Consider the following 57671-nt stretch of genomic DNA (forward strand, 5'->3'; position numbering starts at 1 on the left):
TATCTTCTCAAATTTTTGTCCTGCATAGCTTAGAGTTGCCTTGTCACCCTCTAAGGTTTTGAAGAAACGGTGACATATAATTTCTTCACCCTGATTAACTCAAAACTTACTCCTGACTCAAAATTTAGTACTCCGGACTCAGCACTGCCAATTGCGGGAGTAAAGCTGTAAAAGCCTTACCTCGATGGCTAATTGACCTCTTCATCTGTGGCGTCATCTCAGCAAAAGTCAATTGTTTCTCCGGGACGTAAAAAATTGGGTCGTAGCCAAAACCACCATGACCACGAGGTGCATGAAGAATTGTGCCCCGACAAATACCTTCGGATTGGAGGACAATCACACCATCAGGACTAGCGATCGCTACGACACAAACAAATTGGGCTTGTCGATTTACTTCGGGACCTAATTCGTTCAATACCCTAGCGATGCGTTCTGAGTCAGTTTTGCCGTAACGAGCAGAATACACCCCTGGTGCGCCATTTAAAGCATCTACTTGTAAGCCGGAATCATCTGCTATTGCCCAGTTTCCTGTGACTTGCGCGATTTGAGAGGCTTTAAGACAAGCGTTGGCGGCAAATGTCTCGCCTGTCTCTTCAATTTCTAATTCTTCAGGTTTCAGCGTTAATTCCCAGCCAGAATTAGCCAGGTAAGCTTGCATTTCTCGCAACTTGCCTGGATTTCCTGTAGCTACTACAAGTAGTTTAGTCATTGGTCATTGGTCATTTGTCATTGGTCATTTGTCAAGAGTCAAGAGTCAATGGTCAATAGTTTTTGGACTATAAACTCTTGACTTTGGACTTTCGACTATGATTTATTTTACTCTGCCCAATGTTTCGCCCACGCAAGAGTTTGATGTACTCGCTCGAGTGTAGCGGCTTCGCAGTAAAGGCGTAAAACAGGTTCAGTACCGCTAAAACGAATCATTAACCAGCTGTTATCAGCTAGGCGGAATTTGTAGCCGTCAATAGTTTGGCAATCGATGACAGCTTGTCCAGCAATTTCCGTTAAAGGTTGGGTTTGCAGTTGTTGTAAAAGACGCGCTCTCACTTCCATACTTGCTAGCGGCAGATCGATGCGATCGTATGCTGAATTGAAACCTGTTTGCTGCTGTAAGTACTGGTAATATTCACCTAAATCTCTTCCAGATTCCACAATAGCTTCTAGCACGTACAATGCCGATAGCAGTGCGTCTCGTTCAGGAATATGGCTACCATAGCCAATTCCTCCTGACTCTTCGCCTCCCAACAAGACCTCTGCTGCTAACATTCTGTCGGCAATATATTTGTAACCAACAGGTGTCTCAAAAACTGACAAGTGATGTAGTGCTGCGACAAGGGGAATTAAGTCAGAACCACTGACTGTTTTGACGATTTCACCGCTAAAGCCGCGCCTTAAGGTTAAATGGTCAATTAATATCGGAATTAAGACTTGCGAACTTAAAAAGTTGGCTTTTCCGTCTACGGCTGCAATGCGATCGCAGTCTCCATCAAAGACTAACCCAACCGTTAAATCAGTTTGATTTGTTTCTCGGTGAGTTTTTATGACTGTAAATAGCTGCGACAGATATTTAGGCAAGGGTTCCGGCGCCCCACCACCAAATAAAGGGTCGCGATCGCTGTTGATTTCTCGGACGCGATCGCCTAGTAGTCTTGCCAATCCACCAGCCGCCGCCCCATGCATGACATCAGCAAACACAGTCAGTTTGCCAGCGGTTATAGCATCTCGAATTTTAGCAATATCAACTTTACCTTCTAGGCCTGCTGTATAACTGGGCCAAGGGTCAAACTTCTCCAACTTGCCTGGTGTGGTTGCCTCTGGTAATCCTTCACCCAACAGCGCTTCTATTTCTTTGGTAACTTCAGGCGATACCGATCCACCAAAATATCCCTTGACTTTTAATCCTAAATATGGACCCGGATTATGGCTAGCGGTAATTACTAGTGCCCCCAAAGCATTGAGTTGTTTCGCCGCCCAGCTAAAAGCTGGGGTTGGTGCATAGCTTTCACTGAGTAGCACATCAAATCCAACAGCAGTGACAGCATCGGCCACAGCAAGGGCAAAGTCTTCCGCCATAAATCGGCGATCGTAACCGACAACGATTTTCCTGCTACCTACAATAGAAAAATAAGTATCATATAATACTTTTGCTGCGACTGCGGCAACCAAGGCTAGGCGTTCAAAGGTGAACTCATCACCAATAACACCTCGCCAGCCGTCTGTACCAAATTTGATGGAGTTCGCTACAACTGGCATGGAGGTATCCTAAATTTATACCTGAGGATTCTACCATTTATGCAGTATGCTGTGTAAAAAAATATAGCTAGACTAAGTACAATTGCTACTTAGCAGTTTTGAAATAAATGTAAGTGAATTTATTTTTTAGCTCAGCCAGGTACAAATACTACTTCATCGTACTCGCGTCTTTCTTTAAAACACAGCTTTATTTAAAGTATGTGAAAGATCGGATCTGAGAGCGAATTTATCAAAATCAAATAACGGAACTTATGACATATCCAAATATTAATAATCCTTAATAGAAAATACTATTAAGGATTGTATATAAGAACACAAGATGCTCAACACCCTGACTGTTCCTTAAAAATCATCGAGAAACTGACTAAGTCGGCTAATCACAGGGTCAACCTCTTGAGGAGGGGGAGGTGCAGAATAAGTCGTGGTATTGACTGTTTCTACTACTGATGTTGCTGGAGGTGGATACTGAATTACTGGCCGCTCAGCGACCATAATAGCCAAATGAGCCACTTGTTGAGTAAGTTGCAGTATCTGGTGTTCCATTGACTCCAAACGATGAGATTCCTTGGCAAAAAACCGTTCCTCAAGGTCAGCCAGTTGATTTTGCAGTTTACCGATTTGTTGTTCAACCGCTTCTGTTGATGCTGTTTGCGGACCAGGTTTCACTGATTCCGGTACACATAAAGACTGCCATAGAGCTTCTTTGCAGAGGTCGCTGAAAGTTTTATCGACTTGTTTCTCCAAATAGCTTTCTACAAGAGCCAACAAGCTTTCATCAGCAACCCCTGGATTGAACGTGACCGATTTCACTACTTTTTTTGACCATTGGAACATCAGTTTTAAGCCCTAGAAGAGCGAACGGCTGATAATTGTGCCTCTCCATAAATATACTGCCCCAAGGCGTTAGCTTGACGGGAAGGTGCAGCTAAATAAGCGTTAATTTTAGCCTCCTTCAGCAGACGTTGTACATCTTCCCAGAAGAATTGACCCCCCCCGCCGGTGATAATCACATCAGTCACACGCTCTGGTAACCACGCTAGTACACGACTACAAATTTCCCGAGAAAACATCTCTGTGAGATTGGGGAGAAAATCATCTAGATTTGTAGGCTTACTTGCACCTTTGGGACGATAAAATCTTTCGCCCTTAGGTTTGTTAACAGCGGAAATCAATGCCAGAGATTGGCTATCAGCTCCCTCGATTTCAGCGGCTACTAATTCATAAAACTTATTCATCCCGAAATCTTCACTCTTAGAAGCACCTCGAGCGAAGCGGAAGTTATCTACCATCAAAAGATCGATGGTTTGATGCCCAATATCAACGATAGCAACTGATATTTTTGTAAAATCGGGAACAGTTGCACCTTTTTGAGGTTGAGCTTCTGACCAGAGCAGACTACCGTAGCCTTCTGGCATTACCCAAACTTTGCTGACATTTAGTGTTACGGATTCGCCGCGGAAGTTTAAAACATGAGGCCCACTTACCAGGCTGATCAACTGCGCTTTTTCCTTTTCAAATTGCTCTAAAGAAAGGAAAGGCAGACCTAGTACGACCGAGATATCGTCTTTGAGCTTAAAATACCCGGCACTTGCCAACACTTTTACCAGTGCATCCTCTACCTTAGATTGACCTACTCCCAAATTAGCTCCAAAATCTGCTGCCAACTGACCGACAGCGTAGCCACTACCTTGATATTCCAGCCATAAATCCATTAAAGGATCGGTAGCGCGAGCCTCAAACACACCTCCACGTACCTGTTCTATTGACATTTGCTTTACGTTTGCAGGTACAAACACCACATTGTTTGGTTCGCGGCTGACACAAGTCTTGGTAGAAGTTCTGCCTAAATCAACGCTGAGAATAGCCTTACCAGAAAAGGTGCTTGGCTTGGGAGTAGTAGTAGCATTGATTGGGGTGGACGCTGACACCCTATTCATGGGTATAGCAGCGGCATTTATCGGGGTGGCGGCGGAAGGTTGGTCTGTCATAAAAGCTCCTAGTCCTAACTTAACTGTAAAAAGTTATCCTGCTCAATCTTACAAAAATGGGAATTACCAGAAATTTCAGGCTGCGTCAAGTGTAGCTAGAAATACGCAAAAAATTAAGTCAGGCGATCGCGAATCTAGCATTATTTGGGATAGTGTAGGCCAATATGAGGTATATTTAACACCTATTTTGACGCCAAAAGCCTGTGTATGTCATTTTCTAGGGCTTTTACGCTTGCGTTTGAACACCCAAATAGCAAATGCCAGAACCAGGCTCCCAAGCAAAATTTTTGATACAGGAGCAAGGTACTTATCCACAAGTTCATACTGACTACCCAACAAGTATCCTGAGTATGTTAGCAAACATACCCAAGCAGCGCTACCCAAAGTTGTATAAAATAGAAATGGTATCAAAGGCAGATTGCTGATGCCCGCAGGTACAGAAATTAAAGTACGGATTCCTGGGACAAGGCGACCAATGAGAACTGCCTTCCTACCTTTAACGCCAAACCAGCGTGTGGCTTTAGTTATATCTTTGCTAGATATAGCTAGCCATTTGCCGTATTTATCAGCCAAAGCTCTTAAGCGCTCTTCGCCCAAAAACTTGCCTGGATAATACCAGATGAGTGCGCCTACTACAGAACCCAAAAGTCCGGCGAAAAATACGCCAAAAATATTGAGTTTTGCTCCTCCTGGCTGATATGGACTTGCTGTAAATCCTGCCAGTGGCATGATCAATTCTGAAGGAATCGGGGGAAAGAGATTCTCCAGGAACATCAGTAGAGCAATTCCCCAGTAGTCAAACTTTGTAATGGTATGAGTTATCCATTCGAGCATTGAGTCATTCCTGAAATTGCTACACCAGTCTGGTTGCTAAATTCAGCCTTAGCTTTGTCAAAAGTTAATTATCTGTATTTGTTTGAGTCAAGATAACGTGATTGGACTCAAATTGGCAATTAATTCTATTGAGAAATGGAAGAAGACGAATTGACAAATTACAGGTAGGTACAAAAAACAAAAGTCAAAAGTGAAAACTACTTTTGACTTTTGTCTTCTTTATGCCCCCTGCTGGTCTAGACTGTTGGGGTTAATGATTGCACTCTCGATTCTGATTGCCAGTCTAATGGATTCCAAACCCGATCTTCTAGAGCCATCTGCTCAATTAAACTGGCTAATCTTAAAGCTTTCAGCGCTTGTTCACCACCAACTGAGGGTTGATTGCCACCGTGGACACAGTTGACAAAATGTTCTAACTCTGCACTCAGAGGTTGAATATTAGTGGTATAGACTTTCTCAATTACACCGTCTTGACGATAAAGTATTTGCCGATGATCGTTGAGAGAGTTGGCATTAGTTTGTCGGTGAATCAAAATCTCATTTTTGAGAAAATCTGCCTCAGTAAATGAATTTTTACAATGAGCTACAATGCGGCGGATTTTTCTATGGGTGACTTTGCTGGCAGTCAAAGTAGCTACAATCCCATTAGCAAATCCTAAGGTGGCAGTTACGTAATCTAAATAACCAGAGTCCAGTGCCCGACTGCCGCTTGCAGTCAACTTTACTACTGGGGAGGCAGCTAATTCCAGAAGTAGGTCAATGTCGTGGATCATTAAATCCAGCACAACAGAAACATCGTTTGCTCGGTCTGAATAAGGACTCATTCGATGAGCTTCTATCGCTAGCAATTCCTCAGTTTTCAGTACTTTGCTCAGTTCTCGGAATGCGGGATTGAAGCGCTCAATGTGACCTACTTGGAGAATACACTGAGATTCAGCTGCGGCATTGACTAGAGATTCTGCCTCAGAAATACTAGCGGCAATTGGCTTTTCAATTAAAACGTGAATTCCCGCCAACAGACAGTTGATGCCCACGGCGTAATGCAGGCGAGTAGGAACAGCAATGCAAACTGCTTCCACATGAGGTAGCAAATCACAATAGTCTTCAAAAAATTTGACCTTGTATTTGCTAGCGGTTTCTAATCCTCGCTCGACGTTAATATCTGAAACACCCACCAGTTCAACATCTTTCATTGAACTCAAGACTCGGGTGTGATGTTGTCCCATGTTACCCACCCCAATTACGCCTATGCGAATTGGTCGTGGTTGGTTGCGCTGTGTATATAGATTTGGTTCTGCCACTGATATGCTATCTTGCACTATTATTCTCTCCTCAACCACCAAATTTAGAGACGCTACGGTCGTTGGCCTTTATACTTAACTGCCAGTTACGATCCGTCTAAAACCATCCAGATGGTAACATAGAGGTTCTATTTATGAAGAATTTCAAAGTTTGTTATGGGTTCCCGTAATCTGAGTATCTTTTGTATAGTCAGTTCGCCATTGATTAATTTTTTACACTTTATCCAAAATCTAATATGTCTTTTTATTAACTTAAAAATCTAAGTAATACTTAAGAGTAAATTACCGAGTGGCAATTAGGTAATTAATCATCTAGATTAATATCTGAATTGATACAATTAGAAGTTAATAATTTTTTTGTTAGTAAAAATACAAAAAACTAAAAATGCCATACTGAGACTTTATTTGAATAAAGAGTGCAAGAATTTATTAATAATGACCCTCACTGATACACTTTAATAATTTTTACATAATTATTCGCAACACTTGCAAATTCTGCCGTGCAATTTTTAGAGCACATTAGTGTAGATGTTAACCTTTAGCTGTTTAAGGCGTAATCAGAACTGCGATCGCCAACAGGGGTAAAAAGGCTCTAGCAATAAAATTTAGCGATTAGAAATCCAAAATTTAAACCCGCGATGAAAGCTGTAATTCTGTTGTCTGGAGGATTAGACTCTTCCACAATTCTGTACCAAGCCAAAGCTGATGGCTATGAGTGTCACGCCCTTTCCTTTGATTACCGACAACGACATCGGCGAGAGTTAAAGTCTGCCTTGTTGGTGGCGCAAAAAGCTGGTGTGGTAAAACACCAAGTAGTGAATTTCGATTTACGACAATGGGGTGGTTCGGCACTTACAGACGATGGAATTGATTTACCGGAGGAGCGTTCTTTGGATGAGATGTCTCAAAACATTCCTGTAACCTATGTACCTGCCCGAAATACTATCTTTTTAAGTTTTGCCCTCGCTTACTCAGAAACAATAGCAGCCGAACGTGTCTATATCGGCGTTAATGCCTTGGATTATTCGGGTTATCCTGATTGTCGCCCAGACTATATCCAGGCGATGCAGGAAGTTTTTCGGTTAGGAACCAAGCAAGGACGAGAGGGAGAACCCATTACTATTGTTGCGCCCTTGATTAACCTGAAAAAAACCGAAATTATTCAGCTGGGTAATCAACTAGGTGTTCCTTGGGAACTTACTTGGTCTTGTTACGCTGGTGCTGATGTTGCCTGTGGTGCCTGTGATTCTTGTCGGCTAAGGCTAGCAGCTTTTGCAGAATTAGGATTAAACGATCCTGTACCTTATGCTCACTAGGGCGGGGTAGGGAAGCAAGGAAGCAGAGGAGAGAAGAAATAACTAATGATTCTTGACTCTTACCTATTGCCCTTCTGATTGCGTTTCCGTATCTGCTTGCAAGCGTCGTAGTTGCACTTGGTGCAATCTGGGTCCAATTACTGAAACGACAGTAAATTCCAGATTTTGAAAAAAGAAGGTTTCACCTTTGGCGGGAAGTTTCTGGAGATGGTAAAGCAGAAAGCCTCCTAATGTCTGATATTCCTTCGTCAAGGGCAAATTCAAATCCAAAACTTCGTTGAGGTCTTCTAAGTTGATTTGCGCTTGTACTAAAAATGTCTGCTCATCTAACATTTGGATCAGCAAGTCTTCAGCGCTATCAAGTACACCTGCGTCACCAATAATCTCGGCAATCACATCTTGGAGCGTCACTAATCCCACAATACCGCCAAATTCATTCACAACCATTACCATCGCTGGCTTTTCCTGCTGCATCATTGGTAATAGTTCACTCAAGGGCGTGTGTTCCGGGACAAAGCGCGCCGGACGCATCCAAGGTTGAATCAGCGATTCTAAAGTCAGCTTTCCTACAGCCAAAGGTTGTGCCAAATCTTTAAAGTAAACTATGCCGCGGATGTCGTCTAAAGATTCTCCAACAATGGGATAGCGGGAGTGACCAGTAGCAGCCATTTCCTTAAGAAATCTCTGAAAGGTAGCATCTTTAGGCAACGCTACAATGCTGGTGCGGGGAATCATCACTTCTTGTGCCATCACATCCCCGAATTCAAAGATGTTATTTAGCAGTTCTCGCTCTGAAACCTGTAAACCAGTTGATTCTCGTTCTGTAGAGATAATCAGCTGCAATTCTTCCGAAGTGACAGGTGGTCTCCAGCCTTGACCGGTGTATTCGATGCCGAACAGTCTTAACAGCCAACGATTTGATTGGTTAAGAATCCAGATGAAGGGGCTGAAAAAACGTACGATCGCTTTTACTGAAGGTCCCAAAAACCTTGCTAGCTGTTCTGAGTACAGCATTGCTACTGATTTAGGGCAAAGTTCTCCTAAAACGATTTGCAGATAAGCAACCAAAAAAAAGGCGATGGGAATGGATAGGGAATGAGCGATAAACAGACTCATTTGTTGAGGTAAAGGCCAGGATTTTAACCATGCATTCACCAGCATGACAATCGAGCTTTCACCAATCCATCCCAGTGCCAAACTAGAGAGCGTAATGCCTAACTGGGTGGTAGATAGCAGTCGGTCAATACTACGTTGCAACATTTCCACAGCGATCGCGGGAATGTCACCAGCTTGGACTAACTGATGGATACGCGATCGCCGCACTGTCACCATTGAGAACTCAGCTGTGACAAAAAAAGCATTGATGGCAATCAGTAGCAGCACTGATAACAATCGCAGCCCCACATCTGTCCAAATTAAGCTAGGTAAACCACTCACCGCTAAAGCTCGTGTACGACTTATGCACCCACTCTTGGATTTGCAATTTTGGATTCGGGAATTAGGAATGGTGGTTGCGATTTTTCCCCAGTCCCCAGTTCCCAACCACGCCAAGCATTTGCGTAGCTGGGTTTGTTAACGAGAGCAAACTGTCTGCGAGAGCCTTCGCAGTGCCGATGTTTAACGACAAGATGCACTCCGTTGCGAGTTCTGCTTCACAGAGGAAGCTGCTCAAATTACTGGCTTTTCCATCTCCAGTTCTAATCTAAAATCTCAAATCCCACATTTGACAATTGCCTTGCCTATTTTTCTACAGGAATATTCGACACTTCCAACTTCAGTTGTTGAGCAGGATAATCTGTCAGCGCCAGAGAAACCTTTTTGACATCATCAAGTAGAGCTGTAGGAATACTGACTGTACCAGAAAAAGTTGGGCCATTTGCTGGTAATTCCGCTGGTAACCCCTCTGTACTAGCACTGAGAGTTCGTCCTTTGTCATCGGTGACATCCAAAAAACTATAAAGGAAGCGTACAGAATCAGCGCCTTTATTCTGCATTTTCACTTTCAGTAGTAAATCTCCACCCGAATAGCGAGCAGATTGCACAGAAAAAGTTACTCCCTTATTCTCAGCGGTAACGGGAAATCCTTTTTGGGGTTTTTCCTCAGCTACTTCTGTAGGCTTTTCCTCAGGCTTTTGCTTACTACTGTTGGTATCCTCATCATCTTCCTCTAGCTTTTCGGATTTAGCGGCCTTGGTCTTACCCTCAATTCGTGCCTTGACAATTTTGAGGATTTCTTCTTCTCTTAATAGCGCTAAGTTTCCTTGTTGTGAGTTAGAGGACTTACTACTGGTAAATTTGCTCGTGGGACGGCCATCTGGTGTTGTTACGCCTTTGAGTGCTGAACTCCCTAAAGTGAATCCCCAAAACGCGCTGACAGACCCTGCTCCCAACATTAGGGTTAATAAAATTAACGTAAGAAGTACAGTGGAATTTAATTTCATCGCTCTTCAGCTATTGCAGAATAAGGCTAGTTTATTTAAACGTATTTAGGCTATTGACCGTGTCAATTTTAGATTTTAGATTGCTGGTTTTAGATTTTTTTGGTTTATGCTTCACTCAACCTTGTATGAAACAAATCCAAAATCCTCGCATTTACGCATCTTCAAGCCCCATCCGTTTATCGGTGGGGTCAATCCAAAATCCAAAATTTGTGAACCTCAATGCTTATAAGAACATAATCAATATTAGTCTGGACTATTTCATAATCAAATTATCTAGTAAAAAAATCTGGTAAACTATCTTCGAGGGTACACGAGCTAGTAAAATCAAGCTACAATTGAAATTCGACCAGGGTTGGCCGAGCGGTTGAGGCAGCGAACTCATAATTCGCCCAAGGCAGGTTCAACTCCTGCACCCTGGATTTACCAAGATTGTGTTGTGAGTGCTGAGTCATGAGTTACTAATAATTCTGATCTCGGTTGGGTGTAAACAATCTAGGAAAAGGGTTTAGGGACTGAGTAATAGAAACTAGAGTAGTTTATTCAATTCAGATAAAAACTGCTATGATTTCATGCCTAAGTTTTACCTGTGTTTTCACCGAAACTATATGAATGAGTGAGATTCTCACTCGATACTCAGTACTCAGCACTCAGCACTCAGCACTCTTACGTGGTGGTAAATTTTAAAAGCGGAACTCAGTGCCCACTTTCATCTGCTCAGCATTGACGCGGGGAGACATCAGTATAGATGTACCATAAGGATTAGGTAAATCTGGGGTGCGAAGATATGGATCGTTAGTAGCTTGCTGAGTCAGCATATCCCGATAAACACCATTGACCAACTCACCATCGCGGGCAATTTCATTTTCAGGGAAAGAATTTGAGAACGAGCCAGCACCAAGAAAAGTGTCTAGCTGACGTTTTAAACTGCGATTTTCATAGAAATTGGGATCATGTCGAAAAAAAGCACGCTCAATGGCATCATTTGGCATTTCATAATTTGGTTTTGCTGTTTGTGCATTACCAACCAACGGAAAAGCAACACTAGTAGCTAGCATTACCCAGAAAACACTCAGGGTTTTAAGGTTTATACCCATATTCATTACTCCTCAACTTTTGAGCGAATCTTAATTTATGCTTAAATTCAGAACTCTGATGAGTTCAACCTTTGGTGTAGCACAATTTTTAACGTCTTGTAATGACTTATTCTACTGAAACCCACAACTCATCAAATATTTGGGCAGCTACTGCTGATTTGTCCACCCTGCGTTACAAGTTACTAGATTTATTTTGTCAACTCGCTTATCAAGAGGGTGATTTTGTTCTTTCCTCTGGGTTACGTAGCTCTTATTACGTTAACAAGACACAGGTAACACTACATCCCCAAGGCGCTTTAGCTGTAGGACGGTTACTATTTCCCTTATTACCTGCTGATATCCAGGCGGTAGCTGGTTTAACGCTAGGTGCTGACCCAATTGTGACCGCAGTAAGTGTGGTTTCTGTTTATGAAAACCGACCGATTCCAGCGCTAATTATTCGCAAAGAAGCCAAAGGTTATGGAACGAGGGCTTATATTGAAGGGCCCAGCTTGAGTGAAGGTGCAAAAGTTGTAGTTTTAGAAGATGTAGTCACGACCGGGCAATCTGCCCTCAAAGCAGTTAATCGTCTACAAGAGGCAGGTTATACCGTAGATCAAGTAATTGCACTAGTAGACCGCCTGCAAGGAGGCGCAGAGTTATATCAATCTGCTGGATTAAAGTTTGAAGCGTTGTTTTCGATTGAGGACATTCAAAAGCGGTATCGGGAATTAAAAAAATAGTTAGGTAATGAAGGATGCGTACACCTTCGGTGAACGGTGTATGCATTCCTGATTATTTCACCTGCGAATATATAACTAAGCCGTGTGAATTGTAATTCGCTGTTCTCGGCAAGTCCGCTCATAAATACTATCTAATTCTACTGGTAAGCAGATTTCACCATGCAGCCACAATGGCAAAGTTGGTAGCATACAGCCTACAGTCAGTTTTTCTTGCCAAATATTTAGTTTATACTGCCCATTTTGCTGGATGGGTCGATAAGCAGTAGCATAAAGTTCAGCGTTAAACAGCAATGCATTGGTTTCTGCGACACGAGTTAATAATTCATTGTGGAGGCTTGTCTTACGTTCAGTTACAACGTCAACAATCACCAAACCAATACCCTGTCGTAAATAGGTTTCACATTTAGAAACAAAAGCATTGCGATGAGTAGAACGGTCTTTATTTGCAGGACTTACTAATTCTATTGCCCCGGCTAAAATGGGGCCAGCCTCAGTATTAAAAATATTTATTTCTACTGTTTCATCTGTAGGTAGAAAAGTTATTGTTTGGGCAGGTGGTGGAGGCATCCAAATACTATTAGCATTTTTTGATTCTTGCCATGACTCTTCAAAAGCTGCTATATCAATTTCAATGCCAAATTGTACATTTGGTTCAGCAAAGTAGCCATCAGGCAATTTAGAGTTTAAATCAGATGCAATATAAGTCGCCCAGGCGTTATGAAATGCGTGCCAATGACGGCGAACTGAGAGTGGTGGACGAAAATGGTCTTGCAGCATCATGGTTTCTACATTAGCAGTGTGATCGCACTACTCGCAGTTTTAACTAAGTGCGAACTTTCACAAAATTTACTCAACATTAATAAACTCGTATTAATTACAAGTAATTGTATAGTTTTTTGAAAATTTTACAAATTTCTTTCCGTGGCTTAACCGAAAAGTAATTGTCTATTTCAGTAGAAGCACAAATGTAGTTTTAAAAATAATTTTGTTATCTTTCAGGGTAGCTCAGTAAATCCGATTCAAAACGGGGATAATAAAATTTTAGATGATGTAAAAGCTTTAGGTACTATTGCAGCTACTGCTGGAGCTGCTGGTACAGGTTCATTAGCAGTAGCGACTATCACTTCCTCTGCACCAGGTATTTTAGGTGTCTTAGGATTTACAACTACAACAGTTGTGATACTCCCCGTAGCAGGTGTTGTTGCAGCAGCAGGCTTAGTCGGTTATGGGATATACAAAGATGTACAAGCTGCTCAATCACATAAATAAAATTTTTAGTATAATTTAAAGCTATTACTGTCTTGCGAGTGGTATTCTGTCCACCCTTTACTTTTTAATATCTTGTAAGAGGTTGAAGTTACGAGAATCGACATCATTAATTGGATATTGTATAAACAGGGAATGATTTTATCTATTTTCCTTTGCGCGAAACTCAATTCATATTTTTGTTTTGCAACGCTGTTTTTAAAGATGCATATAATTAGCCCACTTTCGTCTTGGTATTTCCAAAGAGTAGGTGGGCTTTGTATTTAAGGCAGTGGCTTCTAGTTTGAGAGCTATCTCATTAACTTTGCGTTACAACATCTTTATCTTTTGCCAAGAACTTCTCTAGTTCCGTCAGTGCATCAGCGTCAACTTTAGTTTGCATTGGGCAGAACTTAGGCCCACACATCGAACAAAACTCAGCAGTTTTATAAATATCTGCCGGCAGTGTTTCGTCGTGGTATTCTTTAGCTCTTTCCGGGTCTAATGATAATTCAAACTGACGGTTCCAATCAAAGTTATAACGGGCTTTGGAGAGTTCATCATCTCTATCCCTAGCACCTTGGCGATGTCTAGCGATATCAGCTGCGTGTGCTGCTATTTTGTAAGCTATTAATCCATTGCGTACATCTTCCGCATTAGGCAATCCTAAGTGTTCTTTGGGCGTTACATAGCACAGCATTGCTGTACCATACCAACCAGCCATTGCCGCGCCAATAGCTGAGGTAATGTGGTCATAACCAGGAGCAATATCGGTAACCAATGGACCAAGTACGTAGAAAGGTGCTTCCGAACACTCTTCCATCTGTTTACGGACGTTAAACTCAATTTGATCCATTGGTACGTGTCCAGGGCCTTCTACCATCACCTGTACGTTATCTTCCCAGGCTCTACGAGTTAGCTGTCCGAGAGTTTTCAATTCCGCTAATTGTGCAGCATCTGAGGCATCATGGGTACAGCCAGGACGCAGGGAATCTCCTAAGCTGAAGGAGACATCGTACTTTTTGAAAATTTCAATGATGTCCCGGAAATGGGTGTATAGAGGATTTTGCTTGTGGTGATGTAACATCCACCTAGCCAAAATCCCACCACCACGAGAGACAATACCGGTGATGCGGCTTCTAACCAAGGGCAAATGCTCTAGTAAAATCCCCGCATGGATAGTTTGATAGTCTACCCCTTGCTGGGCGTGTTTTTCGATGACATGAAGAAAGTCCTCAGGGGTGAGTTTTTCAATCGTGCCGTGAACACTTTCTAAAGCCTGGTAAACTGGCACTGTACCAATAGGAACAGGCGAGGCGTTGATAATAGCGGTACGAATTTCATCTAAATTACCGCCGCCTGTGGACAAGTCCATCACAGTATCAGCACCATACTTTACTGCTAGTTTCAGCTTATCCACTTCTTCTTGGAGATTAGAAGAGTTGGGTGAAGCACCGATATTAGCATTTACCTTGCATTTAGAGGCAATGCCAATGGCCATTGGCTCTAAGTTGGTGTGATTAATGTTAGCAGGGATAATCATCCGTCCCCGCGCTACTTCCTCACGAATGAGATCTGCGGGGAGATTTTCCCGCTGGGCGACGTAGTGCATTTCTTCAGTGATGACACCCTGACGCGCGTAGTGCATTTGAGTTACATTGCTCTGCCCACGCCGCTTGGCAACCCATTCTGTCCGCATATTGAATTCCTCGATAAACAGCTTCCCTCCGCTGGTATTACCCAGACTCAGGTGTTAAGGGTGTGATCTCAGCCTAGTTATTCAGGCACCCCTAGCATGGATGTAGATTGTACCACCTTGCTTGTGGCTGGGAGCAAGGGGGTTAACAAATCCTGAGGTGAGTGGGGTTGTCGGTAACAGCCGTTTTTTCAGAGTCTTGTAACTTATCCATCGACTGAAGACGGGAGAATTTCGTATTAGTTGTCAGCAGACGGTGATCAGTGGCAAAAATAACATTTAGAAAACTATCTCGATCACCCGATTTAGTTTTTATTTTAGTGGAAATATTTGACTGCTCGCGATCCTCATCTTTTCCTCATTTTTAATTGCTAGAAAAAATACAGGTATACATTGAACCTACACAATATGCCCCGACTATCGGGTCGGGGTTTTTTCTAATTGGTAGGAGATGCGATCGCACTTGTTCCACTCCTCAAATAAAAGCTGCTAACCACTAGATAGTAGAGGGCGATCGCCTTTTTGAAACCTGACTCATACTTGTTGTAAAGCCGTAGGGGCAGGGTTCTTAGCATCATAGACTGTAGGGTAGGCAAAGAGGATAAGCGGGAAATAACTAATGAATCTTCTCCCTTGACTATTGTCTATTACCTTTTAACCCTTGACCTTTGATCTTGACCAATGACTGCCAACTATAGATATATTATTTTTCACAAACCTTATGGGGTTCTCAGCCAGTTTACGCAGGAAACGTCCAAACACCGTACCCTGAAGGACTATATTCCGGTTGCTGAGGTCTATCCTGTAGGTCGTTTAGATTGGGATAGTGAAGGGTTACTACTGTTGACGAACAATGGACAACTGCAACATCGTCTTGCCAATCCTCGATTTGGGCATGAACGTACTTACTGGGTGCAGGTAGAACGAATTCCGGATGCAGATGCTATAAATAAGTTGCAAACAGGTGTAAAGATTCAAGATTACCGTACTCGTCCAGCAAAAGTCGGTCTCTTACCAGAAGAACCACCAGTAGGCGATCGCAATCCACCTATTAGATTTCGGAAAAATGTGCCTACTGCTTGGTTAGAAATTACTTTAACCGAAGGCAAAAACCGCCAGGTGCGACGGATGACGGCGGCTGTAGGATTTCCGACTCTGCGATTGATCAGGGTAAGTATCGCCCACTTACAATTACATGGTCTACAGCCAGGTGAGTGGCGTGACCTTACTTCCGCTGAACTAGAAATTTTTCAGGGTTAATTCACTAAGGTCATAGCGCCTTAACCAAAAACATCATTAATATATACCCGATGAATTACTTATTTAATAAGTAAAATTGCTTATTCTTTTCTAAAAGATTACTTAGCAAGATTCTGCTGCTTTTAATTAATTGCATCCTGCATATAACAGATTAGTTTTTATTCTTAAATAAAAAATCATAATAATGTATTTTGCTAAACAGATTGTTCCACTAATTTGAACTAAAAATTCACAAATGACAAAACAGGTATTTTCTTTGTTACATAAGTTTTTATTTGCACCTTTGACAAAAATCAATTTAAAAGCAGTATAATAATCTTTTTTTATTCCTGCCCTTGTCTATATCAGCCCTTGGGTGCAAGTTATTAAGTCTTATGAGCCGCAATCAGCAATCGATCTGGCAGAAAACTCGTCAAAAACAAGATATCTTGTCTGCAACACCTGCACGCTTGGAACTTGTGCCTGAACGAGCCTGCGATTTAGAACTTTGCACAGCAGAAACTCTACATCGTACCCAAGAGGAACTGAAGTTCTATCGTAGGCTTTATGAAAATATTCCTTCTGTATATTTCAGTTTGGATACAACAGGAATAATTTTGTCTGTAAATCAATGTGGTGCAAGCTGTCTTGGCTACACCGTAGAAGAGTTGATTGACAAATCGGTTTTTAACCTATTTGAACAGTCAGAGAAACAAAGATTAGTTGATGTATTTAGAGAATTATTAAAGACTTCATCTAATAGTGAAATTGCCAATTGGGAATTTCGTTTAGGTTGTCCCGCCAGTAAGATTTTATGGGTAAAAGTTGTGGCGCGGTTCTTACCTGACGGCGGTGAAAACTATCTTGTTGATGCTAAATCAACTGATACATGTCCTCAAAAAAAACCACAGATTCTCATGGTTTTAGAAGACATTACTGCTCATAAACAGGCGGAAGATGCTTTACGAGAAAGTGAACAACGCTTTCACTCTATGGCTAATACCGCACCAGTAATGTTATGGATGGCAGAATGTGATGGACTATTTACTTTTTTTAATCAATCTTGGTTAAAGTTTACTGGACGTGGTATGGAGCAGCAGCAAGGGTTAGGCTGGCTGGAGGGAGTACATCCACAAGACCAAGAATTTTGCCAAGAAATCTATGATTCTGCCTTTCATGCTAGAGGCAAATTTGAGATGGAATATCGGCTTAAGCGTCATGATGGCGAATATCGTTGGATTTTAGATACTGGTGTTCCTAGATTTACGCCCAATGGCAAATTTGTTGGTTACATTGGATGCTGCCTAGATATTACAGAGCGTAAATTAGCAGAAGTTGCTTTAAAACATAGCCAAGAAGCTGTGCAGGCACAATTAGAGGAAATGGAGAGCCTAAATCGCCTCAAAGATGAATTTCTCAGCACAGTTTCTCACGAACTACGCACGCCACTAACTAATATGAAAATGGCGATTCAAATGCTGGGAATCACACTAAATCAAGAGCAAAACTTTTTGTCAGAAATGGCAAAGCCACAAGCAGAACGCTCGAAAGCAGCTCGCTATTATCAAATTTTAGATAATGAGTGCGATCGCGAAATTAATTTAATTAGTAACTTCTTAGATTTGCAAAGGTTGGATACTGGTGCGAAGCCTTTAGTCCTAGAAACTATTCAAGTACAGCAATGGCTCTGGCGGGTAGTAGAAGTCTTTAAAGCACGCAACCGCAACTCCTGTCAGCAAAAGTTGCGCCTCAGTGTAGCAGCTAATCTTCCCTTGCTAGCGTGCGATCCATTCAGCCTTGAGCGCATTTTAATAGAACTGCTGACCAATGCTTGTAAATTTAGCCCCCCAGATGCAGAAATCACTATTTCTGCTCAATTAAAATCTCACAATATCCAATTTCAAGTGATCAATTCTGGTGTAGAAATTTCTAGCTTTGAATTACCTCGTATTTTTGATAAGTTTTATCGCATTCCCAGTAACGACCCCTGGAAACAGGGCGGTACAGGATTAGGTTTAGCATTAGTACAGAAACTCACCAAGCATTTAGGAGGAACAATCGAGGTTGAAAGTGGGTCAAACCTTACCTGTTTTGCTATCCAACTACCACTGAGTAGTGAGCTATGAACGAAATTCAAAAAGCTTCAAGGGTCAAGAGTCAAAGAGCAAAAGTTAATTAAATTTATTAATTTTGAATTGTTTATCTCTTTTATCCCCTGTGCTTCTATGCTGCCTACGGTCTTAATCATAAGTCCTTAACTAAACACGATATACTTTTACTCTGCCACTCCTACCCTTTTTGGAGAAATTGGCTTGCTGATATCTGAAATATTTAGCTAATATGCGTCACAATTAATACTGCCACCAAAATTCACCAGTGATACCACAATTTTTATTAGGTCTACTGTAGGCAGGGGTAGCCAGTTGTGGCACTTTGGATTTTTGATGGCGAGAAGCACCTTGGAACGGGAATGAGGAACTTCCACTATGCTGATTTGCCCTCAGTGTAAATTTGAAAACTCCAATACTAATAAATTCTGCCAAAACTGTGGTGCATCCCTGACCCAGAAGGTCTGTCCTGAATGCAGTACCTCCGTACCTCTAAACGCACAAAGTTGTCCTAACTGTGGCACAGACTGCGGAACAGTGTGGTGGGCAATTATTGGCAAACAAGCTACTGGGGGCGATGGAGAAAATGAGGAAGCAATATCTTCTCTATCTGCTACACCTATTAACTCTCATCTCGAAGTAGGCTCTTATTTAGACCAAGAGCAACGCTATCAATTATTAGAGCCGCTACCAAGTCTAGAAGAACTTGCCGCTAATACTGAGGTGTGTATTAAAGTTTTAGACTGCCAACCATATCAAATCTCACCTTTGGAGGCAATATTAGAAAATTGTCAAAAGGGACTAGTAACACCATCAGTGGAAGCAAGTAGAATTCCCCAACTTGCTAAACCTTATATTGCCTTACAACCACAGGGACATCCAGGCGTACCGCCAATTCATGATGCATGGCAACAAGGTAATTTACAGATTGTACTCATTCAAGACCGCTCGAATTGGCCGCGTTTACTTGACCTGTGGCAGGAAAACACAACAAGTTCATTGCAACTTTTACATTGGTGCTATCAGATGACCCAATTATGGGGAGTCCTAGAACCAGTAAATTGTTGTCAAAGTCTTTTGGATGTGTCGAATTTGCTATTAGATGAAGACCAAACACTGGCTCTAGGACGCTTATATTCAGAACCATTTAATCATCAGTCTGTTGCCGATTTACCAGCAGATGTGGTAGATCAACCATCTGCTGAACAAAAACAAGCTTTAACAATTAAAGCTTTAGGACGGGTTTGGCAGTCACTCTTTAGACAGTCTCAACGCACTCAATTTGGTTCTATAGTCCAGATGTTAGGAGATTTGGAACTAGGTAAGATTGAAACGATCGCACAATTGCGATCGCGTTTGGAAGAAATGTCTAGCGAAATAGTAGCACCCACAATTGAAACTTTTTCGCCAACACAGGAGCAGTACACCACTGCACCAACTATGCTGCAATTCGATGAGCTAGAAGATTTCAACGCCAAAAATGATGATATGCCGACAGTGGTCCTACCAATGCAGCTCAGCAGCCTGCAAGATACAGGGCATACTGATGTGGGTCGTCAACGTCATCACAATGAAGACTACTTTGGCATTGAAACCAACATTAAAAAATTAGAGTTACCCAAAACTAGAGTTTTACAAGCGCGTGGCTTATATATTCTCTGCGACGGTATGGGGGGACATGCTGGCGGTGAGGTAGCCAGTGAGTTGGCAGTCAATACTCTGCGGCAATACTTTCAAGAACATTGGATTGGCAACCAACTACCAATAGAAGAGACTATCCGTGAAGCAGTATATCTAGCAAATCAGGCAATTTACGATCTTAATCAAAAAGATGCGCGTTCTGGTGTTGGGCGCATGGGTACTACCCTAGTTATGCTCTTAATTCAGGACAGCCACGCCGCAGTTGCTCATGTGGGAGATAGCCGCCTGTATTGCGTAAGCCATAAGCGTGGATTAGAACAAATCACAGTCGATCACGAAGTCGGTCAACGAGAAATTACTAGAGGAGTAGAAGCCAGCATCGCTTATGCTCGTCCTGATGCTTACCAACTTACCCAAGCTTTAGGGCCGCGTGACGAAAACTCAATTAATCCTGATGTAGAGTTTTTCGAGATTAATGAAGATACTCTTTTTGTACTGGTCTCGGACGGTTTATCGGATAATGATTTATTAGAAAGCCATTGGCAGACACATTTACTGCCTTTGCTTGGCTCTGGTACTAACCTAGAAGCCGGAGTTACAGACTTAATTGATTTGGCAAACCAATACAATGGTCATGACAATATTACTGCTATTTTGATCCGGGCGAAAGTGCGTCCAAATCTCGACAGTCAAAGATAAATGGGGACTAAGAATTAGGAGCTAGAGAATAGTTTTCTAATACCTAATACCCCATTTCAATTGCTTAATCCTTTTACCTTTTAGTTTGTATTGTGGTTACTCTGACTCTGCTAGAACCGCAACAAAAAACGCCACTCAAACAATGGTATTTTGAGAACTCCTCCGCAATTAAGATTGGACGAGCGGCGGATAATCACGTTGTGTTAAATGATAGTTTGGTTTCCCGCTATCATTTAGAACTTAAACCCGTTGGTTCTGCCAAAAAGGGCAGTTCGTGGCAGATAATTAGCCACGGCACGAATGGTACTTTCCTCAACGGCGTCCTTGTAACTCAGAGCCAATTGCCAGATAATTCCCTGCTGCAATTAGCACAGGGAGGCCCAATCATAAAATTTCAAATTCAAGAGGTAACAGCACCAGATTCTTGGTTGTGGCAAAAGGAAATTCCAGGCTCAATGGAAAAAACCTCTGCGCCTGCATCTTCTACCTGTACCCATGAAGGGAACTCCCCCAAAAATCTATTTTGCATCCATTGCGGCCAACCTCTGTCAGTGCAAAAGACAATTCACCAGTATCAAGTTTTACGAACTTTGGGGCAAGGAGGCATGGGTACTACCTATCTGGCATGGGATGCAGCAGGTGTGATTGCTGGGCATCCACAACTGCTGGTGTTAAAACAGATGAATGCCGATATGGCGAAAATTGCCAAGGCGCAAGAATTGTTTGAACGGGAGGCGCACACTCTCAAATCCCTTCACCATCCTGGGATTCCTAAATATTATGACTTTTTTGTCGAAGGTGGCAAAAAATACTTGGCAATGGAATTAGTCCACGGTCAGGATTTAGAAAAACGTATATATACTACAGGGCCAGTCATACCAAGCCAGGCGATCGCTTGGATGATCCAAACCTGCGATATTTTAGATTATCTCCACAGTCAGCAACCACCACTGATTCATCGGGATATTAAACCCGCTAACCTGATGGTGCGAAATTCTAATAATCAGATAGTGGTACTAGATTTTGGTGCAGTTAAGGAAATTGGTACGGCACCTGGCACTCGGATTGGAGCAGAGGGTTATTGTGCTCCCGAACAAGAACGAGGACAACCACTGACTCAATCCGATTTATATGCCATTGGTCCAACTTTAATTTTTTTGCTTACAGGTGAAAACCCTTTCAAGTTTTACCATCAACGAGGGCGGCATTTTAGATTTGATGTAGCTAGCGTTCCTACAATTACTCCCAAATTAAGGGAGATTATCGATCGCGTTACAGAGCCATTGCCACGCGATCGCTATCAGACTGCAAAAGAACTGGCTACGGCACTAGCTACTTGTTGATGAAGAAACAGGGCAATTGTGAAGGCTAAAAAATTTCATCCTTCATAGTTCACACTTTATTCTTCATCCCAAGCTTCCACTGCTAACAATTCACTGATAGGATCTTGCATAGTAAAGCCAAAATCTAACAGTTCTTGTTTCCAGTGCTGCCATTCATTGCCATAGAGCAAAGCAATTTTCCAAATGCTATCACTAGGCTTGATAATATTGGATTCTACGAGTGATTGCACGTTACGCTGCAATTTCACCATTGGGTGAATTACTTGCTGAGTCATAACCTCGATTCAATTCAGATTTTGTTTAGTAAATACTTAATCAAAACTGCTTTCCGTTTTGTAAATGTTACCGATGCGTAGAGCGTTGTAATTTTGGCAAAGCTAGTCTTAACTTTTTAACTATACCATAACTAACTCTACTAAGTTGTTGATAATTCGGTTTTGTACGGTAATTACCACCACAAAACCCTAATTCCATCGAACATTCATCATAGATACCAAAATCAAAAATTAGCCGTCCCCATAAATGCATTTATAGCTATGGTAGGTACGACTATTAAAACTGTATTTGTTTTAGTAAACGGAATGTATGCAGATTGCGAAAACCCCATAGAATAAGGGTTTATGGGAGTTTTGTGAGTTAACAGTTAATTATTTACCGTATTTGAATCTTATATACAATATCGCAAACATCTGAAACTAAACAATCTTCTTGCAAATCTTTATATAAATTTCATATTAGCATTTAAGAGCTATTATCTATGGTATTTAATTTTACGTGTTGAACAGAAATAAAAATAGTGCTTTAGGTAGATGAAGATATACAAAATATTACTTCGTTTTTCAATTAAATTACTTTGTTCGTAAATTAGTTTTCTTTAACGTTTTTGACTTTACCAGTTAAGCTCGTAACGGGTAACAACTGGCAGAGCAGCTTAGGAAACCTCACAACTTACGCCCTCCTGTGTTTGCTCACAAGGCTCAACCCGAAAGTGAACCAAGATTACCTCAGGCGATCGCCGCTGAAAGTGGTGAGTGCTTTATTGGCATACCATAAAACTCCATCAGCCTTCAGAGTTTGCTTTTGAGTTTTGTGTAAAATATTTCTCCGCAAGATGATAGTTGCTGTGAAGGAGTGGGTATCCTCATAACGGGAGGGTTGCTACTACCTAAATATTTACTAAAGCACGTGTATAAAGTATGGGTTCAGACGAAAAATACCTAATTAACCGTCGCAAGCAAATTGAACGACGACAAAGGTTTTTAACAGTAGTATCAATTGTATCATTTTTTGGTTCCATCATCTTTTCAGCGGTTCCGGCGATACAACAGGCTATGAATCCGCCGAAGGTAGCAGTTGGATCTCCAGAGAATTCACTAGAAAAACAGGCAAAAGGTTTAGAGATGGTTTTACAACGCGAACCAGAGAATCAGGTGGCGTTGGAGGGGTTGGTAAATGTGCGGCTAAATTTGAAAGATACTCAGGGTGCGATTCAACCTTTAGAAAAGTTAGTAAAGTTACGCCCAGAACGCCAAGATTACAAAGTTGTCTTGGGGCGGTTGAAGAAAGAACAAAACAAGAGCGATTCCCAGACAAATAACCAGCCTTAGAGGATCTTTTAAAAGAGCCATTTGCTCTCATAGTGAACACAGTAAAGCATCTAAGTACATGGCTGAAACCTTGATTTTTGGTTGCTGTTGACCAAAATCACAACAGGGTGCATCCACTTTTGGAAAAAACATAATTATATAATGCCATAAACCCCACTATATAGCTTGTCTAAAAAAGACTATCTGCCAAAACTAGATGCTCTCATCACAACGGCAATTCTACCTTCCAGGATTTTTAAAACAACCTCTTAGACTAAATTGTATTGTTCAGTCAAGCAGTGTAGTAAAAATCTTATCCAAGGCATTCTTCATTAAACAATAGTTTTATCTTCTGTATAGACTCAAAGGTATTACGTGGCAGACTTATCTAATGTCAATATCCTAGTTACAGGTGCTGATGGCTTTATCGGTTCTCATTTAACTGAAGAACTTGTTAAGAAAGGCTATCGAGTACGAGCCTTTGTTTTTTATAACTCTTTTAACTCTTGGGGCTGGTTAGACCACTCTCCTCAAGATATTAAAGAAAATTTGGAAATATTCGCTGGAGATATTCGAGATCCTCACGGAGTCAAGGAAGCTCTAAAAGGATGCGACATTGTTATGCATTTAGCAGCTTTGATTGCTATTCCTTATTCCTATCATTCTCCTGATACTTATATTGATACCAATATCAAAGGAACACTCAATATTGTGCAAGCTGCTCGAGAATTAGGCTTGCAAAAAATCATTCATACTTCTACTAGTGAAGTATACGGTACTGCTAGATTTGTTCCTATTACTGAAGAGCATCCGCTTCAAGGTCAATCACCTTATTCAGCAAGCAAAATTGGAGCAGATAGTATTGCAATGTCTTTTTACTACTCTTTTAATACTCCAGTTACAATTATCAGACCATTTAATACTTATGGTCCTAGGCAATCTGCTCGTGCAATTATTCCAACTGTAATTACTCAAATTGCTAGTGGGCAGCAGAAAATCAAACTAGGTGCATTACATCCTACCAGAGATTTTAACTATGTTAAAGACATAGTTCAAGGCTTTATCGCTGCGGCTCAATCAAATGCTATCGGAGAAGTTATTAATCTTGGAAGTAACTATGAGATATCAATTGAGGAAACTGTTAAATTAATTTCTGAAGTAATGAATATTGAAATTGATATTCAAACTGAAGAACAACGTCTACGTCCTGAAAAAAGCGAAGTTGAGCGTCTCTGGGCAGATAATACCAAAGCAAAGAAATTGCTGGGTTGGAAACCTATTTACAGTGGTAAAGAAGGATTGAAACAGGGAATTACAGAAACTGTCAAATGGTTTGCCAATCGAGATAATTGTAAGCTTTATAAAACCAATATTTATAACATATAATAAATATATTTTGATGATATTAAATGAGCCAACTTGATTTAAAAGTTATTCTTGAAGCATTACAAAAAGTTTTACCGCAAGAGCAAAGTTGTATCGGATTGCATGAACCTTATTTTATTGGTAATGAATGGGTTTATGTCAAAGAATGTTTAGATACAAGATGGGTTTCTTCAGTAGGTAAATTCGTTGATAATTTTGAATCTAGCCTAGCTAAATATACTGGAGTCAATCGGGCAGTTGCAGTGGTAAATGGTACTGCTGCTCTTCATATATGTTTACAGTTGATTGGAGTTAAAGCAGGGGATGAAGTTTTAATTCCAAGCTTAACCTTTGTAGCAACAGCAAATGCAGTTTCCTATTGTGGAGCTATTCCTCACTTTATAGATAGTGAAGAAACAACATTGGGAATAGATCCAAAAAAACTAGGTAATTATCTGGATAGTATTGCAGAAATTAAGTCTGAAGGTTGCTGTAATCGAAAAACTGGGCGATTTATCAAAGCTATTATTGCAGTTCATACATTTGGTCATCCAGTAGATTTGGATGCTTTGTACCAGGTTTGTGAGCACTTTCAATTAACCTTAATTGAAGATGCGGCGGAGTCTTTAGGTAGTTTTTACAAAGGTCGCCATACAGGTAACTGGGGTAAAGTTACGGCACTCAGTTTTAACGGCAATAAAATTATTACGACTGGAGGAGGTGGAGCGATTTTAACCCAAGATGATTCTTTAGCAAACTTGGCTAAGCATATGACTACAACTGCTAAATTACCGCATCGGTGGGCATTTAATCACGATCAGGTTAGTTATAATTATCGATTACCTAATATTAACGCAGCTATAGGATGTGCCCAACTAGAGAATTTACCAGAAATTTTAAGTGCAAAAAGAGCTTTGGCAGAAAAATACGCTCAAATTTTCCAACAAATTTATGGGATCAAGTTTTTTACAGAACCTGATTATGCACATAGTAATTATTGGCTGAATACTTTGTTGTTAAATGAAGATTATGCTGCACAAAGAAATGATTTATTAGAATTAACTAATAATTATGGTATTATGACTCGTCCTGCATGGACTTTAATGCATAAATTACCTATGTATAAAGATTTTCCTCGTATGAATTTAGAGGTTGCAGAAAGTTTAGAAAGTAGAATAATTAATATTCCGAGTAGTGCTTTTCTAGTTTAAAAATTAAATGTTTGATGTTATAAAATAATGTTTTTAGAGTAGTATTTGTATGGTCAAACTAAAGTAATAAATATGCAAAAAATTGACGTATCTGGTATATCAATAGGACCAGGATATCCTTGTTTTATCATTGCTGAAGCAGGGGTAAACCACAATGGTAGCTTAGACATAGCTAAACATTTAATTGACAAAGCTTTAGAAGCAGGAGCAGATGCGGTTAAATTTCAATCTTTTAAGTCAGAAAAAGTTGTTACTAGCACAGCTCCTAAAGCAGAATACCAATTACTGACAACAAATCCTAATGAATCTCAACTTGATATGATTCGTCCATTAGAATTGTCAGTAGAAGCACATCGAGAATTACAAGCTTACTCAAAACAACAAGGAATCTTATTTATTTCAACTCCCTTTGATGAAGAAAGTGCAGACCTTTTGGAAGAATTAAAAGTGCCGCTATTTAAAATTCCTTCAGGAGAAATCACAAACTGGAATTTTTTAAAGTATGTCGCACGTAAGGGTAAACCTTTAATTGTTTCAACTGGAATGTCCTACTTAAGCGAAGTCGAAGAAGCTCTCCGGGTAATTCGCCAAGTTGGATGTGAACAATTGGTATTGTTACACTGTGTCTCAAACTACCCTGCCAACCCAGTTGAAGCCAATCTTAGGGCAATGCATTCAATGGCGACAGCCCTGCAAGTACCAGTAGGCTATTCGGATCATACACCAGGAATTGAAGTGGCATTAGCGGCAGTTGCTTTGGGAGCTTGTGTGATTGAAAAGCATTTTACCTTAGATAAAAACTTGCTTGGGCCTGACCACAAAGCTTCTTTAGACCCTCAAGAGTTACAGGCATTAGTTAAGGGGGTAAGAAGCGTAGAACTTGCTTTAGGAAATGGCTTGAAACAACCGACAGAATCTGAAACTAATACCCGTGCGATCGCTCGTCGTAGCATAGCAGTAACCTGTGATGTAGTAAAAGGAACTGTACTTCAGCCAGAAATGCTCACTGCTCTGCGCCCAGCCAGTGGTATTTCTCCAACCCAGCAAGACTTAGTAATAGGGCGCAAGGTAACGAGATCGCTCAAAGCAGGTCAAATAATCTGTTGGAGTGATTTAACATGAGAAGCATTGGTGTCGTGACGGTAGGACGATCAGACTACAGCAGTTGTCTACCAATTCTCAAACAGATTCAACAAGATCCTGATTTACATCTACACCTAATTGTCACAGGAATGCATCTATCGCCTGAATTTGGGTTGACTGTGCAAGAGATTGAATCTGATGGTTTTGAGATTGGCGATCGCGTAGAAATGCTCCTCAATTCTAATACTCCCGAAGGCGTTGCTAAATCTATAGGTCTTGGGACGATTGGCTTGGCTCAAAGCTTTGCTCGCTATCAGCCAGATCTATTGCTGATTGTAGGCGATCGCTTTGAATTACTTTCAATTGTCAGTTCTACTCTACCCTTTCGTATTCCTATTGCTCACATCTCTGGTGGAGATATCACGGAAGGAGCGATTGACAATCAAATCCGCTACGCAGTGACTCAAATGAGCCATCTACATTTTGTAGCGATGCAGGAACATAAAGAAAGACTACTCCAGATGGGTGAACAACCTTGGCGTGTTTTTGTAACAGGAGATCCAGCTTTAGACTCCATCCAACAAATGAAATTAATGGTACGAGAGGAGCTAAGTCAGAGTCTTGGACTGGAGTTAAAACCTCCTATTTTACTAATCACGTATCATCCCACGACCCTTAGTGCCATAAGTCCTGTGGAAGAGATTGAGATTGTCTTGAAGGCTTTAGAGCAAGTTGAAGGAACTCTCATCTTTACTTGTCCCAATGCTGATCCTGAAGGACGAGTGATTATCAAAAAAATTCAAGAATTTGTTGCTACTAGAACCCAAGCTAAGTTTTTTTCTAATCTCGGTCAGTTAAGATACTACAGTTTGCTAGGACAAGCTGACGTAATGGTAGGCAATTCTTCCAGTGGGATTTGGGAAGCGCCCAGTTTTCGCCTACCAGTTGTTAATATTGGCGATCGCCAGCAAGGTCGGCTGCAAACCAAAAATGTGATTGATGTTGGGCTTGATTTTAAGGCAATCAATGAATCTATTAATAGAGCCTTGCAGTCTTATTTTCGCCTTGGTCTGTCAGACTTAAAAAATCCTTACGGAGATGGTCAGGCAGCTTATCGCATTATTAGAGTTCTCAAAAGTATTAACATTGGCTCAAGTTTTTTAAAAAAACAATTTTTTAGCGTTTCAAATCAGATATGAGGCAGAAATTCAAAGCTTTAGGGGGAGAAATGGAATTAGCTCCTCAAACACTCACTGCCCCTCTAATCCATAACATCTTATCCCAATTGCCTAGCCATCAAACTGTTGTTACAGGGAGGACAGGAATTAAATTGATTTTGCAGGCTATCAAAGAAGAATTAAATGGGGTATTTCTTCTGCCAGCCTATTTATGTTCTAGCGTACTTCAAACTTTTCAAGAAGAAAAAATTGAAATAGCTTTTTATAACATTAATTCTGATTTAAGTTTAGATTTAATGCATTTAATAAAGCAGGTAGAGAATTTATCTCCTCAAGGAATATTTTTTATTAACTATTTCGGATTTCCTGTCGCTAAAAAAGTTAAGGAAGCTCTGCTAAATTTAAAAAAACAGTGCTGGTTGATTGAAGATTGCGTCCAGGGATCTCTAGTTGAAGCTACTCATCCGGTTGTTGGGAAAATTGGACATTTTAGCTTGACCAGTTTTCGGAAATATTTACCCTTGCCAGATGGCGGATTAGTGATCAATAATACACAACATACTTTAGCTTATTTGCCAGCAATCCTTAGCAAGTTTGTGAGATATCGTTTATTTGGTAAGTTTTTACGTTATGAGTTTATCCACCATTACTTAAACTCTTCTGAATTAGAAGAGATATATCTAAATCTCTTCGCTGCTGCGGAAAGAGAATTAGATACTCAAACGCCCATGCAGGGAATGTCTGAAATTTCCCAAGATTTACTTAAGCGTCTTAATTTGTCGGATGCTATGGAAAGAAGACGCAGCAATTTTTTATCTATTCTCCAGGCATTTACGGAAACTCCTAAACTACAGTCTCTAGGTGTTCCCTTGATTGCACAATTACCAGAAGGAGTATCTCCTTTGGTATTTCCCCTTCGAGTCAGAGAGAAGAAAAGAGACCAACTAAGGCATCAACTCCAGTCTCAAAACGTCTTTTGTCCTATTCACTGGCATTTACCTCAAGAAGTTCAAGTAACCGAATTTCCAGAAGCCCATCAGATATCAAAAGAAATACTGAGTTTGCCTATCGACCAACGTTACACCAAAGACGATATGAATAGTTTGATCGACCAATTATTGATCGCGTATCAAAATATATGATGAATTGGGATTCCACTTGGGAACAGATATTCAGTACACGGGAGTGGGGAAAATATCCTCCAGAAGAAGTTATTCGCTTCATAGCGCGAAATTTTTATGCCTTTACAAATAGAAAGCAAATTAAATTGCTAGAAATTGGCTGCGGTACTGGAGCAAATATTTGGTATATGAGCAGAGAAGGTTTTGATGTCTATGGGATTGATGGATCAGCCACAGCAATAGCTAAAGCGGAAAATCGTTTACATTCAGAAGGTTTAAAAGCCCATCTCCAAATCGGGGATCTGATTTCATTATCTAACTTTTATCCTCCTGCCTATTTTGATGCAGTGCTAGACGTAGCGTGCTTGCAACACAACTCAATTCCAGGCATTAAAATCATAGTAGAACAAGTTAAAACTGTGCTCAAACCTGGAGGTAGAATCTTTTCTATGGCCGTTGCTTCTGGATCGTGGGGATATGGCTTAGGGAAAGAAGTCGAATCAGGAACGTTCATTGAGATCACGGAAGGACCTTTAGAAAGCAAAGGGCTATGCCATTTTTTCAATTTAGAAGAAGTGCAGGAACTCTCAAATTACTTTACTGATGTACAAATTGAATATTCACTTCGTAGTCTGAACCACCAGCAACAATATTATAAGCATTGGCTTGTCGAAGGCAAAAAACAACCGTGAAATGGCAAATTTTTACTGCTCAAGAGACAGAAGAGTGGTACAAAGTACTAGAACGTTTTCACTCAATAGATATCTATTTTCTCCCTGAATATCATAGAGCATATGAGTTAAATGGGGATGGAATAGCTTATGCTTTTGTTGCCCAAGATGAAGGTAATACTTGGTTTTACCCTTTCTTTGTGCGTTCTATTCAGCAAGTTGGGTCTGAAGTTTTAGACGAGCCTTGGTACGATATTGAAACAGTCTACGGATACAGTGGTCCATTAAGTACTACTACCGATCCAGCGTTTTTGACAAAAGTTCAAGCCGTGTTTTCTCAATGGTGCCAAGATAATCGTATAATTGCTGAGTTTATTCGCTTCAATCCGCTGCTTCAGAATCACCAATACGTCGATCAGTCTTGTCGGCTAATCCCCAATAGAGAAACGGTCGTTGTTAGTTTAAAGGGATCTGAGCAAGATTTATGGGCAAACTATCCTTCTGTGCAGCGCAATATGGTTAACAAAGCTATTAAAAATGGATTGGTTTGTGCAGAAAGTTCTACACCGGAAAACTTAGAAGCATTCCGACAAATGTATGAACAGACGATGAACCTTCTCGGCGCTATTCCTTATTACTACTTCTGTGAGTCTTATTTTAAATACTTATGGAACAATCTGACTCAAGCCGTTAAACTATTCACGGTCAGATATGAAGAGCATATTGTTACTGCTGGATTATTTCTGCAACATGGAGATTTCCTCCACTACCATCTGGCAGGTAGCGATGTCAATTATCGCTCCTTTGCTCCTAACAATTTACTATTACACACAGTTGCACAATGGGGACAAAAAAACGGCTTTCACTGGCTGCATCTGGGAGGGGGACGAACCGCAGACCCAAAAGATGACCTCTTCCGCTTTAAAGCCAGTCTCTCGAGATTGTATCTTCCTTTCTATATCGGTGGACGAGTTCATAATGCAGCCGTCTACGAAAAACTCTGCGTTAACTGGATGCGTCAGCAACAATTCATCCAACGGCCTAACTACTTCCTTCTTTATCGCTTAACTTGAAGCAATTACTGTTATTTTCTGGTTATATTTGGGAATTCTATTAATTAACACAACTTGGAAAGTTAATAGGTAAACTCTAGTTTCCAGCGGTCACTGGTAAGCGTAAAAGTACCTCATTTTTATTTATGAGATACCTGAACTTTCCAACTCGTGAATTAAAAACCCTGAAAAGAACTAGGGGAATACCGTGAAAGACTGGAAAATAATATTGATTTCGCCACAATACTCACTTCGGGAAGCAATCCAAACCATTGATACTAGCGCTCTGCAAATTGCACTGGTTGTGAACGAACAACAGCAATTATTAGGAACTGTGACTGATGGAGATATCCGCCGAGCGATATTGAGAGGGTTATCGTTAGATGAACCTGTTCATCTAGCAATGAATCTTCAACCCATTACTGTCGGTACTAATACGACTAATGATGAAATTATCGCTATAATGCGCCGAAAAAGCATTCGGCAAATCCCTGTAATTGATCTAGACAGGCGAGTTGTCAAACTTGCACTACTAGAACAACTGCTAGAAGTTACTAAGCGTGATAACTGGATTGTTTTAATTGCTGGTGGGTTGGGAACTCGGTTAGCCCCCTTAACTCAAGATTGTCCAAAGCCCTTGTTGAAAGTAGGTGGTAAGCCAATTCTGGAAAATATCTTAGAGAGCTTTATTGACTGTGGATTCCATCAATTTTTTATTTCAGTCAATTATAAATCTCACATGATTGAAAACTACTTTAACGATGGCTCACGGTGGGGAGTAAATGTCGAATATCTGCGTGAAACAGAACGTTTAGGTACTGCTGGCGGTTTAAGTTTACTGCCGGAACACCCAGAATTACCTTTTTTTGTAATGAATGCGGATTTATTAACGAAACTGAACTTCCATAACATGCTCAATTTTCATCAAGAGCATGAGAGCGTGGCAACAATGGCAGTCACAGAGTATGATTTTCAGATTCCCTTTGGTGTAGTTGATACAGAGCAACAAAGAATTATTGGACTTAGAGAGAAGCCTGTATATAAATTTCATGTTAATACAGGAATTTATATTTTAGAACCATCATGTTTAGACTCAATTCCTAAAGCAAAATACTACGACATGCCGTCTCTATTTGAAACACTAATTCAAAAACAAGAAAAAACCTCTGCTTTTCCCATTAGAGAATACTGGTTAGATATTGGAAGGATGAGTGATTTTGAGAAAGCCAACGAAGAATTTAGAGAGGTATTTGTATGATTCAAGAAAAAAAAGTTTTGGCAATTATTCCCGCCCGAGGAGGATCTAAAACAGTCCCGCGTAAAAATATTCGAGAAATAGGAGGAAAACCATTAATTGCATGGACAATTGAAGAAGCTAAAAAATCTATTTATATAGATAGATTAATACTGTCATCAGAAGATGATGAAATTATTAGCATCGCTCAACAATGGGGCTGTGAAGTTGCTTTTAAACGCCCTATTGAACTCGCTCAGGATGATACGCCAGGAATTGCTCCTGTTTTACACGCTTTAAGTCAGCTTCCTATATATGATTATATTGTTCTTCTCCAACCAACTTCTCCTCTGAGAAAGGTGATAGACATTGATGCTTGTCTTGAAGCTTGTGTTAAAACTCACAGTTATTCTTCTGTCTCAGTTACTGAATCTGATTCAAGCCCCTATTGGATGTATACCGTTGATAAAAGTGGAAAAATGCAGCCTTTTATCAAAACACCCAATATTTTTGAGCGTCGGCAAGATTTACCAAAAGTTTATCTATTAAATGGTGCTGTTTATGTGGCTCAAACAGCATGGCTCCTACAAAATAAAAATTTTATTAGTGAAGACACAACGGCATATATTATGCCATTGGAACGTTCATTAGATATAGATACTGAATTCGATTTACTTTGGATGCAGAACCATATAAAACATAGTTAATATTTACAAACTAATCTTATTTCTATTAATTGAGTAATTATGCCTAAAATCAGATTAATTGTAGTTCAAGGACCAGCCCAATTACTAACTGTACTCTCTGTGCTTCGTTCACAAGAAAAAAATGGAGAATATAGAAACTGTGATGATTATTTGATAATGGGGGGCTATAGAGACCAAAAATTGAATAAAGTGTGTATACAAATTTCTCAAATTTGGAAATTTAAAGAGAGGTTATCACTTTATGAATTTGAAAATCTTTGTTCTGTAAAAGATTTTGATTTTGTTACCACGACACAGTTATTAAAAAACTACCTCAACCTTCCATTTGCTGATGTTGTTTATACTTGTCGCAACTGGCAATTTATAAATGAAGTATTTTTATCAGCTTATGCAAACGCTCGGAAAATATGTTATGGAGATAGTTTAGGTTTATTAAACCTGTATAGTAGTAATTCAGATATTAAATCTCTAAATGCATGTGGTTATATTCCTATAGATGATAGTTATCTGATTACACCAATCGATTGTGGAAAATCATTTGAACTTTGTAATGTTAAACAAGTTAGTCCAGAGTTTTTTGAAGATATAGTTTCTGATAGTTCTAGACAAATAGATGGGCTTAGAGATTATTGTAAAAATCTGAACAATCAATTTGGAAATTCATTAACAATTTCTCTAACATCTTATGAGACAGAAGCTGGATTAGTCAAAAATTATCAAGATGAAATTCATTCTTACCTATCAAGTATTTTACCTTATACTCAAGCATGCGAAAATATTTTAGTTAAAGGTCACCCAAGGCAGCAACTCAATCAGGCACAGGTACTAGTTAGAGAACTAAATAAACACAAGCTTAATGCTTTTTTGATTCCAGAAGTTTTTACAAGAGTGCCTATTGATCTATTTTGTAACTTTTTGAAAATCACGAAAGCATTTACATCTTATTCTTCAGCATGTGTCTCTATTGCGTATCTTTGTCAAAGCGAATTGGTGATAGGCTATGGAGAAAAAATAGTTAGCGAATTTTATGATAAAAATATAGGAGAAGAAAAACTCATATATGAACATATTTTCTCTTTAGCTGTAAAACAGGCTTATATGAAAAAATTTGAGCCTATAAGTTTTATAGATATAAAAGAAAAAATTACACAATTTCATCAATATCCAATATTAATTAAACCAAGCACCAATATGCAATACCAAATCCAATCCCAAGTCGCAGAAAAAGATATTATTCAGTGGTTTCATCAACTTTACTATAATGCAGCCCAGCAAAGAGGGCTAACATGGCAAAAAACTTATTGGATGGGAATACCTGTTTACAAGTGTCCATTAGATTTATGGATTTATCAGGAGATTCTATTTGAAATTAAGCCTGACATTATTATTGAAACTGGAACACTTTATGGTGGAAGTGCTTTATTTTTGGCACAGATGTGCGATCTACTTGGTAAGGGTGAAATTGTAAGTATTGACATCCAAGATCGCCCTAATAGACCCCAGCATCCCCGCATATCTTATTGGCTCGGCTCTTCAATATCTGAAACTATGATAGAGCGAGTACGGCAAAAAATAACCAATAAAAGCTCAGTATTGGTTATTTTGGATTCTGATCATCGTGCCGAACATGTATTACAAGAACTGCATCTTTACCATCAATTTGTGACACCTAAAAGCTATCTTATTGTCGAGGACACAAATATTAATGGCCATCCAGTTTATCCTGAGTATGGGCCTGGTCCAATGGAGGCAGTTCAAGCTTTTCTACATGAAAATTCAGATTTTTATATAGAGCAAGAATGTGAAAAATTATATCTCACATTTAACCCGTCAGGATATTTAAAGAAGCGCGACTACCAAGAAGTTACTGAGACTGATACATTTTCAATTTACATCCAAGAGTACCAAAAAGACCCTAGTAATCCATTAGCGATCGCTAACTTGCGAGAATTGCGTAATCAAATTGCTATTGAATTTCTGAACTTACCAGCTTTTCAACTTGAAAGCGTTTACATAGGAGAATTGGGTAAGAAGCATCAAGTATTGCTTAAAGTGGGTTTGATAAATGAACCAATTACTCCTAAAGAACAGGCTTTTGTTAATGAAGTAGTCACATATCTCTCGCAAGAATGTGATGATTCTAAAGTGCTTCAGTCTCTACTGGTAGCTATGCTGTATCTTCATCCTCAGCAGTTACCCTTGCGTCAGGAAATTGCTCTCATACCTTATTGGCTGATAACTGACTACGTCACCTATCTTTTTAATCCGCATTCTTACTTCCAAAAATCTGGTGAATCAAAAGATTATTACTATTATCTTGAAGATTGGGTAGATGTCTTACATAAATCTATTTTATGCCATGATAATTTTATTTATTGGAATGATTTTTTAGAGAATTTTGTGTTTAAGTCTAATTTTATTCATTTATACTTTAATGAGGCAAATGTTAAAAGTATTTATGCCAAACGAGCAGAAATCATAGAGCATTTTTTAAAAGAGAAGAACTATAAATTAGATTATGTATTCCCTAATAGTTCTATTAACCGTAGAAAAATTCGTCTTGGAATATTAGCATCTCATTTTCTCCCCTCATCTGAAACCTTTGCTTCTCTTCCTGTTTATGAATATCTAAGCAGAGAGTATGAAGTAATCTTGTACTCTCTTAATCAAACTGGTCATCCACTAGAGCAATATTGTCAAAGTTGTGCAAACTCCTTTAAGTTACTACCACAAGAATTAACAGAACAAGTAAATACTATTCGTGCTGACGATCTGGATATATTATTTATCGCTACTAATGTAACAGCAGTAACTAATCAAATATGCTTCTTATCAATGCATAGATTAGCTAGGATACAAGTTACAAGTGGAGGCTCGGTTGTTACAACTGGAGTACGAAATATAGATTATTATATTTCCGGTACATTAACCGACCCATCACCAACAGCACAAGAACAGTATCGAGAAAAATTAGTGAAATTAGAAGGAACTGCGCATTGTTTTAGTTATGGTGCTGAACCGGAAAAGGTAACTGTAGAAGTTGATCGAGAGAGTTTAGGAATTTCTCAAGATACTATTGTTTTTATCTCTAGTGCTAACTTCTTCAAAATCATCCCAGAATTAATTAACTCATGGGCAAAAATTATTACAGAAGTGCCAAATTCCGTTCTGGTACTACTACCATATGGGCCAAATTGGTCTAATGCATATCCAAAGAAAGCTTTTGAAAATCACTTAAGTAAAGTATTTGCAAAATATGAGATATCAGTAAATAGATTGATAGTTTTAGATCCTCAGCCAATACCAAATAGAGAAGATGTTAAGGAATACTTCAAAATCGCTGATGTTTATCTAGATTCTTATCCATTTGCGGGTACAACTTCTTTAATTGAACCATTACAGGTTAATCTACCAGTAATTGCTAGACAGGGAACTAGTTTTCGTTCTGCCATGGGTGCAGCAATGGTGCAAGCATTGAATATTCCTGGTTTAGTTGCGGATAATGAAGAGTCTTATATCCAGCTAGCGATCGCACTTGGTAATGACTCTGAATTACGCCAGCAAAAGAGTGCTCAAATCCAAGGAAAAATGCAGGCTAATCCTAGTTTTCTAGATAGTCGCTCCTACTCAGCTAAAATAGGAAGCCTATTTCAAGAGCTATTCAGCAATTATCTTGTAGATAATCTAAGCCAAAATTTGCGCTTAAATGATACTAACCTGATTGTTTTTCCTGACTGGTCACAGCCAGAAGACCTACTATATCAAGATTTAGCAAGTGTGATTTCTGCTCTCACTACTCACCCAGATAAAAGTCAGATAACTCTCTTAATAGATACTCATAATATTGCTGAAGAGGAAGCTGATATGCTTTTATCGTCTTTGACCATGAATTTGCTCATGGAAGAGGATGTGGATATAACAGAGGGTCCAGAAATTTCTCTGTTAGGTCATATAAGTGATATTCAATGGCATATTCTTTTGCCTAGGATTCAAACTCGAATTGCTATGGCAATAGATAACCCGCAGGCGATCACACAAGTAAAAGCAGACAAGTTACCAGTCTGTGAATTAGATAGCTTGAGCATCTTCCAATCAGAGGTTATACCTGTCTAGCAAATATACCTGGCAATTAGAAATCGCGGCTACACAAACGAAGTCCCTTCGGGTTCGCCAGTCGCCTGCGGAGGGAAACCTTCCCGCAGCACTGGACTCACCGCCTGCGCGGACTTGAGGAATTTTAAACCCGCATAGGCGGGTTTTGTCTGTATAGCTGCGAATTCCATTCGCCAAGGCTAAGGATATTTTTACTTACTTTTCTTCTACATACCTTTGCCACATCTGTTCGTAAGCGTTCTCCATCTCAAGAGTAAACTGCTTACCATTCCACAATGGTGCAGTGTGTCTAGATTGACGTAATTGCCAAGAAATTTGTTGTCTTAAAGAAGCGTCTTTACCCAAGCAGACACCCCATTCTATATACTCTTCATCTGTCCAAGCTATGCCTTGAGTGACACCAGCATTGATCATCATGGTATAACTATTACGCGCCGCAAATTGTTCACCAACTCTGGTCACTAAAGGTATACCCATCCACAATGTTTCTAGGGTTGTTGTTGCTCCGTTGTAAGGATATGTATCTAATACAATATCAGCAATACCTAAGTTAGCACGATGAACTGACTCTAGAGAAACTTGGGGTAAAAATCGTAATCGAGAGCAATCAACACCCTCTTCTTCAGCAATTTGATAAAAGAAGCGTTTAATTGCTTCTTCTTCAGAAAGCCCCTTAATCAAAAAGTAGCTGTTAGGTACTTGTTTGATAATTTGCATTTGCCATTTAGTTGTTTCTGGATGGCGTTTATATCCTCTTTGTGCGCTTAGGTACACAACAGCATCCCCAGGAATATTTAAGTCTTCCCGACGAAGAGTTGGGACACCTACCTCAAAACCATCTACTGCTATGTAAGTTTGGGGTAATCGCCAAATTTTTTCTGTGTAGTAATTTTGTGCATCGTCTGGCAATACATAGGGGTCGGCAATATAGTAATCAATTGCAGGTATGCCTGATGCATCCCAACCTAGCCAAGTAACTTGGATAGGGGCTGGCTTGAGTGCCATCACTTCACTAGTAATGTCTAAAGTAATACTATCAAGGTCAATTAAAATATCGATTTCATCTTGATATATCTGTTCAGCAATTTTTAAACCATTCATACCTAATTTATGAGCATTGCCTGCCTTTTGTACATACCAATCCTGGAGAAAATCATCTACTAATTGATAGTTAACAAAATAAGTATGAATATCAAATTTATCTTGGTCATGATGCTGAAATAACCAGCGAGCTAACCAACCAACTGAATGATTTCTTAAAGCGTAAGATATATAACCAATTTTAAGTTTCTTGCTGGGAGTTTTTAATTTTTTTTCTTGGGCATCATATTTTTTTCCTTGTGATTTAGCTAAAGTTTGAATATCAGTATTAAAGATTTCAGCTACTTTATTATGAATTGCTCGAAAATTGGCAGGAGTATCTTTAATATGAGGTATAGCAAAGGATGGCGTAAGCAACCTTAGTATTCTTGCCTCTTCTAAAGAAATTGGTTGAGCTTTGATGAATTCTTGATATATACCTTCTAATTCTTCGCAAGTTTCACATATTTCTTGCCAATATCCACCTGCCGACATTAGTCCTCTTAACAGCAAATGGAGGGCAAAAATTTTATCAGCTAAACCTTCTGATAGTGAATAACATAACTTAGCAGTCTCTATACCTTGAGAATAATGACGAGCATCTTGATAAAAAACTGCTAAATGTCGCAAAATTTCTACATTCTCTGGTTCTAATTGTAAATGCAATTTAAGAAGTTCTGCTGCTAATAAAGGCTGCCGTAAAGTATGACCGATTGTCATGGCAGTGGTAAGAATTAGACAAAAGCATTGATAAGTATCAGAGAAGTAAGGTAAACAAGCTTCTACTAAATTTAAATTGATTGCATGTAAAGGAGCAGTATTTAAAATTTCCTCTAAAACTTGTATTAATAATTCACTATTGATATTTAGACTTTCTGGCTCGTTTAAAATTTCAATTATTCCCCACTCATGCAAGTCCTTAATTTCTTCAAACTTTTCTAGCTTGAGGCAAAGTTGCAAAATGTGGAGTAAATTATTAATATCAATAGGATTAACTTCTCGCATATGCTGGCGAATTAACCAGGCTATAGAATATTCCTCTCGTATTTCACGTCTTTCAGCTTCTATTTGTAAAAATTGAAACAGTTCATTTGTCCAAATTTCTAACTGTTCTTCATCTGCCTCTGTCATTGGCAGCATCCACGTCATTTGAGCTTCTGCTTCTTGTCCTTGTAATAGCAATAGTAATCCTAAATGACAATAATAAGAAATAGTATTTGGTTCTATTGCGATTGCTTCTTCATATAACTTCGCTGCTTGCGAATATTTTTCTTGAATAAAGTATTGTTCAGCTTGATTTTGCCAATTATATATATCAGTAATCATAGTAATTCTCCGAAAAAATTGTATGGGAAATATAATTGTGAGCGACACATAATGGAAATAAAGTGGATAGAATAATCTACCCACTTTAAAAACTACCTAATTTAGTTCAATACAAACTACATGAAAAATTAACTGTTGTATGAAGTGTCTTAGACAAAGAATATTTTCACGTAGTAAGTCAATGCTTTACTTATTTCAAAGCAGCGAAGCTAGTGGGGCAACTAGGTCCGTTTGCGGTAAAGTCAGATGCTACTACATCTGAACCACCGTTAACTCTGGCTTGTGTAGCTTCACATAAGACGGCAATGGTAGTAGCTTCACTGGTAGCAGCTTGAGTTGCTATACTCACACCACCAATATAACTTTTCAGAGGTGCAGCATCAACTACTGTTTTTGCTTGGTTGGTTACTGCACTACTGTTAGCACCACCAGCATTAATTTGATATTTGTAATTTGTTGTTTGTGTTGCAACACCAAGACCTAACTTACCAAAATCAGAATTCGCTGCAAATTCGTTGTTTTCTAAGTAATAAGCTTGCTGAGCGCGGTTCATGGAACCTACGTAGGTTTTAGCTTCCGACTGCTTAGCTTTGTTTGCTTGGTTCAAGAAAGAAGGTAGCGCAATAGCCGACAAAATACCGATGATGATAATTACTACCAACAATTCAATGAGTGTGAAACCTTCGTTTTCTTGCTTTTTACCGAGAATGTGTTGGATAAATTTAGCTTTTAGTTCGGTTTTCATAAGTGTTTTCCCTGGGGTGGGGTGGGTTGTTTGTTCTAAAAAGAACTTACCCACCTCCGTTCAGTTTCATATCACTAGTAGTAAAAATTTTTTTGCTAGGTTTTCATCCTCAAACGGCGGTGATGGCAAGGTGAAGTGATAGGGTTAGAAAATATAGCACATAAATAAAACCCCTGGTGTTGACTAAGGGCTAAATTCTCAATTTCGATGTGGGAGTATCAATCAAACTCAGGTGGCCAAAGTTCTGATACAGCCAACTCCCAGCCTGGCAGCAAATCTGGTAACGTGAGTGTGTCTCCATTCTGCAATATCACTAGAGCTTGGTTAAGTCGGTAAACTGTTACTGTCAATTTGTCAGGGTCAATCAATATCCCGACTTTAGACCCAAGTTGTAAGAATAACTGAATCTTCTCTTCAAGCGGTTGAATTTTGTCCGTTTTGGACTTGACCTCAACCATGACGTCAGGAAGCAACTCTACAAAATCGCGCTTGGTTTTCTTCAATCGGTCAGCCCGTACAAAAGAAACGTCAGGCGCACGCAGATTTCTTTTTTCAGAGTCGCCTTCTTCTATGTTAGGTAAGATAAACCCGGCGCTAGAACCAGTCACTCGTCCCAGCTTGCGCGACATGACCCAGTTATTTAAGAAGGTACTCAAGCGAGTAGCGATTTCCTCTGACTCGTAATCCGATGGCCCCATAAGTATAATATTTCCTTCTACCAGCTCCATCTGCCATTCTGGATGCTCGGTTTGTAATTGCTCTAGATCTGTAATGGTGAACGACATAAGATTACAGAAAATACTCTTATACATATCATAGGTACTGTTCGCCTAACAATTGACTAGCTGCGTAGACGCGGAGCGGTGTTAGCGCAGCGGTAGCGACGTAGGAGCGTCAGCAGTGCGTTGGGGAGACAGTGCGTTGCGGAGGTTCCCTCAGTTGTAGCAACTGTCGTCGGGTTTCCCGACTTGTTCGCTCTCAAGCGTTCCCGCAGGGTAGCAACTGCTGAACCCGTTCGTCGAAGACGTTCCCGTTCCCCGAAGGGGTTCCCGCAGGGTAGGGTAGGGCTTGTCGTAGACATCGCTAACAATATCCCCATTTTTCCCAATTGCGATCGCACTTTGTTATGCTATATTAAGCGTAGTCGTTATGAGTTTGTATAACTGTTATGACCAACCCGACAGTAGAAAACTTGGTAATCATCGGTTCTGGGCCAGCAGGATACACAGCGGCCATCTATGCAGGGCGAGCTAACTTGAAGCCCGTTGTATTTGAAGGCTTCCAAGCAGGGGGATTGCCTGGTGGGCAACTGATGACAACGACGGAAGTAGAGAACTTTCCTGGGTTTCCCCAAGGCATTACCGGGCCGGAACTGATGGATAGGATGAAGGCACAGGCAGAGCGCTGGGGGGCTGAATTATATACAGAGGATGTGATATCAGTAGATTTGACTCAACGTCCTTTTACTATCCGCTCAGAGGAAAGAGAAGTTAAAGCTAACAGCATCATCATCGCCACTGGTGCGACGGCGAAGCGTTTAGGTTTACCCAGCGAACATGAATTTTGGAGTCGCGGGATTTCTGCTTGTGCGATTTGCGATGGTGCTACACCAATCTTCCACGGTGCGGAACTGGCTGTAATTGGTGCTGGTGACTCAGCAGCAGAAGAGTCAATATATTTGACAAAGTACGGTTCTAAAGTAAATCTGCTGGTACGCTCTGATAAAATGCGGGCTTCTAAAGCCATGCAAGACAGGGTTTTGAGTAACCCCAAAATCCAAGTACATTGGAACACAGAAGCCGTAGATATCTTTGGTAACGGCCACATGGATGGGGTGAAAATCCGTAATACTAAAACTGGTGAAGAAAGCAAACTACAGGCGAAAGGTTTATTCTACGCCATCGGTCACACACCTAATACTTCTCTGTTCAAAGGACAACTGGAACTGGATGAGGTGGGTTACGTTGCTACTAAGCATGGTTCTGTAGAAACCAGTGTCGCAGGTGTCTTTGCTGCTGGCGACGTACAAGATCATGAGTTTCGGCAGGCAATTACAGCTGCGGGTACTGGCTGTATGGCGGCGATGTTGGCAGAACGCTGGTTATCTTCCAATGGTTTAATTCAGGAATTCCATCAACAGCCAGAAACAGCAGTTAATGAATTAGAACATCAGCCAGCAGCCAAGAAAACCGAAGCTGAGCAAGAAGCCGAATTTAATTTGAATGCTACGCGCCATGAGGGTGGTTATGCTTTGCGGAAACTATTCCACGAAAGCGATCGCGTAGTTCTGGTAAAATACGTTTCTCCTGGCTGTGGTCCTTGTCATACTCTCAAGCCAATACTAAATAAAGTAGTCGATGAATTTGATGGCAAAATTCACTTTGTTGAAATTGATATCGACAAAGACAGAGATATTGCCGAAAATGCTGGTGTGACAGGAACACCGACAGTTCAATTGTTCAAAAATAAGGAACTTTTGAAAGAACTCAAAGGTGTGAAGCAAAAAAGTGAGTACCGCCAGTTGATTGAAAGTAGCCTTTAAAAAACCCCCTCAGGCTAGAAGCCTGGGGGTATCCATCCAGATTTTGTGTTGGAACTATAAGTCGCCTTCTGAGAACCTCAAACCTTGGCAAGAAAAAATGGCAGAATACATGAGGGAATCAGGAGTAGACTTAGGTTGGCTAATTGACCGTAAAGCGCGCCAAGTCTATATCTATCGTCTTGGTATGCCAGAAGTATGTTTGGAAAATCCCAAGACTGTTAGCAGCGATCCAGTTATGCCTGGATTCGTTGTGAACATGAGTAAAGTTTGGTAATCAGGGCGTGATCTAGAATATCGGAGTCATCATTATATTAATGCGATCGCAGTTACAGAATACATCACTATTGCCACCGCTATAAGCCAAAATTTTTATAGAGAAGAACTTAGGTACAGGCAAAATGGATATCAAAAATGGCTTCGTCGGCACCGTTGGCAATACACCTCTAATTCGCTTAAACAGCTTTAGTGAAGAAACGGGGTGCGAAATTCTCGGTAAAGCAGAATTTCTTAATCCTGGTGGTTCCGTCAAAGACCGCGCCGCACTTTATATTATTGAAGACGCAGAAAAAAAGGGCTTACTCAAACCCGGTGGCACAGTAGTTGAAGGTACAGCTGGTAATACTGGCATTGGATTGGCGCATATTTGTAATGCCAAAGGCTACAAATGCCTAATTATCATTCCTGATACTCAGTCCCAAGAAAAAATAGACGCCTTAACAACATTAGGGGCAGAAGTTCGTCCTGTTCCCGCAGTACCCTACAAAGACCCCAACAACTACGTCAAGCTATCTGGCAGAATAGCTAGTGAATTAGATAATGCGATTTGGGCAAATCAGTTTGATAATTTAGCTAACCGCCACGCTCATTACGAAACTACAGGACCAGAAATTTGGACGCAAACAGATGGTAAAGTCGATGGCTGGGTAGCTGCAACGGGGACTGGTGGTACATTTGCTGGTGTAGCACTTTACTTAAAAGAAAAGAATCCAGCAATTAAATGTGTTGTTGCAGACCCCCTAGGGAGTGGACTTTACAGCTACATCAAAACTGGGGAAATCAAGATAGAAGGCAATTCCATCACCGAAGGTATTGGTAATAGTCGCATCACAGCGAATATGGAAGGCTCACCAGCCGATGATGCTATCCAAATAGATGACAAAGAAGCTTTGCGAGTAGTTTATCAACTACTGAGAAAAGACGGATTGTTAATGGGTGGTTCAACAGGTATTAATGTTGGTGCAGCTGTTGCCCTCGCAAGGCAGTTAGGCCCAGGACATACGATTGTTACAATTTTATGTGATAGTGGGTCCCGGTATCAGTCGCGGATATTTAACCAAGAATGGTTAGCTTCCAAAGGACTTTCAGTCGATTAGTCAATTGTCATTTGTTAAAAGGCAAGGGTCAATAGTCAATAGTTATCTCCTCTGGTCCTCCTACTTCCCTGTCCTCTTCTTTGTGTCCTTAGCGCCTCTGCGGTTCGTAAAAAAATGTCAAACACCACTCAACCATCACACTCACCAACTCTAGACCCAAATACTTCTCCCAGATGCGTGCGAGTCTGTCAAAACCGCAGTTGTAAAAAACAAGGTGCATTAGGTGTTTTAGCAGCCTTTGTCGCTTTGCCAGTTCCTGGTGTGATGGTTACAGCTAGTGGTTGTTTGGGACAATGTGGCAACGGACCGATGGTATTAGTATTACCAGAGATGGTTTGGTATAGCGGCGTTCAACCAAGCGAAGTACCTCTACTGGTAGAACAACACTTATTGGGTGCTCAAAGAGTCAAGCAGATGCTTTATTATCGGTTTCATCCCCAGGGATAAAGCTGTTTAAAAATATATAAAGTCTGCACTCTTTGTTGACTGAAGTGAGGCATCCAATGAACATTCAGCAGCTACGTCAATCATTAAAAATGAAGTGGCTGAGTTACTACGAACAAAACCGCCCCTGGTTAGTAAAAATGCGAATTTGGGGTACTTATGATGGTCTGCGGCGTCCTTCATCTGGTTTTATCTTAGCTACTCTGTCTGTTTTAGAACCGCAGTTCGATCAGATACTTTCTTTTCTGAGCGAACTAAATAATAATCCTGACCATATAGTTACCGCATTGGGTCTTAACTTCAATCCTGATGAAGAGTTAGATTCATTTACCACAGAGCATTTTATACCTGCAAATCATTTTTATAGCGAATCTTCAGAAGAGATTCACGATCAATTTCAGGCTGTATCATTAGCTACTGATTCTCCAGAAGTCGCTTTTGAGAGACCACATTCAGAAAAAACGGCTACTGAGCTTGCATATCCAAAACTGGCTGTGTCATCGGTTACAGTAACTAATGAAGTAGTTCGCGATCGCCAACCCAGATCATCAGTCGCAGTAGCTAGCCAAGTTAATTGCGAATCTTCAGCCAAAACGCTACTTGTCGAGAAGCCTGCTTCCAAGATGATACTTCAACATCAACCTGGGCGAGCGCTAGCAATAGCTACAGGAGTTTCCCGCGAACCCGCAATTATACCACCTTCAGAAATAACTCCTGAAATTCCTAGTAAAGACATATCTGTGTTATCCACTGCAATGGCTACTGAGGTTTCCCAATATGACACAAATTTAAAATCGCTTGCTGTCGCTGTCAAGGTACCTGGCACTAGTAAACCATTGAGGATGCAATTGCCTAATATTCCTCATAAGGTTAAGCTCTCACCTAAGACTAATGCTCGTAGTCTTGCCTCTTGGGTCGATGAGTTTTGTCAAGGTGCTGATTGGGACCCCGAGGAATCTATTTTTATCCACTTTTGAAGTAGTTATACCAAATCAAATAATGTTGGCGACACATCAATAAATATTCTAGAGGTCACGGCAGTGCCGTGCCCCTACAATCTGTCGCATTCTTTTTTCAAATTGGTATTACAAGATTTTTTGATTACAAAACAACCATAACAGCGAGGAAAAAGGTAAACATCAATTGAACTTAGAAGTTGTACCTCAGTTGTTAGTTTTGGGGTTGAGTGTGGAACAACTACAGCAAGCAGCAGGGAATCAGTCTAACTGATAGCTGCTGCTTGCTATGTCTCAATCAATAACCTTACATTTTACCGTGCTGCAATACTTGTTGAAGATGGTGGCGGATTTCTTGTGCTTGTTCAATATCAGACTGCCGCAATTTTTGGAATAATTCTACACAGGGCTGGGAGTTAGCTTCCTGTGCATCTTGGATGTAAGTGTCATAAGCTTTAACTGCTTCTGCTTTGTTATGCAGCACAGTAACAAAATCGTACTCTAGGTTGCTAATAGGTTGTTGAGACTGTCCGTTCCCTGTACTAACCATAAATTTGCCCTCTTTTAGGTTTCTAATTAATTTCTACTCACCTGAAAACAGAGCTTCATCTTCCCAAAAGCGTAGAAAAAATTACCAAGCTTACATCGGCAGTCTGAGGTATGGCAAAAATATCAGGCGATTAGAAAAATAGGGACTGGAGACAAGGGGAGAATAGTAATTACTAATGCCCAAAGCCCATTTTCATGCGTGCTAGTATACGCAGTTGATGACGACTGTGGGCGATAATATTCTGCAAAACCAAATTTTGCTATAACCAATTGCCTACCAGAACGAAAGCAGCCCAAAAATAGGGATGTTGATATAAAGGATTTGCCTTAATTTTTAGTTGCGCCTGCCGTAATGCCTCAGCTTTACTGAGTTTAGGGTTACTCAGCTGCTGATAAAATTCCTTCATTAAGTTAGATGTTGATTCGTCGTTCACTGACCACAGGCTAGCAATAGTACTTTTGGCTCCAGAACGCAAAGCAAACCCAGCTAATCCTAAAGTAGCGCGATTATCACCTGCTGCTGTCTGGCAAGCACTCATCACTAATAATTCAATTGGTTCGAGGATTCCCAGCCTTCTTTTTTGGAATAAACGATCAAAATCTAGAATGGAAATGCGATCGCTCCATGTCAGCAAAAAAGTTTCCTTGGGATTAGAACTAAATTGACCGTGAGTTGCAAGGTGAACTATTGGAAATGGTTGACTATCAAGCGCTGTTTTCAAGCTATCACGAGTAAATTTTTGATTGAGCAATACTTTTGCTTCAACTTTCGCTGTTACTTCTTGAATTTCTCCTGTAACAGCAGGTAGGGAACTGAAACCTTGCCGTGCTTCTGCTAGTCCAGCAGCTAAGACGCCTAATTTTTTTCGTTGCAGTCCTTGGGGAAATAGCTGTAATCCCGGGCTGAGAGCAACACTATATTTTTCAAGCAAGTAGCGATCGCCATCGTGAAGCGCTGCCATTGGCAAGTTGCGCAAAAAACCATCTAGGACAAATACTAAGGTTGTTACCTTACTGCTGTTGAGCTTCGCTTCCGCAGGTGCAATCAGCCATTTATAAACTTTTTGAGACAGTTGAAAACTCTCTTCGCTGATATAACCACGGGATACATAAGAATAAAGGTGTTTCAGGGTATTTTCAATTTGCTTTTTTGACAGTTGGGTACTGTAGTGATGCAGGGGTTGATTGGGAATTGAAAGGATGACTTCCAAGCGATCGCTGAGAATAATCGGGTAGATGACAGCAGCTTGCACGTCGATTTGATCGATAGCTACAGGATGGGTATCTACACAAGCATCCTTAAAATAGTTATCTAATTCCGCTAGTTGTAAAGCTTCTATTACCTGACGCGCTTGTTTGAGGTTGCTTTGCTCATCACCTTTTTCTAACAACAGGCTGACATAATCTCGATAGATGGGTTCAATACTTTCTCTAAAATCAAACTGAACATCGGGATTAATAGCTACTAAATCACTGCGTAAGGATTGTAGATGATTAAAAGCAATTTCATAATCTGCGATCGCACTCTTAATATCTCCTTGTTCTTTAGCAATTGTGCCCGACTGTGCCGCAGTTCGAGCCACCAAATCAGCCGCATCCATTTCTTGCGCTAATTTTTGTGCCTGTTGTGTCAATCTTTTAGCATCTGTTAACTGACCGTTTTGTTGATAGAGTTTACCTAATTGTTGTAAACTGTAAGTCTCGGCTCTAGAATCTTTGATTTCTCTAGCTTGTTGGATGGTTTTTGCTAACAGTTGGGCAGTTTTAGCAGCAATTAAGTTCTCTTCTGCACGCTCTATTGCCATCAAAGTTTCTGCAAAGTTGATACTGGCATAAATAGCAGGACGACTAGGAGAAAGTGAGGATAAGTTAGTTTCGATTTCTGGAATTAACGCCTTTGCTGGTTCCCATCTTTGCAGTTTTACTAACAAACTAAACTTATTTAATTGCGCTTCTAATTGAGCTTGTGGTTCTGGAGATAAATTAATTACTTCTTGGTAGTCTATCAAAGCAACATCATAGTTCTGTAAATCTTTAGCGATATTACCAAGACTAAACAAAACTACACTCACATCCGCTGGAGAATTAAATTGTTTACTAATTGCCAAACTTTTCTCTAAAACTGTATTTGATTTCTGCAAATCACCAATAGTTTGCAGCGCTACTCCTAAGCTTCTGAGTCCTTTAGCTTTCAGCAGACTATCAGGTTGATTTTGCAGTTCTGCAACCAGTTCTTCTAACAGAGTTTTAGCTCGACGATATTGCCCTAAAGTTTGCAAACCCTGTGCCTGATTAATTTGACTGATGAGTTTGCCTGTTTTATCTCCAGTGCGATCGTAGATTACTGCTGCTTGCTTCCAGGTATTTATAGCAGTTTCCGTTTGTCCTTGCAGTAGTTGGATTGTTCCTTGAGTATTTAATGCTTGGGCTAATAGTAAGTTACTCTGACGCTCTGGTTTTTTAAAGCTTTTTATTAAATTCAGACTTTCTGTAATTGTAGTTTGAGATTGTTGCGTTTTTCCTAAATCTTTATATACTGAGGCTAAATAATTCAGTACTTGAACTTGGTTGACGACTTCTTTTTTTGCTTCATAAGATTTTAGAGCATTTTCCCATACTCTAGCGGCTTCTGTATATTGACCATTTTGATAATAATTTTTTCCCTGTTGTATTAAATTTGAAGTATTAGGTAGTTCTTGAGTTATGCGATTCTGCTCTGGTAACCTGGATTGAATTACAACAGCAGCACTACCTTTATTGACTAATAGCACAGTCAATATTAAGCTTATTAAAAAATACCATAAAATCTGGATTTTTCTTTTTAATACAAACCCAAAATTGTGCAGCAATGTTTTATTATATATAATTTTATAAAAATTATTTTTGTTTCTGTTTAACATTTTTGACCTAAATAATTTGTAAAAATTTTTAGTATAAGGTGGGCAGTAGGTACGCAAGCAGAAAAGCTGTAGATAAACTACATAAAAAATTTATGAATGACTACAATTAAAACTTTTTTGAGGGGAACTTTCTTGAGGTAAAGATGCTACTAATTCCACTTCTCCTTTTGCATTAATTATCCAGCCTGTTGCTGCCACGATTAACTGTCTTGTTTGAGGCGAAAAATTACTTGCTAGATTGCGACTTTCTGTAGTTGTAAAATCTCGCATATCAGACAATAGAGTTTGACTGCGAATAGTTGCAGTCGGATCTACGGGTAACCCACCCCTTCCGGTGATCGTAAAGGAATTACCTTCGGTCGCAGCACAACTAGCAATTACTCTATTGCGCGGATCGTTCGGTTTTTCTGGTAATGTCACCAATCCCGCACTGCGATTAACCTCTGGATTATTAATTGATACAGTTCCCGAAACGCCGAACTGAGAACTCGCTGTAATATCGCTCCCAGAGGTAAGTTGTTGTTGAAATCCGATACCAAAAAGACCTGTGGCTGTAATATCGACATTGCCACCACGACCGAAGAAAGCGTTGGCTGTAATATCACTATTTTCTGTCGGCACAGCAACAATAAAATTTGTGTCTATTTTAATGTTGCCACCATCACCACCTGCACCAGAATTCCCAGCCGTTGTTGAAATGCGACTTCCACGACGTAACAATAAAAAATCTGGTAAATTCAAGGCAATATTACCGCCATTGCTACTGGCTGTCTCCGCAGAAATTAAAGCTTGATTGTCGAGGATTAATTTGTTTGCCTGAATCTCGATATTGCCACCAATCCCACCACCTTGGCTATTTACGGAAATGGTTGCACCATCCCCGATCTCAACAAGTTCGGGATCGATGAATATATTGCCACCATTACCAGTAGAACCCGGATTGGTATTGGAAAACAGACCCGTATTTGTACCTGAGAGGAAGACTCTATCCTTGGCTTTAATTACTATATTGCCTGCATCTCCTCCACCTTCAGTCAAGGCTTCTAATTCTGCGCCATTAGTGATGGATAAAAAGGGTGTCGTGATTTGCAGCGTTCCGCCTTTTCCGATTGCACCCTCTAAAGTACTGACAAAAGCACCGCTAGGCTTAAACGGTTGACCAGGATTACCATCGAAGGCAACTGATTCACTTGCATTGATAAAAATACTACCTGCATCACCTGGAGCAATCGTACTAGCACTAATACCCGCACCATTACTGACAGAAAGTTGACTTGTATTAATGTTAATTACATTACCTTGACCTTGCGAACCAGGTAAAACTTCACTAATAATGCCACTAGGGATCGCTACTGATTGAGGAAGATTTGGGTTTGCTAATAAAATTGCCCCATCCATCACAATCGATTTTGCTGCTTCTACCTCAATTCTGCCTGCATTCCCACGCCCCACAGTAGTGGCTCGAATTTGCCCTCCCTGTTGTAGAGATAAAGAGCCAGTCTTAATTTTAATGATGCCACCATTGCCTTCAGCAGTAGGAAAGACAATACTACTAAAACCACTAAAAGCCCCAATATCAGAGGTTCCAGTGAGGGCGATCGCATCCGCAGCATTAACTGTAATATTACCAGCATTGCCTACACCTTCTGTTTGCGAAAAGACCTGACCACCATTGGTTGCCACAAAGGTCTTCGTATTAATCTCGACATCGCCAGCCTTTCCCCCATCGGCACTTAAAGTCTGACTTCCTAGCCTAGAGTTATTCAAAGAAATTGCATCAGCATTAACGATGACATTGCCAGCATTACCACCCCGAGTAATATTCGATAATTCGGCTTGATTTGCTTGTAAGGAATTAGCGGTAATTATCAACTTACCACCTGGGCCTGTTGCACCTGTACGCAAATTACTTTGCACATAGTTACTTAAAGAAATCGACGGTGCATTCAATGTCACATCACCACCTTGACCGGAACCATAGGCGGCACTTTCAATATATGAATCTCCTGGAGGCGCTGGTTCTTGAATAATCGCTGATTGACTCTTGAGGGTAATGTTTCCCCCAGCTGAACCATAGGAGAAAATTTGAGATCCAGATGGCATGAAAATATCATCTTTAGCTAACAGTGTGATATTTCCACCGGGGTTGGAAAACGAGAAAGTAGAAAAATCGACCCCAGAAGCATCAACAAATTTAGGAGTGATAATTTTTCCTCTTGAGTCAATCACAATATCACCACCCCCGGAAGTACCAGCAAATGTCCCCAGCAGAGATTTAACGCTAATGTCACCCGATAAAACAAGATTGGGTTGATACTGATTGGTTAAAAAAACCAGTCCTCCCTGATTAATAATTTGATTGATGGTGATATTGGCACTACTAGGATTGCCATTTATGTTAGGAGTAGAAGAAAAAACAAATGAATTTCCTGTAATTCCTGGTGGGTTGAAAGCGTTAGTTCCGGCTCTAATATCAACAGTGGGTTTTACACTGCCATTAATAGGAACTTGCGTTACGCCATCAGCAAGCGTAACTGTTTCATTAATAAAATTAGTAGTATCGGGGCTAGTAATAGTTAAACTGTCAATTGTGACACTACCACCAGCAAAAATATGAATGGAAGCTCCTGTATAACTATTAAAACTCACATCTCCACTCGCCCGAATAATCGGATCATCAGTGTTTGCTAAATCTCCGCCATTACCATTCATTTGTTCGAGACGAAAATTCCCATTACTGAAAAATTGTGCGTTTCCACCAATAGAATTTGCTGAACGCAACAGCATATTTTCACCAGCAAAGAAGCCACTGGCGGGATGATTTAAGGCAAAGATGTCTATTTTATTGCCTTGGACTAATAGTTGTTTTCCAGCCGAGGCGATGAAAGGGTTATTGAAGCTATCTCGTATTTTGACAGTATCGCTAGCTTGCAAGGTTAAATTACTATCTGCTTGCAACTGTCCTTGTAAGTCAAGATTTTGCCCAACTAAAGTCAAGTCTTGCCCTACAGATAAGTTACCAGAGTTAGCAATAGCACTTTGAGGCGGTAACCAACTATCTAACCCCGGACGCTGGTTGATAGTTAGTAAAGGAGGCGCTTTTGGGTTTTGGGTACTAAATTTTTCACCGTTCTCTAATAACAGGCTGTTGCTAGTGCTGGCGAAAAAAGAACCGGAGATATCTAGGCGTGCATTTTGTCCGAAAATAATCCCATTAGGGTTAATCAAATATAGATTGGCACTACCTAAAACCCCCAACGTCCCGAAAATCTTAGAGGCTTGATTTCCCGTGACTCTTCCCAAAATATTCTCTATTCCAGCAGGATTGGCAAAATATACCCGTTGCAGATTACCAACATTGAAATCTTGGAAACTGTGAAACAGATTACTACCCCGAATCGCCCCACCATCAATGCGATCTATCAGACCATCTTGCTTTTGGACATTAGGAGTAACAATTGAGCGTTCAGATTCTAAACTGTTGTCAGGGATAATTTGTGCCAATACACCTGTAGTTAAGCCTAGCGTACAGGCGATCGCTCCACCGCTTACCAAAATTTCGATCGGCTTGTAGTGCACCATCTGTTAGTTGCTTCACTGTGGAAAATCGAGTTAAAAAATAAAATCGGCTATATTAACCGCAGTGACTCCTGTGAAAGTGATGCTACCACCATTCAAAGACGTCAGATCTAAATTTAGATTACAATTGTTCAGCGAAGCGAGCTTATCTTTAGCATTGATAACGCCATCACTATTACTGTCCAAAGTGCCTTTAGTTAGACTCAGTTGGCTGAGGTCGATTTGGTCTTGATATCTACAAAAGTCGCTAATGGCATCGTCACCAAAGTTAGCACCAAAAATGAACCGATCCTTGCCTTCGTTACCAGTTAACCAATCATTACCTCTACCACCAGTAATTAAATCATCACCGCAACCGCCACAAATCGTATCATTGCCATCGAAACCAGATAAAGTATCAACACAGTTTCCGCCTTTAATTACATCATCAAATCGAGTGCCAATAATCGTATCGCTGGCATTATCACTACCCCGCAAAGTAAAAGTTGGGATTGCATTAGAAACGCTCAGATTTTGTGTAGAGAAATCAAGGTTCGCCCCACTCTTATCAGATGCAAAAGTCACTTGTTTCACACTACTATCAATCGTAATACTGGAAACTAACCAATTATTTTTGTAACCGCCTAATTCTTGCAATCGGGTTTTAATCTTACCATCTCCATTAGAATCTTTAATGTTAATTTTGACTCCAGTAGGACTAGTAAAATTAAAAGAATCAAAGGCAGCTTGTAAGTCAGTAAATAATGATCCTTGGGACTTACTGTTACTACCAGTGAACACTACACCTGTATCTGTGACTGAGAGATTTACAAAATTCTTGATTTCTGGAGAAAATTGACCAACTTCAAAGCTCAGGTCTTCTGTCTGAGTACCATTATTGAAAGTAAATAAACCGTTAGCATAACGATCGCGACTATAAACTCCATCTTGAACAAAAGCAGCAAGCTTGTTGATGACTGCTTGTTCATCTTGAGTATTGGATAGATTTCCGTCAGCCCCCAAATTTACCCAAGTTGCTAAATCAGCTAAGTATTGGGGATCGTTACTTTTAATCCACGTTGCTAAAAATCCAGCAATACCAGTCTGACCTGGTTGTAAGAAATTCGATTGATTAAAGTAGGGATAGCCGAGACTTATAGAACCAGCATCAGGGTCGGGATTAAGGAAAAAAGAGGGGTTAGAAGTGTTAGGGTTCTTTAAATTCTCGACAGAATAAACTTGAAATGGCTGTCCGTTATTTAATGTCCCCTGAAGTTTGTAGGTAGAAACATCTAACCTAGCACTAGTAGTTATCGATCCTGCATTAAGAGTATTGCCGTTGACAGCAACAACTTCAGCATTATTCTGAATATTTAAAAAACCGAAATTTACCCTGTCTTGACTTACGTCTTTTTGTACATTGTAATGAAGAAAAAAAGTCCCGTTAAAAGGCGTTTCATAATATTCGGGCAGGGCTGTATTTATCTCACCTGTATCAGGATTAACCGTTCCTAATCTGCCTGACAAATTAATAGGCGTAATATAATCGGTACTGACTTTAGCATTGACGGTAATGGTTTTAGATTTACCAGGAGCAATGTTGTTAAATAAAACCTCAACTGTTTGCGCATTATTATCTGTGTCAATGCTTGTACCACCATCAAGATTAGAAAAACTGACAAAATCTAAACCTATAGGCAGCTTTTGTCTGAGATCGTCAACAATTTTCACTCCTTTAGCATTAGCAAAACCATTATTACTTATAGTAATCGTAAAGCTAACATTATCTCCAGGAAGTGCAATAAACTGATCTTTTATACCATCTCCGTTGTTATCAATGGCTTGTTTAAGATTGGTAAATGGTTGTTGATTAACGAGAGTAAATTTTGTGTCTAAAGCTAGCTTAATGACAGGTGCAAGCACACTTGTGTAGTCATCTTCAGTCGGTTTATGATTATTAACAACTGAATCTGGGTCTTTCTGATTAGCAGCAATAATTTCTGCAACATTAGTGTAAGCAGAAGCGCTGGCTGCATTAAGAACTGTACCCTTCAGGATTAACGTTGCATTACATCTTGATGCGATACAATCAACATTCCAAATACCAGTTTTGCTGTCATAACTCCCAACACTAGGTTGAGCACTGACAAAGCTAAAACCAGAAGGTAGTAAATCTTTTATTTTCACTCCTGTTGCATTGGCTGAACCGCTATTCTTCAATGTCAGTGTAAAAATAGCCTGATTGCCTACTAATAAGGAAGTATCAGATATCGTTTGACTAAGCGATAAATCGGCTAGTAAAGGTTTACACTTACCTTTCTCTCTACCTTTTGATGAAAAATCAAACTTTTGGGAACGATGAGATGAATCAGAAAATCTAGAATTTTGATTAGTCATAAAAACTATTGAGTGAGTCAGCGTCAATATTTCCCAGCCTGAGGCATGGGAATGAGAAAAAGTCTAGGGTGATACCCTTCACCCTTCAGTAATTAATCAAAAGTATCCTTGGAAATCGCATTTACATAGGCAAAAATCACCTACTCTGTGAGGTTGGTTCTGCTTTGCCGCACGTGGATTTGAAACCCGAAGTTTTTTGTTAGTCTGTGTAAGAAGCGAATTAAATTCGCTTCTTGTTTGCAAATATCCGCTTACTTGGATGTTAATAACAAGATTTTTCAGATATTCTCTAAAAAGTCTTATGAGATATCTCTAGAAATCTTTGGAAACAAAATACACAAAATTAGTATTTTTTAAGATAAAAATACTAAAAAAATGGTTATATACAAGGCTCTATATGAAGTGTTCAATTCATAATAGGCACACAAAAAATACTCTTTTTAGTTATTAAAGCACAATGTAATGAAATTATAAATATCTAGGTAATATCTTTAAAAAGACTGTTTAAGAGGGTGTCCTATAAATAAATTGTTAAGTAGTTAGTTCTTGAAGCACAAATATGTATGCCAAATCATTTATCTATCGAAATCACTTCTAAGACTGATGTAGTAAGGAGTAAGTGTAAAATCAATTTTACTGAGTTGCTGACTCTCTTATTCACTTTAGGGAGAGAAAAATGATATTCTTATTGAAAACTTCATATTTACTAAAGTAGTGCTGAGTCATCAAAGTTCATAGCAGCAGAAGCCGTTACTATAACTTATTGCTGAGTCTGGTAACTTTAGACTATGTACTCAACACTATTGAACGCACACCAGTTTCCTTCTCTACATCCTTTAATTATTTGTTGTCATTTCATTTATGAAACAAAGAATATTTAAAGCATAAGAGAAAAAGTAGTGACAGGATGCCAACATTAGCTTTTTTCTAAATTTAAACTAGTAGCATAAGTTAAGACTTCTCAATTCAAAGTTGATGGAGTGGTAGTATCGACTGCTAATGTTTTGGGCACATCGGATACAGCAGAGCGAATTACATTAATAAAGTTATGGGCGTAACGTTGCGTTGAAAAATCAAGGGCGCGTTGTCGTGCTGCTACTCCGATAGTATGGGTTAATTGTGGATCTTCAAGATAGCGGAGAATGGCGATCGCTAATGCATCTGCATCACCGTAAGGTGTTAGTAGGCCATTGACATCATCTGTAATAATTTCCGTTGGACCGCCAGCATTACCAGCAATCACAGGTTTACCAAGTGCCATCGCCTCGATAATCACAATACCAAATGGCTCTTTGTCGGAAGCGTGTACAAAGATATCCATCGCCTGCATCCACTCAGGAACGTTGCGCTGTAATCCAACCATGAACACGCGATCGCTCAAACCCAAAGCCGCTATTTGTGTTTTTAAAAAGTCCTCATAATCAGGTTCTAAATCATGCTTACCGCCAACGACTACACAGTGAGCATCAGGATATTTCTGCAAAATTTGCGGCATTGCATCTACTAAAACATGCATTCCCTTCCATCTTTGCAAACGCCCGACAATGCCGATTAAAGGCCCGTGGATCGGTAAGCCCAACTTGATCCGCGCTTCCATTGGAGATGGTAGAACAGTAGGCTCGAAGCGGTCTAAAGCTACACCAGGATATACCAGAGGTGTTGGTCTATGAGGCCAAATCTTTGCCTGCGCTTCCTGACCATCTTGAGAGAGAGTTACTATCGCACGAGCAGGTAATAAAGTCGCCAGTCTTACCAACCAAGACTTACCATCAGGTACTTCTAGTTGATACCACACAGCAGGTAATCCTGCTGCGATCGCGGCCATTCCTCCATAGATATGAGTGATCCACATCCAGTTGGCGATCGCATCTGCACGTTCGCGTCTGGCGATCAAAGCTATCTGAAAAACCGTATTAATCAAACGGTGAATTTGACGCAGGCGACCACTTGCAATCACTCTTGTATTAATACCGAGCGACCTTACTTGTTCTACCATTGGGCCGTCTTCTAAAAATATCGCCAACCATTCGATACCCGCTTGTCGTCCCTGTTGCATTAAATCCCAAAACATCATTTCACCGCCACCTTTTTGTTCAGCCAGCGGCATAATAGCAATAACTTTCATAATGTTGACCTTAATTTAAATGAAATAGATTGTCATAAATTGCGAGGAACACTCGCCCTTATAAAGTTCACGATGACCGAATTTTAGATTTTAAATTTCGGATTAAAGCTTCAAACTTTAAAACTGTTTGAAATAACTAAATTTATTGGTGACACAAATCCAAAATCTCCAATTCTTTATTCAAGAAGGAACATTGATTCATGGAGTCAATCTAAAATCCAAAATCCAAAATTCTTTAACTACTTAGTTCCTTGATGCTGATAATATTTATGTGCTGCCATAGCCATAGCAAAAAATCCCCAAAGAATCATGCCTGCAACACTCAACATCCCGCTACCAATAATTAGTTGAGAACAAGCACTGATCCCAATCGCACGGGAAGCACTTACAAAGCTATCAAAACGACCTTCACTATACTTACTGACATTAACAATC

The 57671-nt window shown here is 40.1% G+C and carries 45 protein-coding genes, 1 tRNA gene, 1 pseudogene and 1 riboswitch (1 of these 48 running past the window's edge); of the genes and pseudogenes, 23 read left to right on the plus strand and 24 right to left on the minus strand.

Translation table 11 applies throughout. From position 1 onward, the window contains the following. Positions 1-124 precede the first annotated feature (124 nt). The 6 genes from rdgB to BV375_RS14385 form a co-directional block, all read right to left on the minus strand. Positions 125-709: an RdgB/HAM1 family non-canonical purine NTP pyrophosphatase gene (gene rdgB, locus BV375_RS14360; protein WP_086761553.1), complete on the minus strand. Its 585-nt coding sequence runs from the start codon at positions 707-709 to the stop codon at positions 125-127. A gap of 107 nt (positions 710-816) precedes the next feature. Next, entirely contained in the window at positions 817-2253 is a 1437-nt protein-coding gene (locus tag BV375_RS14365; protein ID WP_086761555.1) for a phosphoglucomutase/phosphomannomutase family protein, read from the minus strand. A 342-nt stretch (positions 2254-2595) separates the two neighbouring features. Beyond that, positions 2596-3087 carry a plasmid segregation centromere-binding protein ParR gene (locus BV375_RS14370; protein ID WP_086761557.1) on the minus strand — a complete coding sequence of 164 codons (492 nt, stop codon included), beginning with the start codon at positions 3085-3087 and terminating at the stop codon, positions 2596-2598. Positions 3088-3092: 5 nt separating this feature from the next. After that, positions 3093-4241, minus strand: a complete 1149-nt coding sequence (locus tag BV375_RS14375) for a ParM/StbA family protein (RefSeq protein WP_086686890.1) — start codon at positions 4239-4241, stop codon at positions 3093-3095. A 210-nt stretch (positions 4242-4451) separates the two neighbouring features. After that, positions 4452-5075: a DedA family protein gene (locus tag BV375_RS14380; protein ID WP_086761559.1), complete on the minus strand. Its 624-nt coding sequence runs from the start codon at positions 5073-5075 to the stop codon at positions 4452-4454. Between the two features lie 236 nt (positions 5076-5311). Further along, positions 5312-6394, minus strand: a complete 1083-nt coding sequence (locus tag BV375_RS14385; RefSeq protein ID WP_086761561.1) for a Gfo/Idh/MocA family oxidoreductase — start codon at positions 6392-6394, stop codon at positions 5312-5314. Between the two features lie 620 nt (positions 6395-7014). Here BV375_RS14385 and queC point away from each other — a divergent pair. Further along, positions 7015-7692: a 7-cyano-7-deazaguanine synthase QueC gene (gene queC, locus BV375_RS14390; protein ID WP_086761563.1), complete on the plus strand. Its 678-nt coding sequence runs from the start codon at positions 7015-7017 to the stop codon at positions 7690-7692. A 63-nt stretch (positions 7693-7755) separates the two neighbouring features. Here the strand turns inward: queC and BV375_RS14395 are convergent, their stop codons facing one another. Then, complete coding sequence (locus BV375_RS14395; protein WP_208099122.1) at positions 7756-9129, minus strand: hemolysin family protein; 1374 nt, start codon at positions 9127-9129, stop codon at positions 7756-7758. 302 nt (positions 9130-9431) lie between these two features. After that, entirely contained in the window at positions 9432-10133 is a 702-nt protein-coding gene (locus BV375_RS14400; protein ID WP_086761565.1) for a hypothetical protein, read from the minus strand. 346 nt (positions 10134-10479) lie between these two features. Between BV375_RS14400 and BV375_RS14405 the strand changes: the two genes are divergently transcribed. After that, a tRNA-Ile gene (locus BV375_RS14405) sits at positions 10480-10552 on the plus strand. 261 nt (positions 10553-10813) lie between these two features. Here BV375_RS14405 and BV375_RS14410 read toward each other — a convergent pair. After that, positions 10814-11227 carry a hypothetical protein gene (locus tag BV375_RS14410; RefSeq protein ID WP_086761567.1) on the minus strand — a complete coding sequence of 138 codons (414 nt, stop codon included), beginning with the start codon at positions 11225-11227 and terminating at the stop codon, positions 10814-10816. Between the two features lie 101 nt (positions 11228-11328). Here BV375_RS14410 and pyrE point away from each other — a divergent pair, with 101 nt between their 5' ends. Further along, positions 11329-11949, plus strand: a complete 621-nt coding sequence (gene pyrE / locus BV375_RS14415) for an orotate phosphoribosyltransferase (protein WP_086761570.1) — start codon at positions 11329-11331, stop codon at positions 11947-11949. 75 nt (positions 11950-12024) lie between these two features. Here the strand turns inward: pyrE and BV375_RS14420 are convergent, their stop codons facing one another. From BV375_RS14420 to BV375_RS36870, 3 genes are all read right to left on the minus strand, one after another. Continuing rightward, positions 12025-12729: a DUF4058 family protein gene (locus tag BV375_RS14420; RefSeq protein WP_086761572.1), complete on the minus strand. Its 705-nt coding sequence runs from the start codon at positions 12727-12729 to the stop codon at positions 12025-12027. A 784-nt stretch (positions 12730-13513) separates the two neighbouring features. Next, positions 13514-14893, minus strand: a complete 1380-nt coding sequence (gene thiC, locus BV375_RS14430) for a phosphomethylpyrimidine synthase (protein ID WP_086761576.1) — start codon at positions 14891-14893, stop codon at positions 13514-13516. A gap of 6 nt (positions 14894-14899) precedes the next feature. Next, positions 14900-14996: riboswitch (TPP riboswitch) on the minus strand. Positions 14997-15327: 331 nt separating this feature from the next. Beyond that, positions 15328-15468, minus strand: coding sequence for a hypothetical protein (locus tag BV375_RS36870; protein WP_166507449.1), 141 nt, complete (start codon positions 15466-15468; stop codon positions 15328-15330). Positions 15469-15571: 103 nt separating this feature from the next. Between BV375_RS36870 and BV375_RS14435 the strand changes: the two genes are divergently transcribed. The 4 genes from BV375_RS14435 (at position 15572) to BV375_RS14450 (ending at position 21920) form a co-directional block, all read left to right on the plus strand. Further along, positions 15572-16150 (plus strand): rRNA large subunit pseudouridine synthase E, encoded by a 579-nt coding sequence (locus tag BV375_RS14435; RefSeq protein ID WP_086761578.1) that lies wholly within the window; start codon positions 15572-15574, stop codon positions 16148-16150. 374 nt (positions 16151-16524) lie between these two features. Beyond that, on the plus strand, positions 16525-18255 hold the full coding sequence (locus BV375_RS14440) for a PAS domain-containing sensor histidine kinase (protein WP_086761580.1): 1731 nt from the start codon (positions 16525-16527) through the stop codon (positions 18253-18255). 360 nt (positions 18256-18615) lie between these two features. Beyond that, positions 18616-20577, plus strand: coding sequence for a serine/threonine phosphatase (locus BV375_RS14445; RefSeq protein ID WP_086761582.1), 1962 nt, complete (start codon positions 18616-18618; stop codon positions 20575-20577). Between the two features lie 92 nt (positions 20578-20669). Next, the gene (locus tag BV375_RS14450) at positions 20670-21920 is read left to right on the plus strand and encodes an FHA domain-containing serine/threonine-protein kinase (RefSeq protein WP_086761584.1); all 1251 of its coding nucleotides are present in this window, start codon (positions 20670-20672) and stop codon (positions 21918-21920) included. 56 nt (positions 21921-21976) lie between these two features. Here BV375_RS14450 and BV375_RS14455 read toward each other — a convergent pair whose 3' ends face one another. Together BV375_RS14455 and BV375_RS36875 are read right to left on the minus strand one after the other, a co-directional pair. Beyond that, positions 21977-22195, minus strand: a complete 219-nt coding sequence (locus BV375_RS14455; protein ID WP_086686901.1) for a DUF4327 family protein — start codon at positions 22193-22195, stop codon at positions 21977-21979. A 67-nt stretch (positions 22196-22262) separates the two neighbouring features. Further along, the gene (locus BV375_RS36875; RefSeq protein WP_166507448.1) at positions 22263-22448 is read right to left on the minus strand and encodes a hypothetical protein; all 186 of its coding nucleotides are present in this window, start codon (positions 22446-22448) and stop codon (positions 22263-22265) included. A 668-nt stretch (positions 22449-23116) separates the two neighbouring features. Between BV375_RS36875 and BV375_RS14460 the strand changes: the two genes are divergently transcribed. The 11 genes from BV375_RS14460 (at position 23117) to BV375_RS38135 (ending at position 37241) form a co-directional block, all read left to right on the plus strand. Next, a complete protein-coding gene (locus BV375_RS14460; RefSeq protein WP_086761586.1) occupies positions 23117-23527 on the plus strand; it encodes a hypothetical protein in 411 nt (136 codons plus the stop codon). A gap of 354 nt (positions 23528-23881) precedes the next feature. Further along, positions 23882-24892, plus strand: coding sequence for an NAD-dependent 4,6-dehydratase LegB (locus BV375_RS14465; protein WP_086761588.1), 1011 nt, complete (start codon positions 23882-23884; stop codon positions 24890-24892). A gap of 23 nt (positions 24893-24915) precedes the next feature. Then, the gene (locus BV375_RS14470; protein WP_086761590.1) at positions 24916-26082 is read left to right on the plus strand and encodes a LegC family aminotransferase; all 1167 of its coding nucleotides are present in this window, start codon (positions 24916-24918) and stop codon (positions 26080-26082) included. Positions 26083-26154: 72 nt separating this feature from the next. Beyond that, positions 26155-27204, plus strand: a complete 1050-nt coding sequence (gene neuB, locus BV375_RS14475) for an N-acetylneuraminate synthase (protein WP_086761592.1) — start codon at positions 26155-26157, stop codon at positions 27202-27204. After that, positions 27201-28364, plus strand: coding sequence for a UDP-N-acetylglucosamine 2-epimerase (gene neuC / locus BV375_RS14480; protein WP_086761594.1), 1164 nt, complete (start codon positions 27201-27203; stop codon positions 28362-28364). Before neuB ends, neuC begins: the two co-directional genes overlap by 4 nt. Before the next feature lie 29 nt (positions 28365-28393). Then, on the plus strand, positions 28394-29485 hold the full coding sequence (locus BV375_RS14485; protein ID WP_166509244.1) for a DegT/DnrJ/EryC1/StrS family aminotransferase: 1092 nt from the start codon (positions 28394-28396) through the stop codon (positions 29483-29485). Beyond that, on the plus strand, positions 29482-30156 hold the full coding sequence (locus BV375_RS14490) for a class I SAM-dependent methyltransferase (protein ID WP_086761598.1): 675 nt from the start codon (positions 29482-29484) through the stop codon (positions 30154-30156). Before BV375_RS14485 ends, BV375_RS14490 begins: the two co-directional genes overlap by 4 nt. Then, on the plus strand, positions 30153-31208 hold the full coding sequence (locus BV375_RS14495; RefSeq protein ID WP_086761600.1) for a GNAT family N-acetyltransferase: 1056 nt from the start codon (positions 30153-30155) through the stop codon (positions 31206-31208). The genes BV375_RS14490 and BV375_RS14495 overlap by 4 nt, the downstream gene beginning before the upstream one ends. Positions 31209-31395: 187 nt before the next feature. Further along, complete coding sequence (locus tag BV375_RS14500; protein ID WP_086761602.1) at positions 31396-32445, plus strand: nucleotidyltransferase family protein; 1050 nt, start codon at positions 31396-31398, stop codon at positions 32443-32445. Beyond that, on the plus strand, positions 32442-33128 hold the full coding sequence (locus BV375_RS14505) for an acylneuraminate cytidylyltransferase family protein (protein WP_086761604.1): 687 nt from the start codon (positions 32442-32444) through the stop codon (positions 33126-33128). The genes BV375_RS14500 and BV375_RS14505 overlap by 4 nt, the downstream gene beginning before the upstream one ends. 39 nt (positions 33129-33167) lie before the next feature. Next, entirely contained in the window at positions 33168-37241 is a 4074-nt protein-coding gene (locus BV375_RS38135; RefSeq protein ID WP_243713944.1) for a CmcI family methyltransferase, read from the plus strand. 195 nt (positions 37242-37436) lie between these two features. Here BV375_RS38135 and BV375_RS14515 read toward each other — a convergent pair whose 3' ends face one another. The 4 genes from BV375_RS14515 to BV375_RS35990 all read right to left on the minus strand — a co-directional run bounded on the left by BV375_RS14515 (position 37437) and on the right by BV375_RS35990 (position 41473). Beyond that, a complete protein-coding gene (locus tag BV375_RS14515) occupies positions 37437-39647 on the minus strand; it encodes a tetratricopeptide repeat protein (RefSeq protein ID WP_086761606.1) in 2211 nt (736 codons plus the stop codon). 190 nt (positions 39648-39837) lie between these two features. Next, a complete protein-coding gene (locus BV375_RS14520) occupies positions 39838-40392 on the minus strand; it encodes a type IV pilin-like G/H family protein (protein WP_086761608.1) in 555 nt (184 codons plus the stop codon). 218 nt (positions 40393-40610) lie between these two features. Then, a complete protein-coding gene (locus BV375_RS14525; RefSeq protein WP_086761709.1) occupies positions 40611-41177 on the minus strand; it encodes a Uma2 family endonuclease in 567 nt (188 codons plus the stop codon). Positions 41178-41233: 56 nt separating this feature from the next. Continuing rightward, positions 41234-41473, minus strand: coding sequence for a hypothetical protein (locus BV375_RS35990; protein WP_143842089.1), 240 nt, complete (start codon positions 41471-41473; stop codon positions 41234-41236). Between the two features lie 87 nt (positions 41474-41560). Here BV375_RS35990 and trxB point away from each other — a divergent pair, with 87 nt between their 5' ends. The 5 genes and pseudogenes from trxB (at position 41561) to BV375_RS14550 (ending at position 45728) form a co-directional block, all read left to right on the plus strand. Then, positions 41561-42934 carry a thioredoxin-disulfide reductase gene (trxB, locus tag BV375_RS14530; protein WP_086761610.1) on the plus strand — a complete coding sequence of 458 codons (1374 nt, stop codon included), beginning with the start codon at positions 41561-41563 and terminating at the stop codon, positions 42932-42934. 30 nt (positions 42935-42964) lie between these two features. Continuing rightward, positions 42965-43208: pseudogene (locus tag BV375_RS14535) on the plus strand (Uma2 family endonuclease); the annotation flags it as partial. 124 nt (positions 43209-43332) lie between these two features. Further along, the gene (locus BV375_RS14540; protein WP_086761612.1) at positions 43333-44307 is read left to right on the plus strand and encodes a cysteine synthase A; all 975 of its coding nucleotides are present in this window, start codon (positions 43333-43335) and stop codon (positions 44305-44307) included. Positions 44308-44421: 114 nt separating this feature from the next. Beyond that, entirely contained in the window at positions 44422-44754 is a 333-nt protein-coding gene (locus tag BV375_RS14545) for a (2Fe-2S) ferredoxin domain-containing protein (RefSeq protein WP_086761613.1), read from the plus strand. 56 nt (positions 44755-44810) lie between these two features. Further along, the gene (locus BV375_RS14550) at positions 44811-45728 is read left to right on the plus strand and encodes a DUF5331 domain-containing protein (RefSeq protein WP_086761615.1); all 918 of its coding nucleotides are present in this window, start codon (positions 44811-44813) and stop codon (positions 45726-45728) included. 286 nt (positions 45729-46014) lie between these two features. Here the strand turns inward: BV375_RS14550 and BV375_RS14555 are convergent, their stop codons facing one another. The 6 genes from BV375_RS14555 to BV375_RS14580 form a co-directional block, all read right to left on the minus strand. Beyond that, positions 46015-46257, minus strand: coding sequence for a hypothetical protein (locus BV375_RS14555; RefSeq protein ID WP_086761617.1), 243 nt, complete (start codon positions 46255-46257; stop codon positions 46015-46017). 259 nt (positions 46258-46516) lie between these two features. Next, positions 46517-49027: a CHAT domain-containing protein gene (locus BV375_RS14560; RefSeq protein WP_208099123.1), complete on the minus strand. Its 2511-nt coding sequence runs from the start codon at positions 49025-49027 to the stop codon at positions 46517-46519. A gap of 219 nt (positions 49028-49246) precedes the next feature. Beyond that, on the minus strand, positions 49247-52738 hold the full coding sequence (locus BV375_RS14565; protein WP_086761621.1) for a filamentous hemagglutinin N-terminal domain-containing protein: 3492 nt from the start codon (positions 52736-52738) through the stop codon (positions 49247-49249). A 30-nt stretch (positions 52739-52768) separates the two neighbouring features. Continuing rightward, a complete protein-coding gene (locus BV375_RS14570) occupies positions 52769-55111 on the minus strand; it encodes a DUF11 domain-containing protein (RefSeq protein WP_086761623.1) in 2343 nt (780 codons plus the stop codon). A 961-nt stretch (positions 55112-56072) separates the two neighbouring features. Then, complete coding sequence (locus BV375_RS14575) at positions 56073-57236, minus strand: glycosyltransferase family 4 protein (RefSeq protein WP_086761625.1); 1164 nt, start codon at positions 57234-57236, stop codon at positions 56073-56075. Between the two features lie 239 nt (positions 57237-57475). Further along, on the minus strand, positions 57476-57671 hold the 3' end of the coding sequence (locus BV375_RS14580; RefSeq protein ID WP_086761627.1) for a glucose-6-phosphate isomerase. It continues 1235 nt past the right edge of the window; the window shows 196 of its 1431 coding nt (coding positions 1236-1431); the start codon falls outside the window, past its right edge; the stop codon is at positions 57476-57478.

It is taken from the genome of Nostoc sp. 106C (assembly GCF_002154725.1).
Classification (GTDB): Bacteria; Cyanobacteriota; Cyanobacteriia; order Cyanobacteriales; family Nostocaceae; genus Aulosira.

Excerpts from the sequence above, each read along its gene's own strand:
- BV375_RS14365 (WP_086761555.1), bottom strand. The coding sequence starts at position 2,253 with ATGCCAGTTGTAGCGAACTCCATCAAATTTGGTACAGACGGCTGGCGA.
- BV375_RS14370 (WP_086761557.1), bottom strand. The coding sequence starts at position 3,087 with ATGTTCCAATGGTCAAAAAAAGTAGTGAAATCGGTCACGTTCAATCCA.
- neuC (WP_086761594.1), top strand. The coding sequence starts at position 27,201 with ATGAGAAGCATTGGTGTCGTGACGGTAGGACGATCAGACTACAGCAGT.
- BV375_RS14375 (WP_086686890.1), bottom strand. The coding sequence starts at position 4,241 with ATGACAGACCAACCTTCCGCCGCCACCCCGATAAATGCCGCTGCTATA.
- BV375_RS14540 (WP_086761612.1), top strand. The coding sequence starts at position 43,333 with ATGGATATCAAAAATGGCTTCGTCGGCACCGTTGGCAATACACCTCTA.
- BV375_RS14550 (WP_086761615.1), top strand. The coding sequence starts at position 44,811 with ATGAACATTCAGCAGCTACGTCAATCATTAAAAATGAAGTGGCTGAGT.
- BV375_RS35990 (WP_143842089.1), bottom strand. The coding sequence starts at position 41,473 with ATGTCTACGACAAGCCCTACCCTACCCTGCGGGAACCCCTTCGGGGAA.
- BV375_RS14545 (WP_086761613.1), top strand. The coding sequence starts at position 44,422 with ATGTCAAACACCACTCAACCATCACACTCACCAACTCTAGACCCAAAT.
- BV375_RS14565 (WP_086761621.1), bottom strand. The coding sequence starts at position 52,738 with ATGGTGCACTACAAGCCGATCGAAATTTTGGTAAGCGGTGGAGCGATC.
- BV375_RS14525 (WP_086761709.1), bottom strand. The coding sequence starts at position 41,177 with ATGTCGTTCACCATTACAGATCTAGAGCAATTACAAACCGAGCATCCA.
- BV375_RS14445 (WP_086761582.1), top strand. The coding sequence starts at position 18,616 with ATGCTGATTTGCCCTCAGTGTAAATTTGAAAACTCCAATACTAATAAA.
- BV375_RS38135 (WP_243713944.1), top strand. The coding sequence starts at position 33,168 with ATGCCTAAAATCAGATTAATTGTAGTTCAAGGACCAGCCCAATTACTA.
- BV375_RS14520 (WP_086761608.1), bottom strand. The coding sequence starts at position 40,392 with ATGAAAACCGAACTAAAAGCTAAATTTATCCAACACATTCTCGGTAAA.
- rdgB (WP_086761553.1), bottom strand. The coding sequence starts at position 709 with ATGACTAAACTACTTGTAGTAGCTACAGGAAATCCAGGCAAGTTGCGA.
- queC (WP_086761563.1), top strand. The coding sequence starts at position 7,015 with ATGAAAGCTGTAATTCTGTTGTCTGGAGGATTAGACTCTTCCACAATT.
- BV375_RS14400 (WP_086761565.1), bottom strand. The coding sequence starts at position 10,133 with ATGAAATTAAATTCCACTGTACTTCTTACGTTAATTTTATTAACCCTA.
- BV375_RS14515 (WP_086761606.1), bottom strand. The coding sequence starts at position 39,647 with ATGATTACTGATATATATAATTGGCAAAATCAAGCTGAACAATACTTT.
- BV375_RS36875 (WP_166507448.1), bottom strand. The coding sequence starts at position 22,448 with ATGCATTTATGGGGACGGCTAATTTTTGATTTTGGTATCTATGATGAA.
- neuB (WP_086761592.1), top strand. The coding sequence starts at position 26,155 with ATGCAAAAAATTGACGTATCTGGTATATCAATAGGACCAGGATATCCT.
- thiC (WP_086761576.1), bottom strand. The coding sequence starts at position 14,893 with ATGCGGACAGAATGGGTTGCCAAGCGGCGTGGGCAGAGCAATGTAACT.
- BV375_RS14490 (WP_086761598.1), top strand. The coding sequence starts at position 29,482 with ATGATGAATTGGGATTCCACTTGGGAACAGATATTCAGTACACGGGAG.
- trxB (WP_086761610.1), top strand. The coding sequence starts at position 41,561 with ATGACCAACCCGACAGTAGAAAACTTGGTAATCATCGGTTCTGGGCCA.
- BV375_RS14420 (WP_086761572.1), bottom strand. The coding sequence starts at position 12,729 with ATGATGCTGCAAGACCATTTTCGTCCACCACTCTCAGTTCGCCGTCAT.
- BV375_RS14410 (WP_086761567.1), bottom strand. The coding sequence starts at position 11,227 with ATGGGTATAAACCTTAAAACCCTGAGTGTTTTCTGGGTAATGCTAGCT.
- BV375_RS14380 (WP_086761559.1), bottom strand. The coding sequence starts at position 5,075 with ATGCTCGAATGGATAACTCATACCATTACAAAGTTTGACTACTGGGGA.
- BV375_RS14485 (WP_166509244.1), top strand. The coding sequence starts at position 28,394 with ATGGAATTAGCTCCTCAAACACTCACTGCCCCTCTAATCCATAACATC.
- BV375_RS14455 (WP_086686901.1), bottom strand. The coding sequence starts at position 22,195 with ATGACTCAGCAAGTAATTCACCCAATGGTGAAATTGCAGCGTAACGTG.
- BV375_RS14505 (WP_086761604.1), top strand. The coding sequence starts at position 32,442 with ATGATTCAAGAAAAAAAAGTTTTGGCAATTATTCCCGCCCGAGGAGGA.
- BV375_RS14555 (WP_086761617.1), bottom strand. The coding sequence starts at position 46,257 with ATGGTTAGTACAGGGAACGGACAGTCTCAACAACCTATTAGCAACCTA.
- BV375_RS14470 (WP_086761590.1), top strand. The coding sequence starts at position 24,916 with ATGAGCCAACTTGATTTAAAAGTTATTCTTGAAGCATTACAAAAAGTT.
- BV375_RS36870 (WP_166507449.1), bottom strand. The coding sequence starts at position 15,468 with ATGATGCTAAGAACCCTGCCCCTACGGCTTTACAACAAGTATGAGTCA.
- pyrE (WP_086761570.1), top strand. The coding sequence starts at position 11,329 with ATGACTTATTCTACTGAAACCCACAACTCATCAAATATTTGGGCAGCT.
- BV375_RS14460 (WP_086761586.1), top strand. The coding sequence starts at position 23,117 with ATGGGTTCAGACGAAAAATACCTAATTAACCGTCGCAAGCAAATTGAA.
- BV375_RS14440 (WP_086761580.1), top strand. The coding sequence starts at position 16,525 with ATGAGCCGCAATCAGCAATCGATCTGGCAGAAAACTCGTCAAAAACAA.
- BV375_RS14435 (WP_086761578.1), top strand. The coding sequence starts at position 15,572 with ATGACTGCCAACTATAGATATATTATTTTTCACAAACCTTATGGGGTT.
- BV375_RS14575 (WP_086761625.1), bottom strand. The coding sequence starts at position 57,236 with ATGAAAGTTATTGCTATTATGCCGCTGGCTGAACAAAAAGGTGGCGGT.
- BV375_RS14570 (WP_086761623.1), bottom strand. The coding sequence starts at position 55,111 with ATGACTAATCAAAATTCTAGATTTTCTGATTCATCTCATCGTTCCCAA.